Origin of the sequence: Streptacidiphilus melanogenes (assembly GCF_000787835.1) — a bacterium.
Lineage (GTDB): Bacteria > Actinomycetota > Actinomycetes > Streptomycetales > Streptomycetaceae > Streptacidiphilus > Streptacidiphilus melanogenes.
Genome location: NZ_BBPP01000029.1, coordinates 43,762 through 101,432 on the forward strand (window position 1 = coordinate 43,762; position 57,671 = coordinate 101,432).

The 57,671-nt window shown below is 73.3% G+C and carries 41 protein-coding genes (1 of these 41 running past the window's edge); 9 read left to right on the forward strand and 32 right to left on the reverse strand.

Translation table 11 applies throughout. The features are described 5' to 3' along the window. Window positions 1-98 precede the first annotated feature (98 nt). From TR49_RS26500 to miaA, 8 genes are all read right to left on the reverse strand, one after another. Entirely contained in the window at window positions 99-2,183 is a 2,085-nt protein-coding gene (locus TR49_RS26500; protein ID WP_063770172.1) for an IucA/IucC family protein, read from the reverse strand. Continuing rightward, window positions 2,180-3,622: a pyridoxal phosphate-dependent decarboxylase family protein gene (locus TR49_RS26505; protein WP_063770173.1), complete on the reverse strand. Its 1,443-nt coding sequence runs from the start codon at window positions 3,620-3,622 to the stop codon at window positions 2,180-2,182. Before TR49_RS26505 ends, TR49_RS26500 begins: the two co-directional genes overlap by 4 nt. A 296-nt stretch (window positions 3,623-3,918) precedes the next feature. Further along, window positions 3,919-5,526 (reverse strand): diaminobutyrate--2-oxoglutarate transaminase family protein, encoded by a 1,608-nt coding sequence (locus TR49_RS26510; RefSeq protein ID WP_236653543.1) that lies wholly within the window; start codon window positions 5,524-5,526, stop codon window positions 3,919-3,921. Window positions 5,527-5,911: 385 nt separating this feature from the next. Further along, window positions 5,912-7,456, reverse strand: a complete 1,545-nt coding sequence (gene hflX, locus TR49_RS26515; RefSeq protein WP_042386194.1) for a GTPase HflX — start codon at window positions 7,454-7,456, stop codon at window positions 5,912-5,914. 36 nt (window positions 7,457-7,492) lie between these two features. Further along, window positions 7,493-10,216: a RelA/SpoT family protein gene (locus TR49_RS41765; RefSeq protein ID WP_369405341.1), complete on the reverse strand. Its 2,724-nt coding sequence runs from the start codon at window positions 10,214-10,216 to the stop codon at window positions 7,493-7,495. 299 nt (window positions 10,217-10,515) lie between these two features. Next, a complete protein-coding gene (gene dapF / locus TR49_RS26525) occupies window positions 10,516-11,388 on the reverse strand; it encodes a diaminopimelate epimerase (protein WP_042386286.1) in 873 nt (290 codons plus the stop codon). 91 nt (window positions 11,389-11,479) lie between these two features. After that, window positions 11,480-11,908, reverse strand: coding sequence for a hypothetical protein (locus TR49_RS26530; protein WP_042386196.1), 429 nt, complete (start codon window positions 11,906-11,908; stop codon window positions 11,480-11,482). Window positions 11,909-12,343: 435 nt separating this feature from the next. Further along, a complete protein-coding gene (miaA, locus tag TR49_RS26535; RefSeq protein WP_042386289.1) occupies window positions 12,344-13,276 on the reverse strand; it encodes a tRNA (adenosine(37)-N6)-dimethylallyltransferase MiaA in 933 nt (310 codons plus the stop codon). Between the two features lie 119 nt (window positions 13,277-13,395). Here miaA and TR49_RS40355 point away from each other — a divergent pair, with 119 nt between their 5' ends. After that, window positions 13,396-13,749, forward strand: a complete 354-nt coding sequence (locus TR49_RS40355) for an antitoxin (RefSeq protein WP_052434656.1) — start codon at window positions 13,396-13,398, stop codon at window positions 13,747-13,749. On the opposite strand, the gene TR49_RS26545 is transcribed toward TR49_RS40355, so the two are convergent. Both TR49_RS26545 and miaB read right to left on the reverse strand, forming a co-directional pair. After that, on the reverse strand, window positions 13,716-14,420 hold the full coding sequence (locus TR49_RS26545; RefSeq protein ID WP_042386198.1) for a class III extradiol dioxygenase subunit B-like domain-containing protein: 705 nt from the start codon (window positions 14,418-14,420) through the stop codon (window positions 13,716-13,718). The two genes, TR49_RS40355 and TR49_RS26545, sit on opposite strands and share 34 nt — an antisense overlap. 77 nt (window positions 14,421-14,497) lie before the next feature. Further along, window positions 14,498-16,081: a tRNA (N6-isopentenyl adenosine(37)-C2)-methylthiotransferase MiaB gene (gene miaB / locus TR49_RS26550; RefSeq protein WP_439654130.1), complete on the reverse strand. Its 1,584-nt coding sequence runs from the start codon at window positions 16,079-16,081 to the stop codon at window positions 14,498-14,500. Between the two features lie 117 nt (window positions 16,082-16,198). On the opposite strand from miaB, the gene TR49_RS26555 reads away from it, so the two are divergent. After that, window positions 16,199-17,230 carry a TAXI family TRAP transporter solute-binding subunit gene (locus TR49_RS26555; RefSeq protein WP_042386202.1) on the forward strand — a complete coding sequence of 344 codons (1,032 nt, stop codon included), beginning with the start codon at window positions 16,199-16,201 and terminating at the stop codon, window positions 17,228-17,230. 28 nt (window positions 17,231-17,258) lie between these two features. On the opposite strand, the gene TR49_RS26560 is transcribed toward TR49_RS26555, so the two are convergent. The 4 genes from TR49_RS26560 to TR49_RS26575 all read right to left on the reverse strand — a co-directional run bounded on the left by TR49_RS26560 (window position 17,259) and on the right by TR49_RS26575 (window position 21,472). Beyond that, window positions 17,259-18,086, reverse strand: a complete 828-nt coding sequence (locus tag TR49_RS26560) for a MerR family transcriptional regulator (RefSeq protein ID WP_052434657.1) — start codon at window positions 18,084-18,086, stop codon at window positions 17,259-17,261. A gap of 59 nt (window positions 18,087-18,145) precedes the next feature. Then, window positions 18,146-19,132, reverse strand: coding sequence for an alpha/beta fold hydrolase (locus TR49_RS26565; protein WP_063770174.1), 987 nt, complete (start codon window positions 19,130-19,132; stop codon window positions 18,146-18,148). A gap of 148 nt (window positions 19,133-19,280) precedes the next feature. Continuing rightward, window positions 19,281-20,681 (reverse strand): sensor histidine kinase, encoded by a 1,401-nt coding sequence (locus tag TR49_RS26570; protein ID WP_042386205.1) that lies wholly within the window; start codon window positions 20,679-20,681, stop codon window positions 19,281-19,283. Between the two features lie 62 nt (window positions 20,682-20,743). Further along, entirely contained in the window at window positions 20,744-21,472 is a 729-nt protein-coding gene (locus TR49_RS26575; protein WP_042386207.1) for a response regulator transcription factor, read from the reverse strand. A 226-nt stretch (window positions 21,473-21,698) separates the two neighbouring features. Between TR49_RS26575 and TR49_RS26580 the strand changes: the two genes are divergently transcribed. The 4 genes from TR49_RS26580 to TR49_RS26595 all read left to right on the forward strand — a co-directional run bounded on the left by TR49_RS26580 (window position 21,699) and on the right by TR49_RS26595 (window position 25,734). Next, window positions 21,699-22,583, forward strand: coding sequence for an ATP-binding cassette domain-containing protein (locus TR49_RS26580; protein WP_052434658.1), 885 nt, complete (start codon window positions 21,699-21,701; stop codon window positions 22,581-22,583). Between the two features lie 193 nt (window positions 22,584-22,776). After that, on the forward strand, window positions 22,777-24,399 hold the full coding sequence (locus tag TR49_RS26585; RefSeq protein ID WP_236653536.1) for an FAD-dependent monooxygenase: 1,623 nt from the start codon (window positions 22,777-22,779) through the stop codon (window positions 24,397-24,399). A gap of 364 nt (window positions 24,400-24,763) precedes the next feature. After that, complete coding sequence (locus TR49_RS26590; RefSeq protein ID WP_084725452.1) at window positions 24,764-25,348, forward strand: cupin domain-containing protein; 585 nt, start codon at window positions 24,764-24,766, stop codon at window positions 25,346-25,348. Then, window positions 25,342-25,734, forward strand: coding sequence for a rhodanese-like domain-containing protein (locus TR49_RS26595; RefSeq protein ID WP_152627462.1), 393 nt, complete (start codon window positions 25,342-25,344; stop codon window positions 25,732-25,734). The genes TR49_RS26590 and TR49_RS26595 overlap by 7 nt, the downstream gene beginning before the upstream one ends. Window positions 25,735-25,763: 29 nt before the next feature. Here TR49_RS26595 and rny read toward each other — a convergent pair whose 3' ends face one another. From rny to TR49_RS26635, 8 genes are all read right to left on the reverse strand, one after another. Further along, the gene (gene rny / locus TR49_RS26600; protein ID WP_052434659.1) at window positions 25,764-27,203 is read right to left on the reverse strand and encodes a ribonuclease Y; all 1,440 of its coding nucleotides are present in this window, start codon (window positions 27,201-27,203) and stop codon (window positions 25,764-25,766) included. Window positions 27,204-27,422: 219 nt separating this feature from the next. Beyond that, window positions 27,423-28,265, reverse strand: a complete 843-nt coding sequence (locus tag TR49_RS26605; RefSeq protein WP_152627463.1) for a regulatory protein RecX — start codon at window positions 28,263-28,265, stop codon at window positions 27,423-27,425. A gap of 5 nt (window positions 28,266-28,270) precedes the next feature. Continuing rightward, on the reverse strand, window positions 28,271-29,398 hold the full coding sequence (gene recA / locus TR49_RS26610; protein WP_042386212.1) for a recombinase RecA: 1,128 nt from the start codon (window positions 29,396-29,398) through the stop codon (window positions 28,271-28,273). A 185-nt stretch (window positions 29,399-29,583) separates the two neighbouring features. Beyond that, on the reverse strand, window positions 29,584-29,778 hold the full coding sequence (locus TR49_RS26615; RefSeq protein WP_042386214.1) for a DUF3046 domain-containing protein: 195 nt from the start codon (window positions 29,776-29,778) through the stop codon (window positions 29,584-29,586). 37 nt (window positions 29,779-29,815) lie between these two features. Next, window positions 29,816-30,127, reverse strand: a complete 312-nt coding sequence (locus TR49_RS26620; RefSeq protein WP_042386217.1) for an AzlD domain-containing protein — start codon at window positions 30,125-30,127, stop codon at window positions 29,816-29,818. Next, window positions 30,124-30,951, reverse strand: coding sequence for an AzlC family ABC transporter permease (locus TR49_RS26625; protein ID WP_084725456.1), 828 nt, complete (start codon window positions 30,949-30,951; stop codon window positions 30,124-30,126). The genes TR49_RS26620 and TR49_RS26625 overlap by 4 nt, the downstream gene beginning before the upstream one ends. A 5-nt stretch (window positions 30,952-30,956) precedes the next feature. Beyond that, complete coding sequence (locus TR49_RS26630; protein ID WP_042386220.1) at window positions 30,957-31,808, reverse strand: AraC family transcriptional regulator; 852 nt, start codon at window positions 31,806-31,808, stop codon at window positions 30,957-30,959. Window positions 31,809-32,036: 228 nt separating this feature from the next. Further along, window positions 32,037-33,611 (reverse strand): MFS transporter, encoded by a 1,575-nt coding sequence (locus TR49_RS26635; protein WP_236653537.1) that lies wholly within the window; start codon window positions 33,609-33,611, stop codon window positions 32,037-32,039. A gap of 159 nt (window positions 33,612-33,770) precedes the next feature. Between TR49_RS26635 and TR49_RS26640 the strand changes: the two genes are divergently transcribed. After that, the gene (locus TR49_RS26640) at window positions 33,771-34,418 is read left to right on the forward strand and encodes a TetR/AcrR family transcriptional regulator (protein ID WP_063770177.1); all 648 of its coding nucleotides are present in this window, start codon (window positions 33,771-33,773) and stop codon (window positions 34,416-34,418) included. Between the two features lie 36 nt (window positions 34,419-34,454). Here TR49_RS26640 and TR49_RS26645 read toward each other — a convergent pair whose 3' ends face one another. After that, a complete protein-coding gene (locus tag TR49_RS26645) occupies window positions 34,455-35,933 on the reverse strand; it encodes a S8 family peptidase (RefSeq protein WP_052434660.1) in 1,479 nt (492 codons plus the stop codon). A gap of 526 nt (window positions 35,934-36,459) precedes the next feature. Between TR49_RS26645 and TR49_RS26650 the strand changes: the two genes are divergently transcribed. Beyond that, a complete protein-coding gene (locus TR49_RS26650) occupies window positions 36,460-41,103 on the forward strand; it encodes an ATP-dependent helicase (protein WP_042386223.1) in 4,644 nt (1,547 codons plus the stop codon). Window positions 41,104-41,426: 323 nt separating this feature from the next. Here the strand turns inward: TR49_RS26650 and TR49_RS26655 are convergent, their stop codons facing one another. The 9 genes from TR49_RS26655 to TR49_RS26695 all read right to left on the reverse strand — a co-directional run bounded on the left by TR49_RS26655 (window position 41,427) and on the right by TR49_RS26695 (window position 54,900). Then, a complete protein-coding gene (locus TR49_RS26655; RefSeq protein WP_042386225.1) occupies window positions 41,427-41,681 on the reverse strand; it encodes a hypothetical protein in 255 nt (84 codons plus the stop codon). 134 nt (window positions 41,682-41,815) lie between these two features. Further along, the gene (locus TR49_RS26660) at window positions 41,816-42,166 is read right to left on the reverse strand and encodes a helix-turn-helix domain-containing protein (RefSeq protein ID WP_042386227.1); all 351 of its coding nucleotides are present in this window, start codon (window positions 42,164-42,166) and stop codon (window positions 41,816-41,818) included. A gap of 191 nt (window positions 42,167-42,357) precedes the next feature. After that, window positions 42,358-42,849, reverse strand: a complete 492-nt coding sequence (locus TR49_RS26665; RefSeq protein WP_042386229.1) for a CinA family protein — start codon at window positions 42,847-42,849, stop codon at window positions 42,358-42,360. After that, window positions 42,849-43,523 (reverse strand): CDP-diacylglycerol--glycerol-3-phosphate 3-phosphatidyltransferase, encoded by a 675-nt coding sequence (gene pgsA, locus TR49_RS26670; RefSeq protein WP_042386231.1) that lies wholly within the window; start codon window positions 43,521-43,523, stop codon window positions 42,849-42,851. Before pgsA ends, TR49_RS26665 begins: the two co-directional genes overlap by 1 nt. Then, window positions 43,520-45,007, reverse strand: coding sequence for a 30S ribosomal protein S12 methylthiotransferase RimO (gene rimO / locus TR49_RS26675; protein WP_042386234.1), 1,488 nt, complete (start codon window positions 45,005-45,007; stop codon window positions 43,520-43,522). Before rimO ends, pgsA begins: the two co-directional genes overlap by 4 nt. A 191-nt stretch (window positions 45,008-45,198) precedes the next feature. Next, the gene (locus TR49_RS26680) at window positions 45,199-46,035 is read right to left on the reverse strand and encodes a helix-turn-helix domain-containing protein (RefSeq protein WP_042386236.1); all 837 of its coding nucleotides are present in this window, start codon (window positions 46,033-46,035) and stop codon (window positions 45,199-45,201) included. A gap of 282 nt (window positions 46,036-46,317) precedes the next feature. Then, the gene (locus TR49_RS26685; protein WP_042386237.1) at window positions 46,318-49,116 is read right to left on the reverse strand and encodes an FtsK/SpoIIIE family DNA translocase; all 2,799 of its coding nucleotides are present in this window, start codon (window positions 49,114-49,116) and stop codon (window positions 46,318-46,320) included. 134 nt (window positions 49,117-49,250) lie between these two features. After that, window positions 49,251-50,015 carry a response regulator gene (locus TR49_RS26690; protein WP_236653538.1) on the reverse strand — a complete coding sequence of 255 codons (765 nt, stop codon included), beginning with the start codon at window positions 50,013-50,015 and terminating at the stop codon, window positions 49,251-49,253. A gap of 274 nt (window positions 50,016-50,289) precedes the next feature. Beyond that, complete coding sequence (locus TR49_RS26695; protein WP_084725468.1) at window positions 50,290-54,900, reverse strand: hybrid sensor histidine kinase/response regulator; 4,611 nt, start codon at window positions 54,898-54,900, stop codon at window positions 50,290-50,292. Between the two features lie 491 nt (window positions 54,901-55,391). Between TR49_RS26695 and TR49_RS26700 the strand changes: the two genes are divergently transcribed. Then, window positions 55,392-57,671, forward strand: partial view of a SpoIIE family protein phosphatase gene (locus TR49_RS26700; protein WP_042386242.1) — the 5' portion only. It continues 369 nt past the right edge of the window; only the first 2,280 of its 2,649 coding nucleotides appear in the window; the start codon lies at window positions 55,392-55,394; its stop codon lies off the right edge, out of view.

Sequence of the window (57,671 nt, forward strand, 5' to 3'; positions counted from 1 at the left end):
GCACGGCACCGCCGGGGCGGCGGCCGCGGCCGGTGGCGGGGAAGGCGCCGCCGGCGTCGCCGCGGCCCCGAAGGCGCCCCGCGTGTGGTGCTGGTCCTTCACGCTCCCGCCCCGGCGAGCGCGCCGGCTCCCGGCACGGCCGGCAACACCGACGCCGGGGCGGCGAGCACCAGCGGGTTGGCGTAGGGGACGTACACCGACTGCGTCTCCACCGGCCCGACCAGCTCGTCCATGCTGTGGAGGCGGGTGAGCAGGTTCGCCTTGCAGCGCAGGACGGGCGTGTCCAGCAGCCGGGCGGCCAGGGGCGACCCCGTGGCCTTGCCCTGCCCTGCCAGGAACCCGCGCAGCGCGGCGAGCAGCACCCGCTCGTCGGACAACTCCTGGGCGCCGAACGCGCCCACCAGGCCGAGGAGGTGGTTGATGCCCAGGTAGTAGGCGAACCGCTCGTCCGCCACCGCGTCCGGGACGAAGGTGTCGCTGGCCCGGCCGATGCCCGGAAGCCGCTGCTCCAGCCCTGCGGCCGCCGAATCGCGGAAGTAGTAGCCCTGGTTGTCGCGGTAGCGGCCGCCGACGGGCCAGCCTTCCGTATCGAGGACGACCAGGCTGTTCTGCTGGTGCGCCTCCAGGGCGATGCCCGCGTGGCCGTCCAGCCAGAGGATGGGGAGCACCACGGCGTCGAGGTAGCGCAGGAACCATTCGGCCGCCACGGTCGACAGCGGACGGCCGGTTCGAGCGGACAACCGGTGGACCAGTTCGGCGAGGTGCGAGGCGTGTCCGCCCGGCCAGGGACGTTCGGCCACCAGACCGGCCACGCAGTGGGCCCGTTCCTGCGCGCCGAAGGGATTCTGGCGCAGGACGGTGTCGAAGCCGCTCGCGCAGCCGGGTTCTGCCGCCACGCCGGGGAGGTCGACGCCGATCCAGGCCGGATCGCGGACGATGTCGAACCCGGGGTGGGCGCCGCGCCACTCGGCGCCCAACCCGGACTCCAGCAGCCGGTGCACCTCGGCGCCACGCAGCAGCTCCTTGCGCAGGTTCTCCCGGCGGGAGTTGGTGATACGCAGCCCGAGGGAGAGCTTGAGCATCCAGGGCGTTCCCGGCCGGTAGACGGTGCGCACGGAGGAGGTCGGAAACCAGAGCCCGCCCGCCTGGCCCAGATCGTGCACGCGCCCGGCGTCGAGCAGCGCGCGGATGGCCGGGCGGTTGCTCAACTCCCGAGCCTGCCAAGGATGGACGGGCAGCAGGACCGTTCCGTCCGGCGGCGGAGGGGCGTCCGCGCCGCGTAGGGCCGAGGTGATCAGGGCCGTTCCGGCCACGCCCAGCAAACCTGCCGACGGGCCGTCCGGCGCGCCGTCGGGTCGACCGGACGAGGCCCAGGACGGCAGCGCTCCCTCGCCCGCGGCTACGAGGTCGCGGTCGACAGCGAACCAGTGCAGGTGCAACGCACCGCGGAGTTCCGGTGAGTAGGCGGCGGTTTCGGCGTCGCCGAGGCCCTCTCGGCTCTTCGGCGTCGGATGGAGCGGGTGCCCGAGCAACAGGGCCTGCTCGGAGCGGAGGAACGGCGTGAGGCTCGGTCCCGGCTCGGCGGCTGCTCTCCTCTCGGCGACGAACTGCGCTGTTCGTCGCACCGAGTCCGCGACGCGCCCCGCCAGATCGGCGACGTGCTCGGGCCGCACCACGGTTCCGCCTTCGGCGGTCGGCTCCGCCCTCCCCGCCGTCCCCGCCGTCCCGCTCGCCGCACCGCTGCGACCCGCCGATCGTGCCAGCAGTGCGGCGACGGTGACGGCGTCGGCCGGGCGGGCCGACTCGGCGACGGGGACGGCGGTCTCGGCAGCGGTTGTCGCGTCCGTGCGGCGAACCAGGCAGGCGCGTCCGAAGCGGTGCCATCCGGCGGCTGATCGATGGCGCACCGGCGCGCGCAGCAACAGGCCGTCTTCCAGCGGGAGTTCCAGGACCTTCCCCACGGCTGGAACCTCGGTGCCGGTCTCACGCACCCAGCAGCGCAGCAGGTTCTCGATCGCCGCGGCGTCCGCGACCACGACCGGGTCCGGATCGTGCAACGGATCGGGGGCGGTGGGCAGGATGACGCCGAGGTCAGGCAGGGACGAGGGCAAGGGCGAGGACGCGAGCGGGGACAACGACGGGGACGGTGGCGTGAGGGGCTGCTGCGCGGGGAGGGTGGTCACGCGGGCTTCTCCTGGGTCTTGCTCGGGCGGTGCTGGTCGGCTCCGGCGCGGCCCGCCCGTTCGTGCTCGACCGCGGCACCCGCCGCGACGACCAGAGCGAGCAGGCGGTCGAGATCCGCTTCTGTGCTGTGAGGGTTGAGCAGGGTGAGCTTCAGCCGCACACCTCCGCCGGCTCCCGGCAGTTCGGTGCGACCGACGACGGCGGTGCCGTTGGCGAGCAGCATCCGGCGCAGCTCGGCATTGACGAGGTCGACGTCATCAGGGCCGCTCTCGTCGGCCACGGCTGCGGCCAGGCCGAGCTCGGGGAGGTAGCGGAAGAGCACGGTGGTCAGCACCGGTTGCGCGACCAGCTCCAGACGCGGTTCCGCGGCGATCACGCGCGCCGCGTGGCGGGCGAGCTCGTGGCAGCGGTCCACCATGGAGCCGAGACCGGCCCGACCGAGACTGCGCAGAGTGACGGCGACCTTGAAGGCGTCCGGTCGTCGCGTCGTGCGGAGGGAGCGGCCGAGGAGAGAGGTGTAGCCGGCCTCCTCGTCGTCGGCCGGATTGAGATACGCCACCCGCTGCTCCAGCGGGCTCAGCGTCGCCGCTTCGGCGGCCAGCAGGACGCCGGCCGCGACCGGCTGCCAACCCAGCTTGTGCAGGTCGAGGCTGACGGTGTCCGCGAGGCCCAGCCCGTCGAGGAGCGGCGCGAGGGCCCGCGAGAAGAGCGCGCCACCCCCGTAGGCGGCGTCGACGTGCAGCGGCACACCGTGCCGCCGGGCGACGGCGGCGACGGTGCGCAGCGGGTCGACGGCGCCACGGTCCGTGGTCCCAGCCGTCGCGACGACGCAGCACGGGACGAGCCCGCCGGTGCGGGCGTCGGCCAGGCTCCAGTCGAGCAGGCGCGGGTCCATGGCTCCGTCGTCGGCCACCTCGATCGGCACCACGGCGTGGGAGCCCAGGCCCAGCACCGCAGCCGCCCGGGCCAGCGAGAAGTGTGCGGCGGTCGAACAGAAGATCCGCAGCCGTCCGGCGGCTTCGGCGGGGATCGCGCCACCCCCCTGGAGGGCGAACTCCCGCGCCAGGACGGCGTCTCGTGCGAGCAGCAGGGCCATCAGGTTGGACTCGGTCCCACCGGTGGTGAAGACGCCGCGCGCAGCGTCGGGACACTCGAAGCCCACGGTCTCGGCGAGCAGCCGCAGCACGGCCGTCTCGATCTCGGTGCCGCCGGGGGCCTGGTCCCACGAGTCGAGGGAGGGGTTCAGCGCGGCCACGGCCAGGTCTGCCGCGGTGGCCACGGCGAGCGAGGGGACGTTCAGATGGGCGGCACAGGCAGGATCGGCAGGATCCGCGGCGGTGGCCGCCAGCGCACGGGTCAGCTCCACGAGGGCATCCGGATCGCCCGTCTCCGGGAGCAGCGCATCCGGGCGGAGCAGTTCGCGGAGCAGGCGGGCCACGCCGCTCGGCCCCCCAGCGGGCAGCGGCCCGCCGCGCGCTTCCGCCCCGACTCGCAGGGCTCCCAACACCTGTGCCAGCAGGGGCGCCAGGGCCTCGGGCCCGTCCAGCCCACCGGCCAGTTCCGCCCCGCGCGCGAGGCCCCTGCCTCCGGCCAGCGCGCCGGAGCGACCGCCAGCACCGCCGAGTCCCGCGCCACCCCCCTCCGCGGCGCCTGTGTCTCCGCGGCTCGCGCCTTCGCCACTCGCGTCGCGCGAGTCGGGAGGTTCCGAGGTCCGGCCCCGCACCCCCTCGGAGGTCACTCCGCACCGCCGGGGCAGGGAACCGGCTCGGACGCAGCGGATCGGGCGGCCGGCACCCGGCCGACCGGAGGCGGGACCCTCGGCCCCGGTGCCGCAGCCGCCCGTGGAACGGCCGACACCGCAACCGACACCGCAGCGCTCGGCACCACAGCGGTTGGCACCGCAGCGCTCGGCACCACGGCGGTTGGCACCGCGGCGGCCGACGCGGACAGCCAGGCCGGGCCGTAGAGCCGGCGACCGGCCGAGACGATCGCGTCGGCGAGTCGTTCCAGCACCGCCTCCGCCTGCTCGTCCGTCATCGTGAGCGGGGGCAGCAGGCGGACCACCGAGCCATGGCGGCCCCCGAGTTCGAGGATCAGACCGAGACGGAGCGCCTCGCTGCGGACGGCATGGGCGAGTTCCGGGGCGGCGGGCCGGGCGCCCAGGTCGTCGGGGGCGGTCTGGTGGTCCACCAGCTCGACGCCCAGCATCAGGCCCCGGCCGCGCACGTCGCCGACGACGGGGAGCTCACGCTGGATGCCGCGCAGGCGGGCCAGCATGCGGGTGCCGAGCTCGGCGGCGCGGGCGGACAGACCCTGCTCGCGGACGAAGCGGAGCGTCGCCGCGCCCGCCGCCATGGCGAGTTGGTTCCCGCGGAAGGTGCCCGCATGGGCGCCGGGAGACCATGCGTCGAGGTCCGAGCGGTAGACGATCGCGGCCAGCGGCAGGCTGCCGCCGACGGCCTTGGAGATGACCATGACGTCCGGCTCCACTCCGGAGTGCTCGACGGCCCAGAAGGCGCCGGTGCGGCCGACACCGGTCTGGACCTCGTCCAGGATCAGCGGGATGCCGTGGCGCGCTGTCAACTCCCGCTGCTCGCGCAGCCACTCGTCGGGTGCGGGGATGACGCCGCCCTCGCCCTGGACGGCCTCGACGAGCATCCCCGCCGGGCGGTCGACGCCACCCTTGGGATCCTCCAGCAGGGAGGTGGCCCAGCGCGTGCCCAGCCGGGCCCCGGCGGAGCCGCCGACGCCGAACGGGCAGCGGTAGGCGTAGGGGTAGGGCAGACGGGTCACCGAGCCGCCTGCGCCACCCCCCTCGCCGAGCCCGGCGCGGACGGCCACGTCGCCCGTGGCTCCGAGGGAGCCGGCGGTCTGTCCGTGGTAGCCGCCGGTGAAGGCGAGCAGGCCGTTGCGGCCGGTGGCGAGGCGGACCAGCTTCAGTGCGGCCTCGACCGCATCCGTCCCGGCGGGGCCACAGAACTGGATGCGCCCGTCACGCGCCAGCGAGGGCGGCAGCGTCTCGAAGAGCGCGGTGGTGAACTCGTCCTTCACCGGCGTGGCCAGGTCCAGGACGTGCAGGGGCGCCCCGGACTCGAGGACCGCGCGGATCGCCTCCAGCACGACGGGGTGGTTGTGGCCGAGTGCGAGGGTCCCCGCACCGGCCAGGCAGTCCAGGTAGCGGCGGCCGTCGGCGCCCTCGACGGTCATGCCGCGGGCGCGGACCGGGACGATCGGCAGGGACCGCGCGTACGTGCGGGCGGAGGACTCACGCGCGGCCTGCCGCCCGAGGATCGCCTCTGCGCTCCCACCCGTCGTGGCGGTGTTCGGCGTCGTGGACGGCATGGACGACATGGACGACATGGGGGCCCTGGTGGACATGGGCTCAGTACCTCCTCGCGGACGGGCAACCACCCGAACGAGCAGCCCCGGTTGCGGTGGTACGCACCCCCTTCGGGTGACGTTCCATCGGGCTAACGACCATGAGCGCCACGGAGAAACGGCCTTGCACAAACCCCGCACACGAGCTGCACGTAGGAGGCGGTGCAGCAAGGAACGGGACAGCCAAGGAGCGCGAAAACCAAGGAGCTCAAGGCCAAGGAGCTCAAGGCCAAGGAGCGCAGAAACGACTGAGGCCCGCGTGTCCGGGTGTTCCCGGGACCACACGGGCCTCTGCCCTGTCCTGAGTGCCCTCAGGGGCTCTCAGGTTTTCTCAGCACGCCGACCGCTCTCAGCTCTCGGCGGCCGCCAGTGCCAGCGGCGCGAGCGCGAAAGCCTCGAGCTCGGCGGCCAGTTCGGAGCCGACGCGGGCGCGCAGCACGGTGCCCTCGCCGTTGTGCTCCTCGCCCAGCACCTCGCCGTCGCGGTGGACCTTGGCCACCAGGTCGCCGCGCGTGTACGGCACGAGCGCGGTGACCTCGATCGACGGGCGCGGCAGCTCGGACTCGATGAGCGTCAGCAGCTCCTCGATTCCCGCGCCGGAGCGAGCGGAGACCGCGATCGCGTGCGGCTCACGGCGCAGCAGGCGCGCGAGGACGAGCGGGTCGGCGACGTCCGCCTTGTTGATCACCACGATCTCCGGCACGTTCTGCGCGCCGACCTCGACGACGACCTCGCGCACGGCGGCCAGCTGGGCCTCCGGCTCGGGGTGCGCGCCGTCGACGACGTGCAGGATCAGGTCGGCGTCGGCGACCTCCTCCATGGTCGAGCGGAAGGCCTCGACCAGGTGGTGCGGGAGGTGGCGGACGAAGCCGACCGTGTCGGCCAGGGTGTAGACGCGGCCGCCGGGCGTCTCGGCGCGGCGGACGGTCGGGTCCAGGGTGGCGAACAGGGCGTTCTCCACCAGCACTCCGGCTCCGGTGAGCCGGTTGAGCAGGGAGGACTTGCCGGCGTTGGTGTAGCCGGCGATGGCCACCGAGGGCACCTGGTTGCGACGGCGCTCCTGCCGCTTGGTGTCGCGACCCTTCTTCATGTCCGCGATCTCGCGGCGGAGCTTCGCCATCTTCTCGCGGATCCGGCGCCGGTCCGTCTCGATCTTGGTCTCACCGGGACCACGGGTGGCCATGCCGCCGCCGGACGAGCCGGAGCCACCACCACCCATCTGCCGGGACAGCGACTGACCCCAGCCTCGCAGCCGCGGCAGCATGTACTGCATCTGCGCGAGGGAGACCTGGGCCTTGCCCTCGCGGGACTTGGCGTGCTGGGCGAAGATGTCCAGGATCAGGGCGGTCCGGTCGACCACCTTGACCTTGACGACGTCCTCGAGGTGAATCAGCTGGGCGGGCGAGAGCTCACCGTCGCAGACCACCGTGTCGGCGCCGCTGGACAGCACGATGTCGCGCAGCTCGGCGGCCTTGCCGGAGCCGATGTAGGTCGCCGGGTCGGGCCGGTCGCGGCGCTGGATCACGCCGTCGAGCACCTGGGAGCCGGCGGTCTCGGCGAGGGCGGCGAGCTCGGCGAGCGAGTTCTCGGCCTCCTCGGCCGTGCCGTCCGTCCACACGCCGACGAGGACGACGCGCTCCAGGCGGAGCTGTCGGTACTCGACCTCGGTGACGTCCTCGAGCTCGGTGGAGAGCCCGGTGACACGACGCAGCGAGGCTCGGTCGGAGCGGTCGTACTGGTCGCCGTCGTAGTCGTTGGTGTAGAGGCGCCCGGGAATCCCGTCGATTCCCGCGAGGTCCTCGTCCATCAGTGCCTCTGCGCGCAGACCGGCCGGGCGGCGGGCGCCGCGGCCGTCGTTCGCGTCGGCGTCGCGGGTTTCGAACGTGGAGGTCATTGCGTCCTTTGGCAGTCGATGACAGTCGGTCGGGGCCTACTCCCTCGACAGCTCCGGCTCCGGACGCTCGTCCTGCGAGAGACCGACCGGGTGCTGGGAGGAATCGCCCAAGGTGAAGAACGCGGCAGGTCTGCCGCGCATTCCCCTCGATGGTCGCACGCCCCTCCGACTCCGGTCACCATCATTTCGCGTGCCGACGGCCTCCGGGCGGGCCGAGGGCTCGGGCAGCGCCGCGGCCGCGGCCTGCGCCGCCGCACGTCCCGAGGCGCGGCCGCCCGTTCCGGCCGCGCGGTAGACGTCGTAGACCCCCGGGACGCGCAGCATCGCCCGCATCAGCTCGGGCAGGGCCTCGGGCGCGGGGAGCTCGACGGTGTAGGTGTGGCGGACCTGCAGCTCACGCGGGGGCTCGACCTCCGCGGAGATGATGTCCACACCCGCGCCGGACATGGCGGCGGTGAGGTCGGCGAGGAGCCGGGGGCGCCCCAGGGCGTCGGCCTGGATCGTCACCCGGTAGCCCGTCGGCGTCGGGCTCTCCAGCCAGCGCGCCTCCACGGGCGGGCGGCCTGCGGCGCGCATGGCGGTGCCCGTCGGGCAGTCCTCGCGGTGGGCGGCGAGGCCCCCGCCGCGGATGGCGAAGCAGAGCAGCTCGTCCGGGGGCACGGGCGTGCAGCAGCGGGCCAGGCGGACCGGTGCGTCGGGCATGGCCGGGGCGGTGATCACAGCCCGGCTCGCGTCGACCGGACCGCCGCCGAGCAGCGCTCCGACGCCCGCGCGCCGGGTGCGCGGCGCGTCGGCCTGCGACCCGGGGGACGTTCCCGCGGTCTGCTCCCGCTCCGGGTGTCCGGCGAGCCAGCGCTCGATGGCGATCCGGGCACCCGGCGTGCGGGCGTGGGCGAGCCACTCGGGGGCCGGTCCTGCGGTCTCCTCGCCCGGCGGCTCGGTGAGCAGCTCGACGGTGTCGCCGTCCTGCAGCGGGGTGGAGAGGGCGGTGAGGCGGCCGTTGACGCGCATGCCGATACATCGGTGCCCGTGCTCCTCGCCCGGGGCGTAGGCCGCGTCGACGCCGGTGGCGCCCATGGGCAGCTGCAGCCGCACGAGCCGAGCGGCCTCGCCCACGTCACCGGCGAGCACGGTGATCTCCCCGTCACCGGCGAGGTCGGCGGTCAGCTGGGACCAGAAGGTGTCCGGGTCGGGCGTCTCGCGCTGCCAGTCCAGCAGCCGGGCCAGCCAACCGGGACGGGCCGGGTCGGTGTGGTCGAGCGGGTCGCGTCCGTCGGTCGCCTCGATGGCCTCGGCCCCCGCCCCGGCCTCGCCGCCGCCCAGCGCGACGGCGTCGGCGGTGCCGGGTGTGCCGGGTGTGCCGGGTGTGCCGGGGGCGCCTTGGATGCCCGGAGCGCCGGGGATGCCGGGGGCGCCGAGTGCGACCACGCCGAACTCGGCGACCTGGTGCATCCGAGCGGTGCGGACCAGCACCTCGACCACCTCGCCGCGCTCGGTCGCGACGGAGGTGTGCAGCGACTGGTAGAGGTTGAACTTGGGCGCGGCGATGTAGTCCTTGAACTCGCCCGGCAGCGGCGTCCAGCAGGTGTGGAGCTCACCGAGGACGGCGTAGCAGTCGGCGTTCTCCTCGACCACCACCAGGAGGCGGCCGAAGTCGGCCTGCCCGAGGTCCGCGCCTCGGCGCAGCCGGGCCCGCTGCAACGAGACGCAGTGCCGCGGACGGACGCTGACCTCGGCGGACACGCGCGCGTCCCGCAGTTGGCGGCGCAGCTGCGCGGCGAAGGCCTCCAGGGGCTCGGCTGCCCGACCGTCCACCGTGCCCGTGCCCGTGCCTGAGCCCGTGCCCGCCGCCTCGGCCGATCCGGCCTGCGCGCCGGCTGCGACAGTTCCGACAGCTCGGCCGGTCTCAGGCACGGCAGAAGTCCGAGCAGCGGCGGAAGCGGCACCGGTACCGGCTGCGCCGGACAGGGCGGGGTCGGTGGTGGGCCGACCGGACCGACGGGCCTCGTCGGCGGTCAGCAGGGCTCGCGTGGCGCTGTACTCGTCGGGGTGGAGGGTGGCGAAGACGATGTCCTCGAGCTCGGTCTTGACCACCTGGATGCCGAGACGCTCGGCCAGCGGGATGAGCACGTCGCGGGTGACGGTGGCGATCCGGATCTGGCTGGCCGGCTTCATGTGACGGATCGTCCGCATGTTGTGCAGGCGGTCGGCGAGCTTGATCACCATGACCCGGACGTCGCGACCGGTGGCGACCAGCATCTTCCTGAAGGTCTCGGCCTCCGCCGCCGCACCGAAGTCGACCTTCTCCAACTTGGTGACGCCGTCGACGAGATAGGCCACCTCCTCGCCGAAACCCTCGCGTACCTGATCCAGCGTCATCGCCGTGTCCTCGACCGTGTCGTGGAGCAGGGCGGCCACCAGTGTCGTGGTCTCGGCGCCGAGCTGGGCGAGGATCATGGCGACGGCGAGCGGGTGCGTGATGTACGGCTCGCCGCTCTTGCGCTTCTGGCCGCGATGGGAGGCCTCGGCGACCTGGTAGGCACGGTCGAGCAGGGCGAGGTCCAACTCGGCGCGCGGATGGTGCAGTCGGTGCGCGCGGATCACCGGTTCCAGGGCGTTCGCGGACTGCGGCCGGCCTCCGGCGAGCAGCGCCGCTATCCCCGCGCGGCCCAGACCCGTGCGGGAGAGCCCCGTCCGCCCGAGGGCGGCCCGGCGCAGGCCCGGCAACGCACGCACCGCGGAGACCGCAGAGGCAGACACCGAGGCCGAGACTGCAGAGACGGTTCTGCGCCCCTCCAGCGGCCCCTGCTCCAGGGGGACGTTGGGGACGCCTGGTACGGCGTGGGCTTCACCGGCATTCATGCGCACCTCCGGCAGCGATCACCGGAGCAGGCGGCAGCTCCGATGGTCCATGCTAGCGAGTGCAACACACACAGCGACGCCACGTGTTCCGAACGTCACCTTGATCACCCATTCGGGGGATTTGAACCGTCCCGCGAGTGGCAAGGATAAAGGGTTGACCGGAACACGGCTGGTCAGGTCGCGTCCCGCAGGAGCGGTCAGGCGCGGGCGGCGAGCCAGTCGGCATCGAACTCGCCCTCGGCGAGGATGACGGCCGGGCCGGTCATCTCGATCCCGCCGTCCGGGCGCTCGGTGATGACCAGGCGTCCGCCGGGCACGTCGACCGTGTACGTGGCGGGTTCACCGGTCACGGCCGGGTCCACGCCGTCGCGGCGCGCGGTCGCGACCATCACGGCGCAGGTGCCGGTCCCACAGGAGCGGGTCTCGCCGGAGCCGCGCTCGTGCACCCGCATGGCGACGTGGCGCGGGCCGCGGTCCACGACGAACTCGACGTTCACCCCTTCGGGGTAGACGGCGGCGGGCGTCACGTCAGGTGCGGCGAACAGGTCCCCGGCGTCGGCGAGGTCGGCGACGAAGGCGACGGCGTGCGGGTTGCCCATGTTGACGTTGCGCGCGGGCCAGCGGCGGGCGCCGACGGCGACCTCGATGCCGGTGTCCGGTCCGGGCAGCAGCGCCTTGCCCATGTCCACGGTGACGTCGCCCTCGGCGGGCACGCGCACCTGCCGGATCCCGGCGCGGGTCGCAACGGCGAGGTCTCCAGGCTCGGCGAGCCCGGCCTCGACGAGGTAGCGCGCGAAGACGCGCACGCCGTTCCCGCACATCTCGGCAACGCTGCCGTCCGCGTTGCGGTAGTCCATGAACCAGTTCGCGACGGCGGCCTGGGCCTTGGCCTCCGGGTGCGCGTCGGCGCGGACCACGCGCAGCACCCCGTCCGCGCCGAGGCCCGCCCGGCGATCGCACAGCAGGGCCACCTGGGCGGCGGACAGCTCCAACAGCCCGTCGGGGTCGGGGAGGATGACGAAGTCGTTCTCGGTCCCGTGGCCCTTGAGGAAGCGGATGCCCTTCACCATGTCGTTCACGTGATCCATGGTACGGGTGAGGACCGTCACGCCTCCGCGTCGCTCACCGGGTCCGGGACAGCCGCCGTCTCCGGCGGCAGGCTCAGCCGTGCAGGTGGGCGACGCGCCAGAGGCCCAGGGCGAGCAGGATCAGCGCGGTCGCCGTGTAGGCGAGCAGGGGGCGCCAGCCGGCACGCGTGCCGGAGCCGGCACGGGGGAGGCCGGGGAAGACGTAGCCCGCGCGGCGCGCGGCCATCGCGCCCCAACCGGCGGACGCGGCCGTCAGCAGGAGACCGAGCATGCCGACCAGACTGCCCGCCGAGTCGCCGGAGGCGCCCGCGCCGCCCTCGAAGGCGAGGGGGAAGGCGAACATCAGCGAGCCGAGGATGGCCAGCGCGGCGATCGGGAGGACCTGCCAGACCCGCAACCGGCCTGCGGGGCGCAGCTCGCGGCGGTGCAGGGCGTTCTCGTCCTGCGCGGGCAGCGACGGAAGCGGCGTCAGTTCCCGTGCCCGAAGCTCCTGTGCGTGCACTGCTTCCTGGTCCTCGGAATCGAAGGGGTCATCCGGAAGCCGATGCGTGTCGGGGCCGGTATCCATGGACACGCGGCCTCCCTGCGCGAAACGCCGGGGAGTCAGCTCCACCGGACAACCGATGCTCTCGATGCTCGATGATGGCACGGCGGAGGCAGGCGGCGACGCCCGCAGATGGCGTTCTCGGTGATCCGTGGCCATGACGTGATCAGGTCGTGACCGGGCGTCCGATCGTCGGCGACAGACGTGCGAACGACGGTCGTCCACGCGCCGACAGGCGGCTGACGCGGCTCCGCCGGAACACTCTCCGAGCAGGGCCCGAGTGCGCAGCGAGCGCGCCCCGCGCTGCGCCGGTGCGACGTCCGGCGCGCGTCCCGCGCCACCCGTCGGGCCGCCCGTCGAACCGGCCGTCGGGCCGCCTGCCCAGCTGCCCGTTCAGAGCAGGGTGAGGGCCCGCTCCAGCAGCTCCTCGGCGGGGAGGTCCGGGTCGCGGTCGAGCCAGTGGACGCGGGGGTCGCGGCGGAACCAGGACTCCTGCCGCCGCGCGAACCTGCGGGTCGCGCGGACTGTCTCGGCGCGCGCCTCGGTGTCGTCGTACTCGCCGTCGAGTTGGGCGAGTGCCTGCTGATAGCCGAGCGCACGCGAGGCGGTGCGGCCCTGGCGCAGGCCCTGCGCCTCCAACGCGCGGACCTCGTCGAGGAGACCGCCTTCCCACATCCGGTCGACACGCAGCGCGATCCGCTCGTCCAGGAGCGGGCGCGGCATGCGGACGCCGATCTGCAGGGCGTCGTAGACGGACTCGTGGCCCGGCAGGTTGGCGGTGAAGGGCAGGCCGGTGATCTCGACGACCTCCAGCGCCCGGACGATGCGGCGACCGTTGCTGGGCAGGATCGCCCGGGCGGCCTCCGGGTCGACGGCGGCGAGCCTGGCGTGCAGCGCGCCGGAGCCGTGCGCCTCCAGCTCGGCCTCCAGGCGGGCACGGACCTCAGGATCGGTGCCGGGGAACTCCAGCTCGTCGATCGCCGCGCGCACGTAGAGGCCGGAGCCGCCGACGAGGATCGGCGTGCGGCCCTGGGCCAGCAGGTCGTCGATCCGCTCGCGGGCGAGGCGCTGGTACTCGGCGACGCTGGCGGTTTCGGTGACGGCCCAGATGTCCAGCAGGTGGTGCGGGACCCCGTCGCGCTCGTCCATGGTGAGTTTGGCCGTGCCGATGTCCATGCCCCGGTAGAGCTGCATGGAGTCGGTGTTCACCACCTCGCCGCCCAGGTGCTGGGCGAGTGCTACGCCGAGGTCCGACTTTCCGACGGCGGTGGCGCCGACGACGGCGACGACGCGCGCCCGGCCTGCGGCACGGGCGGGGGAGGCGATGGCGGGGCTGGTCACCTCTCTAGTCTGGCAAATCCTCCGGGCGGAAATACCATATGGGTATTGATGGGCGAAATGCCCCGTTCTGGCCCCTTGGGCCCCAGGCGAGAAACGGAGCGGTCATGGGCGTCACTGACTCCCTCAAGAGCGCGATGAACCAGGCCACCAAGAAGGCCACCGAGTACGCGGGCAGCCACAAGTCGCAGATCGGCGCCGGCCTGGACAAGGTCGGCGACATGGCCGACAAGGCAACCAAGGGCAAGTACAAGTCCCAGATCGAGACGGGACGGGACAAGGCGAAGCAGGCCGTCAACAAGATGGGCGGCCCGAAGGACACCATCCAGGGCGAGGCGACCGAGAAGCCCGCCGACGCGGCGTCGGACCGGGCCTCGGATCGGCCCCGCGGCCAGAGCGCCGGCCAGGACTCCGGCCGGAACCCCGGTCAGACCCCGGGCGACCAGGAGGCAACGAAATAGCCGACCCCGTACGGGGCGTCGTCGTAGAGCAGCCGCGCGGAAGCGACCGGCTGCTCGTCGCTGTCCGCGGCGCCGGCCAGCACCTGCCAGGGGGCTCGGCCGGACGCCATCAGCTCGAACGCGAGCTCCGCGTCGACCTGCGGCAGCCTGCCGCTCGCGAGGCCAGCGGCGACGGACGCGTCGAAGGGCTCGGCGCGCTCGTCCAGGTAGCCCGGCGCCTTCACGGTGCGACGGGCGCTGCCCTCGCCCATCACCAGCAGCGCCACGCGTTCGGCCGACTCGCGCAGCTCGACGCCGTTCTCCCGGCACAGCGGCCATTCGAGGTAGTCGGGGACCGCGAGCCCCTTGGCCGGCCCCTCCCAGCCCGCGCGCTCCAGCAGCCAGGCACCCACGGCGAGCCCCGGCGGAAGCATCTCCCCCTCGACGCGCTCCCCCAGCCCCACGGTCACGTCGACCCCGAAGCCCTGGAAGCCGCCGACCCCGCCCCGGTCGAACAACCGGTGCTCGGGCCCCGGGCCGACGACCCACACGAGGTCGGGCTCGGCGGCGAGCATCGCAAACAGCGCCTCGTCGCACGCCTCGCGCAAGGGATCGAGCTCCGGTGCTGCTCCGACCGCGACCTCAGGCAGCAGCAACGGCGGGCAGGGGCAGACTGCGGCGGCTACGAACATGGCTCAAGACCCTACCGGGCGGACACTTCGCTACCTCAAGTAGTTGCGTCCAGGCCTCGTGACCGCCGACCCACCCGTCAGCAGGCGCAGCCGCTCTCCGCGGCCGGGAGCGGAGCGGGGACGCCGATCTTGGGCAGACCCAGCATGACGCCCGCCTGCTTCGGCGCGGACGCCTCCGCCTGACGGCGCTCCCACGCGTCGCCCGCGCGGGTGCGACGGACCCCGAGGGTCGGACCCTCCGCGAGGAGGTGGTGCGGGGCGGCGTAGGTGATCTCGACGGTGACCATGTCGCCGGGGCGCGCAGCGAGCCCGGTGCCGGACTGTGCAGTGCCGGGGCGCGCAGCGAGCCCGGTGCCGGACTGTGCAGTGCCGGGGCTGACCGACTCCTCGGGGCGGGTGAAGTGCACCAGGCGGTTGTCCGGCGCCCGGCCGGACAGACGCGCGGTGGCCCCGTCCTTGCGGCCCTCGCCCTCGGCGACCAGCACCTCGATGGTCCGGCCGACCTGCTTCTTGTTCTCCTCCCACGAGATCTGCTCCTGCAGCTCGACCAGGCGCTCGTAGCGGGCCTGGACGACCTCCTTGGGGATCTGGTTCTCCATCTCCGCCGCCGGCGTGCCGGGACGCTTGGAGTACTGGAAGGTGAAGGCCTGCGCGAACCGCGCCCTGCGGACGACCTCGAGGGTCTGCTCGAAGTCCTCCTCGGTCTCGCCGGGGAAGCCCACGATGATGTCGGTGGTGATCGCAGCGTCCGGCATGGCGGCCCGGACCCGCTCGATGATGCCGAGGTAGCGCTCCTGCCGGTAGGAGCGGCGCATCGCGCGCAGCACCTCGTCGGAGCCGGACTGCAGCGGCATGTGCAGCTGGTGCATCACGTTCGGCGTCTCGGCCATGGCGGCGATGACGTCGTCGGTGAAGTCCTTGGGGTGCGGCGAGGTGAAGCGCACCCGCTCCAGGCCCTCGATCTCGCCGCAGGCGCGCAGCAGCTTGCCGAAAGCCTGGCGGTCGCCGATGTCGGAGCCGTAGGCGTTGACGTTCTGGCCGAGCAGGGTGACCTCGACGACGCCCTCGTTCACCAGCGCCGCCACCTCGCCGAGGATGTCGCCGCTGCGGCGGTCCTTCTCCTTGCCACGCAGCGCGGGGACGATGCAGAAGGTGCAGGTGTTGTTGCAGCCGACGGAGATGGAGACCCACGCCGCGTAGGCGGACTCGCGACGGGTGGGCAGCGTGGAGGGGAAGACCTCCAGCGACTCCAGGATCTCGACCTGGGCCTCCTCCTGCACCCGCGCGCGCTCCAGCAGGGCGGGGAGGTGGCCGATGTTGTGGGTGCCGAAGACGACGTCGACCCACGGGGCCTTCCTGACGATGGTCTCGCGGTCCTTCTGGGCCAGGCAGCCGCCGACGGCGATCTGCATGCCGGGGTGCTGCGCCTTGACCGAGGCGAGCCGGCCCAGGTTGCCGTAGAGGCGGTTGTCCGCGTTCTCGCGCACGGCACAGGTGTTGAACACGACCACGTCCGCCTCGCCGCCCTCGGCGGCGCGGACGTACCCGGCGTCCTCCAGCAGACCGGAGAGGCGCTCGGAGTCGTGGACGTTCATCTGGCATCCGTAAGTGCGGATGTCGTACGTCTTGGAAGTGTCAGCGGAGATGTCTGCGGTACCCACGCCCCCAAGGGTACGGGCAGCGCCGCACCCCTTTCCGCGCGCGGCCCGACCTTCCCGGGACGCCCGGGACGCGGACAACCCCTTTCCCGGGCGGCGCGGGGCTGGCAGGATCCCGACATGCCACCGACCCTGCCCCCGCGACTGCGCCGCCTGCTCGGCCTGCGCCGGGTGCGGATCGGGGTCGCGTTCCTGCTGGTGGTCGCGACCGCGCTGGGCGGATGGCTGGGCGCGAGCGCCGACCCCGGATATCCGACGGGGACGTTCCGGATGGCGACCGGCACCCAGTCCGGCGTCTACGCGCTGTACGGGTCGCTGCTCCAGGCCGCCGTCGACAAGGAGCTGCCGGGGGTGCGGCTGCAGCTGGACCAGAGCGTGGGCGGGCCGGACAACCTGGCCAGGATCGCGGACGGACGGGACGACTTCGGCATCGCCACGGCGGACGCCGTCGCGCACTTCACCGGGCCGGGCAAGGACCAGCTACGGGCCGTAGGCGAGCTGTACGACGACTACGTGCAGCTGGTGGTCCCGACCGACTCCCCGGTGCACAGCATCACGGACCTCAAGGGGCGGGGGCTCCGGGTCGGCACGGGTCAGCACGGCAGCGGGGTGGAGCTGATCGCCGACCGGGTGCTGGCGCTCGCCGGTCTGAAAGCCGGGCGGGATCTCCAGGAGTTCCCCTACGGCATCGCGGACGCGCCGGCCGCACTGGAGGCGCACAGGATCGACGCGTTCTTCTGGTCGGGCGGCCTGCCGACCGAGGGCATCATCGCCCTGACCAAGCGCGCGCAGGTGCGGCTGGTGCCGCTCGGCTGGCTGGCGACGGGTATGGACCAGGTCGCCCAGCGGACGGACGTGGGCGCGCGCAACACGCAGATCTACCGGACCTCGACCGTGCCGACCTCGGCCTATCCGGACAGCTCCCCCGACGACTCCGTCTCGACGCTGGCCGTGGCCAACCTGCTGGTGACCCGCGCGAACGTGCCGAGCTCGCTGGTGGAGCGGATGACGCAGGTCGTCATGAACAGCCGCGACGCGATCGGGCAGCGGGTGCACTCCGCTCAGCTGGTGGACGTCCGTTCCGCGATCTACACCGAGCCGCTTCCGCTGGCGGAGGGCGCCCGCCGCTACTACGTCTCCGTCAAACCCTGAGCCCTGCCGCCCCCTGGACCCGGCCTGTTCAGAGCTCCTCGGCGACCGCTTCGCGCACGGGTTCCGGAAGGGAGGCGACGGAGGCCTCCAGCAGCAGCGTGGCCTCGTGGCGCATCGCGCGCGCGAGCTCCGCGTCGACGACGGCCTGGGCGAGCGGGCGCATCCGACGGACCGCCTCGGCGGCGAGGGCCGCGTCGACGTCGTCGATCGGGGCGGAGCCGACATAGCGCGGGAAGACCTCGACGGCGGCGAAGTGGACGAAGCGGCGGGCCAGGTGCTCCATGTCGGTGCGCACCTCCTGCAGGTGCGCGATGCTCGCCGCGAGCGGCACGCCGAGCTCGTACAGGCGGGCGGCGACGTCGAGCAGGGCGGGGCTGGGCACGCGGTAGCGCTCGGGGAGCGCGTCGGCGGACGCCGCCTGCTCCCGTCCGGGTTCCGGCTCCAGCACGCCGAGGCGGACGGCCGCGGCGATCGCCTCCGAGTCCCGCAGTCCGCCGAAGCGCGCGGCCAGCTCGGCGCGCTCCAGGTACTCGGGCTGCTCGTCGGACCAGGGCGCGGTCACCTCGGCCACCAGCCCGAGCAGGCCGCCGAGGCTGCGGCCGTCCTCCCAGGCGTCGAGCAGTTCCTTGATGCCGGCGAGGGTGTGACCGCGGTCGAGCAGACCGGCGATCAGGCGCAGCCGGTCCAGATGGCTGTCGTCGTAGACGTTGGCGCGGCCGCGCCGGTCGGCGCGCGGCAGCAGGCCGCGGTCCTGGTAGGCGCGGACGTTGCGGACGGTCGTGCCGGCGGCCTGGGCCAGGTGGTCGATGAGGTACTCCCGGCGCGGGCCCGGCACTCTGCCCATGGCGTCGGTCATGGCGTCCTCCTCCGCTCCTGCCGCGTGCCCGGTGGCATGCGACGCGCCGTCAGGCGCCGTCAGAGCGCCGGATGGGGGTGCCCCAGGCCGAAGGCCGGGGGCAGGTCCGCGCGGTGATCGCGGCCCACCGACGGGATGCTACCTACGCGTACGGCATCGACGAACTCGGTGATCAGGTCCGCGAGCACCTGTGGGCGGGTGAGGGGCAGCCAGTGTCCCGCGTCCACGGTGTGCCGGCGCAGCACCGGTGTCCACCGATCGAGGTCGTCGTAGAGGCGCGCGGAGAGGAACGGGTCACGCTCCGGGAGGACGAGCTGGACCGGCACGTGCGCCACCCGGTCGGGGCGCGGCTTGCGGGCGCGACGGCGGGTGTTGGCCCGGTAGAGCCACAGGCCGTTGGCGGCGTCGCGGGCCAGCGTCGGCGCGGGGTGCCCCGGCACGCGGGTCCGCTCCAGGGCGCGCCAGACGGCGGCCCAGCCGCCGTGGGCCAGCGGTCCGCGCCAGAACGCCTCCGGCAGGCGGGGAAGCTGGAAGGCCGTGATGTACCAGGAGCGCAAGCCCTGCTCGAACAGGGCGCGCAGATCCGCCGCACTCCGGCGGCCAAGGCGCGTACGCGCCCAGAGCGCGGCGTGGTCGAGGCACGGGCCGCCGATGCTGGTGAACGACGCGAGCCCGCCCTGCAGGCGCGCGGACGTCGCGAACTCCCAGCCCTGCACCGACCCCCAGTCGTGGCCCACGAGGTGCACCGGCCCGTAGGGGGCGAGCGCGTCCAGTACGGCGAGGAAGTCCTCCTCCAGCCGCTCCAGCGTGTAGCCCGCACGGGCGGGCCCGAAGGGCTCGGTGGAGCGGCCGGTGCCGCGGGTGTCGTAGGCGACGACGTGGTAGCGCTCCTTGAGGCGGCTCATGACGGGTTCCCAGAGGTCCCGGCAGTCCGGGTAGCCGTGCAGGAACCAGACCGTCGGCCGCAGCGGGTCCCCCGCCTCCACCACGGCCAACTCCACGCCGTCGTCGGTGACGACCCGGTGCTCCCGCGCCCCGTCGATCAATGGCCCTCCCCAGGCACCGGCCGAGCCAGACGCTGACACCGGCCAATGTCGCAGTGCTCGATGGCTTGGTCAATGCTCACGACAAACTGCCGACGAGGGGCGGGCACCGTGGCCGCCGGGGCCGGCCCTGCTCCGCCGCCGGGCCGGCTCAGTCCGTCGGGAGGGTGAAGGTGACCGTCAGGCCCGTGGGCTGCTGGGCGGCGAAGGCGATGCTGCCGCCGTTGGCCGTCAGCAGGGCCCGGGCGATGGAGAGGCCGAGGCCGGAGCCGTCCGTGTTCTGGTGGCGCGGGCTGCGCCAGAAGCGGTCGCCGATGCGGGCGAGCTCGTCCTCGTCCAGACCGGGTCCGCCGTCCGTGACGCGGATGAGGACCTCCGAACCCTCCACCGCCGCCTCGACCCGGACGGCGTCGCCCGCGGGGGTGAACTTGAGGGCGTTGTCCAGCACCGCGTCCAGGGCGCTGCCCAGGCCCACCGGGTCCGCCAGGGCGAAGAGCGGGCCGCCCGCAGGGGTGCAGACCAGGGCGACCCCGCGCTCACGCGCGAGCGCCCGCCAGCCCTCGACGCGGTCGGCGACGATGCCGCCGACGTCGCAGCGCTCCGCGACCGGCCGGGCGTTCTCCGCGCGGGCGAGACCGAGCAGGTCGTCGAGGACCTGGGCGAGACGGCGGCCCTCCTCGCGCACGCCGGACATCTCCTCGTCGTGCCCCTCGGGCAGCTCCATGCCGAGCACCTCGACCCGCAGCATCAGCGCGGACAGAGGGTTGCGCAGCTGGTGCGAGGCGTCCGCGACGAAGGCCCGCTGCTGGTCGAGGACCTCCTCGACATGGTCGGCCATCTCGTTGAAGGAGCGCGCCAGCCGGCGCAGCTCGGGCGGCCCGCCGGCGGGGGCGACGCGCGAGGCGAGCCGACCGGTGGCGATGTCATGGGTGACCTTGTCCAGGTCGTGGACCGGCCGCAGCACCCAGCGCGTCAGCGCGACCGCGACGCCGACGGCGAAGAGGACCGCGAAGGCCTCGCCGCCGATCAGCCAGAGCCAGGCGCTGAAGACCCGTGCCCGCAGCCCGTCCGTGGGCGACTCGGTGACGATCACCGCCACCACGTCGCCGTCCCAGATCACCGGCGAGGCTATGACCAGGCGGGCCTCGCCGCCCTGCCACGGCCAGACCTGGGCGGGGTCGTCGCTTCGGCGACCGTCCAGGGCCTCGCGGAACGGCTCGGCGGACGGGCCGTCGAGGGCGTTCGTCCAGGTGGAGGGGTAGGCGTAACGGGCTTGGCCGTTGAGGTCGAAGACGCCGGCCCAGATGCCGTATACGGCGTGATAGCGGTTCAGCTCCGTGCTGAGGGTGCGCTTCTGCTCGCTCGCCGCGGCCGAGTCCGCCTGCCCGAACGGGTTCTGGGCCAGCGCGGCGAAGCGTGCGGTGTCGTCGATCCGGTCGACCACGACGCGCTGCTGCTCACGCTGCGCCTCGCTGGCGGCCAGCGGCAGGCCGAGGGCGAGCAGCACGCACGCGAGAAGTGCGAGCAGGATGCCGAGGAGGCGGGTGCGCATACGGCTACGTCCGGATCGGTTTCAGTGTCGGTCTCGTCGTGCTCAGGTGTGATCGGTCGCGCTCACTCGTGGACCAGGTGATCCGGCACGGCCATCTTGTAGCCGATCCCGCGGACCGTCTCGATCAGGCCGGGCAGGCCGAGCTTGCGACGCAGGGACGCGACGTGGACCTCCAACGACCGGGCCGTGCCGTCCCAGCTGCTGCGCCACACCTCGCTGATGATCTGCTCGCGGCGGAAGACGACGCCGGGGCTCTGCGCGAGCAGGGCCAGCAGCTCGTACTCCTTGCGGGTGAGCGCGACGTCCTCGCCGTGGACGGTGGCCCGGCGCGAGGCCTGGTCGAGCACGAGCCCGAAGGCGCGGCCGAGCAGGTGGTGCGGTTCCTCGCGCGGCGGCTGGGCCTGCACGGGGACCGGGCGGGCGGCCGCGTCGCGGCGGGCCACGGCGTGGATCCGGGCCAGCAGCTCGCCCATGTCGTAGGGCTTGACGATGTAGTCGTCGGCGCCGATGTTCAGCCCGTGGATCCGGTCGCGAACCTCGGCCCGCGCCGTGACCATGATCACCGGGATGCCGCAGCGCCGCCGGATCTGGTCGCAGACGTCGAAGCCGTCCCGGTCCGGGAGCCCGAGGTCGAGCAGCACCACGCGGAACTGCGGGCGGCCGTCCGGGACGAGGGCGTCCAGCGCCTCGTTCCCCGAACGGGCATGACGGACCTCGAATCCGTGTTTGGTCAGCACGGTCACCAGCGCGGCCGCGACGTGCTCGTCGTCCTCGACCAGGAGCAGGCGCATGGTCACTCCTCCGTCCCGGCTCGCTGCACTTTCTCCAACAGTTCTCCAGCACGCATCCACTCCCATGCGACCGGGTCCGGTCAAGGGGGCGTGGGACGCGTGGGGCGACCGTTACCGAGCTGCGACGAACCACCGCATCACGCCGCACGCTCCCGGATCGGCGCATGATCCTCAAATCACCCTCAGAACTGCGGTGCGCCCGCGAACGGCACCGTAGAGTCGACCCGTGCTCCGCGCGGCTCCCGCCGGGACGACCGCGCGGCACACCCGATCGGCGGCAGCGCAGGTCGGCCGGACCGACCAGCGCCACCAGCCAGTACCCGAGGAGTGGGACACCGTGACCTCCGCCCCCGCGCCGCGCGCCGGGTTCTTGCAACTGCGGGGCGTGAGCAAGCGGCACGGGCTGGTGCAGTCGTTGCACGAGGTGGACCTGGAGCTGTCCCCGGGCGAGGTCGTCGCCCTGGTCGGCCCGACCGGCGCGGGCAAGACCACGCTCTGCCGGGCCATCCACGGCGCGGAGCGGATCGACTCCGGCGAGATCCTGCTGGACGGCACCCCCCTCGTCGCCGGCGCGCGCGGGCGCGTGCGGCGCACCGCGCGGGCGGACGTCGGCCTCGTGCCGCCGCCGGAGACCGTCGAACACGCCCTGGTCGCCGCGCTCGACGCGCTCGGCCTCGGCCGGACCGTCTTCGGTGAGCTGACCCGCTGCCAGGTCGAGGTCCGCGGCACCGCGCCGGAACTGGCCGCCGAACGCACCCTGGCAGCGCTGCGTCTCGTCGACGCGGACCACGAGTCGAGCCTGCGCAGCCGCCAGCTGAACCCGGTCGTGCGCGGCCGGGTGGCGCTCGCCCGCGCCCTGGTCCTCGATCCCAAGGTGCTGGTCCTCGACGAGCCGGCCGAAGAACTTCACTGTCTCGCCCGCGAGTTGGCCTCCGACGGGCGTACCATGCTGATCGTCACCGAGGACCTCGGCTTCGCCCACGCCACGGCGGACCGGGTCCTGTTCATGACCGGCGGCCGCATCGTGGAGTCCGCGCCGCCGGAGCAGTTCTTCTCGGCGCCGCGCACGTCGAGAGCGAGGGATTTCGTCTCGCGCCTGCGCAGACGGTGACCCCCTCGGCGTAACCTCGGCCGGCGACCGGTTCCGCACCCCTGGGCGGCGTGACGCCGCACCGCCCGGGACCGAATGGTTCCCGCGCGCGTGTGAAGTGAACCGGCGTACGCCTGACGCTGCTTGACGTCGGCACAGGCGATCTGGTCCATTTCCTTCTATGACTGGCCCAGCCCATTCCGGATCCGACCCTGTGATCATCGCCGGCGCCGGTCCCATCGGTCTCACCCTGGCGCTCGCCCTGGCCCGGCACCAGGTGCCGAGCATCGTGCTGGACGAGGGCACCGGGGTCGCCCCCGAGAGCTCCCGGTCGACCGTGCTGCGCACCGACACCGTCGGCTTCCTGCAGCGCATCGGCTACAGCAGGGTCACCGCCGACGGTCGCGGCTGGACCGCCTGGCGGACCCTGCGCCGCCACCGCGAACTGCACAGCGTGGAGCTCCAGCACGACGACGTGCTGCACCTGGCCCAGCACCGCCTGCTGCGCGGTCTGCGGGACGCCGTCTCCGCGACGGGGCTGGTGGAGCTGCTGCCGGAGTCCACCCTGCTGGAGCTGGAGCAGGAGCCGGGCGAGGACGCCGTGAACGTCCACACCCAGCACACCTGGCTGCGCGGCAGCTTCCTGGTGGGGTGCGACGGGCCGCGTTCCACGGTCCGCAAGCGGCTCGCGTTGCGCTTCCCCGGGCGTGCGGCCGCCGACCACTACGCACTGGCCACGATCCGGGCGGACCTGCCGTTCCCCGGGGAGGCGCTGCTGCACCGGGACCAGCCGCGGCAGTCCGGTGCGCCGATCGCGCGCGAAGTCGCGGCGCGACCGCTGCCGGACGGCGTCTGGCGACTGGACTGGCGGCTGCCGCCGCGCGCGCCCGGTTTCAGCCCGGACCAGCTGATCGAGCAACTGCGGGCCACCCTTGCGGCGTGGAACGGCGGCAAGGTCCCCGCCTACGAGCTGATCTCCAGCGCGGACTACGTCGTCCAGCAGCGGCTGGCCACCAAGTTCCAGGTGGGCCGGGCCTTCCTGGCGGGCGACGCGGCGCACCTGCTCGGCTCCCTCGGGATGCAGAACCTCGACGAGGGCCTGCGCGATGTGGACAACCTCGCCTGGAAACTCGGCCTGGTCTGGCAGGGCTGCGCGCCCGAGCGCCTGCTGACCACCTACCAGGCGGAACGCCGCAGCGCCGTGATCGCCCGGCTGCGGGCCGTGGACCAGGCGATGCCGCTGCTCCAACCCAGCACCGCCCTGCTGGAGGCGCGCCGCAGCCTGCTCTCCGGGTCGCTGCGCCGCAACGCGCGGCTGCTCTCCGACGGCAGCCTCGGCACCGGTCGGCTCGGCGGCGCGCCCGCCTATCCGGCCTCCGAAGGCCGTGGCAGCTCGGCCCTCACCCCCACGCTCAGCCCGACCAGCCCGGGCGTGCTGGTCCCGGACCTCCCCGTGATCACCGCGGACGGGGCCCACGACCGACTGCGCGCCCGGCTCGGCCGAGGCTTCCTGGTCGTCCTCGTCGCGCCCGGCACGGGCGTGTGGGCGTCCGAGCACTGGCTCGGAGCCGGCCTGATGCCGCAGCTGACGGAGACGACGGAGGGTCTGCCGCTCCCCGCCGAGCTGCTGGTCACCGAGAGCTACCCGGGCGCCGCCGCCCACAGCGTGCTGCTGATCAGGCCGGACGGGCACCTCGTCGCCGCCGTCGAGGGAAGCCGCCCCGGCGAGCTCTACGACCTCGCGGACCGGGCCCGCAGCGCCGCGGCCGAGCTCCCCGTGCCGCGCACCGCGACCGGCGTGAGCGCCCGCGAAAGGCTGACGGCCGGTCAGTCCTGATGGCGGACGTTCCTTGACGATCACCTGGGGCCGTGCTCTACTCGCGGCATGGGGATCACCGTTCTGCTGCCCGCCCGCAGCACGCGCCGACCGGACGCCGTCCGGTGCCCCCACCTGTGTTGCACCTCGTTCTGCGCGTCGTTCTGTACCCAGGGCTGACCTGACGCCCGGCTGGAGAAGCACGCTTCTCGCCGCCGTCACGGACGGCCCTTCACCCGGCATCCCACGCCGCCGCGCCACCTGACCCGACCGCAGCCGCGCCTTCACGCGCCCGCGCGGTCCTCCCCCAGCCTTCGGCCGGGGGTATCCCATTCGGCGCCCGGCGGCGTCCCGTCATCGCCCCGACGCCTCCCAGGACGCCACCATGACCACGAACGCCGACACCGTGACCGCCGACGCCCCGCCCTCGGGCGCCGCCGCCGCCAACCCCGGCACCGCAACCGCCCCGACCACGACCGTCGCCCCCGATCTCACGGTCCTGCTCACCTTCGCCCAGGCCGTCGCCGCCGACCCGGACGCACTGGGCCGCCTGGCGCTCCATCCGACGGAGCGCACCTGGGTCCGTCTGGACGGGCCCGGCGGCAGCGAGGCCTGGCTGATCGGCTGGCCGCCCGGTTCGGAGACCGGCTGGCACGACCACGGCGGCTCCAGCGGCGCGTTCGTCACCGCGCGCGGCGAGCTGAGCGAGCACTCGCTCGTGATGCCGCTGCCCAGCAGCGGCTGGCGCAGCCTGGAACTGGAGGAGGGCGTCGACCGGCAGCGGGTGCTGCCGTCGGGCCGCGGTCGCGCCTTCGGTCCCCACCACGTGCACCAGGTCGTCAACCCCTCGGTGGCCGACCACGCCGTCTCGGTGCACGTCTACCACCCGCCGCTGCCGCGGCTGCGACGCTACGAACGCAGCGGGGACGTCCTGAGCGTCACCGCCGTCGAAACCCAGGAGGACTGGTGAGCACACGGATCGACATCGACGCCCTGCTCGAACGTGAACGCGCGCACCTGCGGCGCGTGACGCCGCACGAGGCAGCACAGGCCGTCGCGCGGGAGGGCGCGCTGCTCGTGGACATCCGCTATGCCGCGCTGCGCGAACGGGACGGGGTGATCCCGGGGGCGCTGGTCGTGGAGCGCAACGAACTGGAGTGGCGCATGGACCCGCAGTGCGCCCACCGCGCGCCGGAGACCACGGACCACGACCGCCTGGTCATCGTGGTGTGCAACGAGGGCTACGCCTCCTCCCTCGCCGCGCGGTCCCTCCAGGCGCTCGGCCTCCACCGGGCCACCGACCTCATCGGCGGCTTCCAGGCCTGGGCGGCGGAGGACCTCCCGGTGTCGAGATAGCGGCGAGCCGCGCCTGTGCTGCGCCCGCACTAGCGGGCGAAGCTCGTCGCGCGGCTCTCCCGGATCACCGTGATCCGGATCTGGCCGGGGTAGGTGAGTTCGTTCTCGACCTCGCGGGCCACGTCCTTCGCCAGCACCTGCGCCTGGACGTCGTCCACCGCCTCCGGCAGCACCATCACCCGGACCTCGCGGCCCGCCTGCATCGCGTAGACCTTGTGGACGCCCTCGTGCCGGCGGGCGATCTCCTCAAGCTTCTCCAGGCGGCGCGCGTGGAGTTCCACCGACTCCCGGCGCGCGCCCGGCCTGCCGCCGGAGCAGGCGTCCGCGGCCTGGGTGAGGACGGCCTCGACCGTCTGCGGCTCGATCTCGTTGTGGTGCGCCGCGACCGCGTGCACGACCTCCTCCGACTCGCCGTAGCGGCGGGCGAGTTCGGCGCCGATCTGGGCGTGACTGCCTTCCGCGACGGGGGCGCTGCCGCCGGGAGGCTGCGGGAGGGTGACCGCCTTCCCTATGTCGTGCAGCAGGCTGCACCGCTTGACCAGCATCGGGTCCACCCGCAGCTCGGCCGCCATCGCCCCGGCCAGATGCGCGGACTCGACCAGGTGGCCCAGCACGTTCTGGCCGTAGGAGGTGCGGTAGCGCAACCGGCCCAGCAGACGCATCAGTTCCGGGTGCAGCTCGTCGAGGCCGACCTCGGCGACCGCCTCCTCCGCCGCCGCCCGGCAGAGCCGTTCGACCTGGGCGAGGCTGCGCTCGTAGGCGTCCTCGATCCGCTGCGGATGGATCCGCCCGTCGGCGATCAGCTCCTCCAGGGCGAGCCGGCCCACCTCCCGCCGGACCGGGTCGAAGCAGGAGAGCAGCACCGACTCCGGGGTCTCGTCGATGACCAGGTTGACGCCCGTGACTGCCTCGAAGGAGCGGATGTTGCGGCCCTCGCGGCCGATGATCCTGCCCTTCATGTCCTCGCCCGGCAGCCGCACGGCGGTGACCACGTGGTCCGCCGTGCCCTGCACGGAGACGCGCTGGATCGCGGAGGCCACGATCTCCCGGGCGCGGACCTCCCCGTCCGTCCGGGCCTGCCGCTCGATCTCCCGGACCGTCAGCACGGCGTCACGCTTGGCCTGCTGCTCGACGGACCGGACCAGTTCCGCGCGGGCGTCCGCCGCGCTGAGGCCGGCCACCTCCTCCAGCATGCGCCGCCGCTCGACGGCCAGCTCCTCGGAGCGAAGCTGGAGTTCGGCCTGAGCCTGGGCCGTGTCCAACTCGCGCTGGAGCAGCCGGTGCTGCTCCTCGTCGATGCGGGCCTCGCGTTCCGCGCTGCGCTGCTCGCGCCGGTCCAGTTCGAGCGCGCGCTCCCGGGCGCTGTGCAGGAGTTGACGCACCGCGAGACCGGCGACCGAGAGCAGGACCAGGCCGATGATCATCAGGAGCACCGGAACGGTTGCGGTCGCTGCGATGGCCAACGTCATCAGCCCTCCCCGTCCGGCGCGGGATCACGCCGTGATCACACTGCGATCTCGGTGCGAGGCTGGCATCGGCCCCTCATCACTCATGGTGAGGCTAGGTGCGGGTTACGAAACGGTCAAGACGGCAACCGCCCCTGACCGTTGAGTAGTGCAAACACACAGGAACCAGCGGCCCCAGGAGGCGACTTCCGCGCCTCCCGTTCCGGGCGGCCCGTGTCCGGCTCAATCCTGGCCTGAGTCGAGGAAGGCGTCCTCGTCGTCGAAGCCGTCCGCATCCTCCGCGTTCTCCGCGTCGAGGGCGGCGCGCACCACGCGCAGGGCCAGGCCCTCCGGATAACCGCGGCGGGCCAGCATGCCCGCGAGCCGGCGCAGCCTTACCTGGCGGTCCAGTGCGCGGGTGGAGGCGAGCTTGCGCTCCACCAGCCGCCGCGCGGCGGCCTCCTCGTCGTCCGGGTCGACCTCGGCGACGGCCTCGGCGACCAGCGCGCTGTCGACTCCCTTGGCCCGCAGCTCGCCCGCCAGAGCGCGCCGGGCCAGGCCCCGGTTGCGCTGTCGCTGCTCGACCCAGGAGCGGGCGTAGGCGGCGTCGTCGATCAGCCCGACCTCGGTCAGCCGGTCGAGCACCTGCTCGGCGACCTCGTCCGGGATCTCCTTGCGCCGCAGGGTGTCGGCGAGCTGCTTCCGGGTGCGGGCGGAACCGGTGAGCAGCCGCAGGCAGATGTCCCGCGCCCGCGAGGCGGGATCCGTCGGCGCCTTGTCGCGCCGTGCCTCGTCGCCCTCCTCCTCGGAGGCGCGCCGCGTGTGGCGTCGCGAGGAGCGGCGCCGGTCGGACGCGCCACCGCGCCCCGCCGGGGCGTCGTCGTACCTCTCGCCGTACCTCTCGTCATGCCCCTCGACATGCCCCTCGGCGGTACCGGGGTAGGCCTCGTCATCGACGGGCCGCCGGACGTGGGCGGAATCCGGGGTGGGGGGGCGGTCAGCCGGCGGTTCCGGCCGGCTGCCGCCGCCCCCGTGGGACGACCAGTCGCGCGGACCCCACGCGCTCTCGGTCGACGTCGACGTCACCCCGTTCAGGCCTTGACCTCCGCCGGGACGGCCTCCGCAGCCTTGGCCTTGCTGCCGCGCGCGGCGGGAGCCTTGGTGGTCGCCGCGGCCGGGGCCTCGCCGACGACCGGACCGGCGGCCTCAGCCGGGGTGTCCAGCTTCGGGCCCACGCCGAGCTTCTCCTTGATCTTCTTCTCGATCTCGTCGGCCAGGTCCGGGTTGTCGCGCAGGAAGTTGCGGGCGTTCTCCTTGCCCTGGCCCAGCTGGTCGCCCTCGTAGGTGTACCAGGCGCCGGACTTGCGGATGAAGCCGTGCTCGACGCCCATGTCGATCAGGCCGCCCTCGCGGCTGATGCCCTGGCCGTAGATGATGTCGAACTCGGCCTGCTTGAACGGCGAGGCGACCTTGTTCTTGACGACCTTGACGCGGGTGCGGTTACCGACCGCCTCCGTGCCGTCCTTCAGCGTCTCGATACGGCGGATGTCCAGACGGACCGAGGCGTAGAACTTGAGCGCGCGGCCACCCGTCGTCGTCTCGGGCGAGCCGAACATGACGCCGACCTTCTCACGCAGCTGGTTGATGAAGATCGCGGTGCACTTGGTCTGGTTCAGCGCACCGGTGATCTTGCGCAGCGCCTGGGACATCAGGCGGGCCTGGAGACCGACGTGGGAGTCGCCCATCTCGCCCTCGATCTCGGCCCGCGGCACCAGCGCGGCGACCGAGTCGATGACGATCAGATCGACGGCGCCGGAGCGGATCAGCATGTCCGTGATCTCCAGCGCCTGCTCGCCGGTGTCCGGCTGGGAGACGAGCAGGGCGTCGGTGTCCACGCCGAGCTTCTTGGCGTACTCCGGGTCGAGCGCGTGCTCGGCGTCGACGAAGGCGACGATGCCGCCGGCCTTCTGCGCGTTGGCCACCGCGTGCAGGGTCAGCGTGGTCTTACCGCTGGACTCGGGGCCGTAGACCTCGACGACACGGCCGCGCGGCAGGCCGCCGACACCGAGCGCCACGTCGAGGGCGATGGACCCCGTGGGAATCACCTCGATCGGAGCCCGGGCCTCGTCGCCGAGGCGCATGACGGAGCCCTTGCCGAACTGTCGCTCGATCTGTGCGAGGGCTGTCTCGAGGGCCCGCTCGCGGTCGTTCGCTGCCATGGGTGCCACCTTGGGGGTCTGTGCTGAACGCTTCATCACCGAAGACGCTAGCGCGCACCACTGACAAAAGACCCTCGCGGAGGGCAGGCCTGTGGATAACGTGCCGGAATCCAGTATAGGGAACGCACGTTCGAATAAGCAGACACCTGCTGATTTCTCCTTCTCATCGGCTCGGCGTCGGCGGCTCAGCGCCTCGACTCGGGGACGCCCATCGACACGCAGACGGCCCGCCAGACGTCCTTCGCCTCCCAGCCGGCCTCCAGGGCCTGGTGGACAGTCCGTCCGCCCAGCTCGGACATGACATGGTCGGTGGCGAAGCTCTCCGCGTAGCTCTCCCCGAAGTGGGCGTACATCCTCTTCCAGAACTCGGTCAGGCGCATGCGCCCAGTATTGCGCCGGTTCAGGCGCGGCCCGGCGTCAGCCGACCGCCCGCACCAGGGCGGTCACCGCCACCGCGACCACGATCACGACCAGGAACGGAGCCCGGCGCCACACCGCCACTCCCGCCGCGGCCAGCCCGGCCGCCCGGGCGTCCAGGACCAGTCCGTGCGTGCCCTGCCCGAAGGTCTGCAGCGCGGTGAGCGCGGCCAGCAGCGCGACCGGCGCGAGCGCCGCGAAGCGGCGGACGACGGGACGGTCCAGCAGTCCGGTGGGAACGGAGAGGCCGAGCAGCTTGAGTCCGTAGCAGCCCGCCGCCGTGCCCAGGATGGCCAGCCAGGTGGTGTTCATCGTCCGTCCTCCTTCGGCAGATTCCGCTGCGGATCGGCCGTCGTCCCGGCCGCGGTCCCGACTGTTTTCCGGGCCGTCGCCCCGGCCCGGTTCCGGCGGGAGCCGAGCAGCAGCACGACCGGGACGGCCGCGAGCGCGATGAGCACCGGGACGCCCGCCGGGACGAGCGGCACCGCCGCCAGCGCGAGCACCGCACCGAGCAGCGCGGTCGCCCGTTCCGCGCCGCCCTCGCGCAGCCGCGGGGCCAGCAGCGCCAGGAAGACGGCCGGTCCGGCGACGTCCAGGCCGTACCGGGACGGGTCCCCGAGCGCGTCGGCGCCCAAGGCGCCGGCCAGGGTGGTGGCGTTCCAGATCAGATAGAGGCTGGCCCCCGTGACGAAGAAGCCGAGCCGGGTCGAGCGCCGGTCGGGCTGGACCAGCGCCACGGCCGCCGTCTCGTCGATCACCGTCTGCGCGGCCACGGGCCGCACCCAGCGCGGCAGCTCCAGCCGCTCCGCCAGCCGCAGGCCATAGAAGGCGTTCCGCACGCCCAGGAAGAGCGCCCCGACGACGGCCGCGAGCGGTGCGGCGCCCGCCGCGAGCGCACCGATCAGCGCGAACTGGCTGGCGCCGGTGAACACCAGCAGGCTGAGCGCACAGGTCTGCCAGACCGTCAGGTGGGCGGTGGTCCCGGCGACGCCGAAGGCGATCCCCGAGACGCCGACCGCCACGCCGACCCCGAGGGAGTCCCGGATCACGGCGCGGTCGGGGCGCGCGCCCGTGGCGGGGGCCGGAGCGGCGGGTGGCACGGTGCTCGGTGCGGGTGGATCGGAGAGGGCCGTCATACGCCTCATGCTGCCGGGGGCGCGCCGTCCGAATCTTGTACGTTCTTGCGCGCCCGCCGGTAGGCGCCCGGCGGGACGCCCACGATCCGGCGGAAGTGCCGGGTCAGGTGCGCCTGGTCGACGAAGCCGACGGCCACGGCCGCGTCCGCGGGCCGGACGCCCGCGTCGAGCAGGTTGCGCGCGGTACGGACCCGGTGCTGGGTCAGCCAGGCGTGCGGCGGCAGCCCGTACTCGTCCCGGAAGGCCCGCAGCAGCGGGAAGGGTCCCGTCCCTACGGCGGCGGCGAGCTCCTCCAGGGCGGGCGGCTCGTCCAGCCGCGCCGCGAGCAGGTCCCGCGCGGCGCGGGCGGCGTCGCGTCCGACGCGCGGCGCGTCCCGCACCAGCCGCTGCGAGGAGTGCAGGCGCAGGGCACGGGCGAGCGCGAGGCGGAGGAAGGTTCCTGCGGCCAGCCCCTGGTTCTGTTCGGCGGCCTGGTGGGTCTGCGTCACGAGGCGGGCGAGCTCGTCGTCGTCCACGACGGCCGTGCCGAATCCCGGCGAGCCGGGCAGCACCCCCAACTCGGCGGCGACGGCCGCGACGTGCTCGACGCTCGGGTAGAGCACCTGGTAGCTCCACCCGTCGGGCACCCCCGCGTGCCCGGTGTGCACCCGGTCCGGCTCCACGAGCGCGACACTGCCCGCGGGCGCGACCTCCAGGCCGCCGCGGTAGTGGAACGCCTCCACCCCTTCGGTGATGGCGGCCAGCACGTAGCCGTCGTGGGTGTGCTTCCCGAAGGTGTGGTGGACGTAGCGGGCCCGCAGCAGATCCACTCCGGGCAGCGCCGGATGCTGCCAGTAGTGCGCGCGTTCCTCACCCATGACACCAGCCTCCCTCCGAGTGAGCCTGCCACGCACCCGAGACCCACGCGGCGGCCGGTCCACCATGCAGGACGCCTGAGCGGCGAGCCGATCCGTCCCTCCCCGGGCGCCCTGGGACGGGGCCAAGGTCCCCGTCCCAGAAGCGTGAGGCCAAGAGTGGGGCGGGCGCTGTCTGCAACGACGCGTGACCCCGGCGGGTGGTGCCCGCCGGGGCCGGAGGCCGGGGGTTCAGTGCCCGGTTGCGCTCTCGTGGAGGTCCTTGCGGCGGATGGTGGCGAAGGCGATCACCGCGGCCACGGCCGCGACCGCCGCGCAGATGGTGAGGACGTCCGTGAGCCCGTGGACGAAGGCCGCCCGCGCCGCCTCGGCGACCTGCGCGCGGAGCGGGCCCGCGCTGCGGGCGACCTGGTCGCCCGCGCCCGCGGCGACCGCCTGCCGCGCGCTCGCGGGGAGTCCGGGCACCGCCGCAGCGAAAGCGTCGCCGACGCGGTGCTGGAAGAGCGCGCCGAAGCCGGCGATGCCGATCGCGATGCCGACCTGCTGGAAGGTCTCACCGATCCCGGCGGCCATGCCGGCCCGCGCGGGTTCGGCGACGCCGATGGAGATCGACGCGCGCGGCGGATTGAACATGCCCATCCCGCCGCCCGTGAGCAGCATGCTCGGCAGCATCGCGGTCCAGTCGCTGTGGACGTCGACCAGCCGCATGGCCAGCAGGCCGCCGGCCATCAGCGTCATCGAGGTGCCGACGAGCAGCCGTGGCGGGAGCGCAACCGTGAGGCTGCCGGTGACGGCCGCGACGACGAAGAGCATCAGTGTCAGCGGCAGGAAGCGCAGACCGGCCTGCCAGGGCGACGCCCCGAGCACGTTCTGCACGTAGGAGACCTCGAGGAAGATCGACGCCATGCCGGCCGCGTTGCCGAGCAGCGTCGTCGCCGAGATCCCGTTGAAGGTGCGGTTGCGGACCAGCGAGAGGTCCAGCATCCCGGCCGCGCCGAGCCTGCGCTCGACCAGCAGGAAGGCCGCGAGCAGCACGACGGACGCGGCGAAGAGGGAAAGGATCAGCGGGCTGGTCCAGCCCTCCGCCTCGCCGCGCAGGAAGGCGAGGACGAGCGCGGCGAGGGCGACGGAGAAGAGGGTGAGGCCGGGCCAGTCGACGCCGTGGGCGCCGGGCTCGCGGGACTCGCGGATCCGCAGGGAGCTCAGCACGATGGCGACGACACCGATGGGGACGTTCACCAGGAAGATCCACCGCCAGCCGACGCCGCTGGTCAGCGCCCCGCCGATGAGCGGGCCGAAGGCGATGGCGAGGCCGGAGACGCCGCCGAAGACACCGAAGGCCATGGCCCGGTCCTTGCCTCGGAACTCGTGGCCCAGCAGCGCCGGTCCGACCGAGAAGAGGACGGCGGCGCCCACGCCCTGGAGACCGCGGGCGAGGTTGAGGGTGATCACGTTCGTCGCGGCCCCGCAGAGCAGGGAGGCGGCGGTGAAGACCGCGAACCCGGCGATGAAGACCCGCTTGCGGCCGAGCCGGTCGGCGAGTGAGCCGCCCGTCAGCAGGAACGCGGCGAGGGTGAGCGCGTAGGCGTCGAGCACCCACTGGAGGCCGGAGAAGTCGGCGTGCAGCGCGTTGCGCAGGTCGGGCAGGGCGACGTTCACGACGGTGAGGTCGAGCATCAGCATGAACGTCGCGATCGACACGATGGCGAGCGTCCACGCACGGCCGGGCGCACGGGTCGCGGCCGGGGCTTCCGGATCGACGGTGACGTCGTCGGGCGCGCCGACGGCGTCCACGGTTGCGGACATGGGTGTCCCCCAGAGCTGGTGAAGGCTGATCAAGGCGGATGAAGGCTGCGAGAAGGCATGGCAGGAGCCGGGAAGAGAATGCGAGTGTTTGCTCGTAAATCTCACTCCAGAGATTACGAGTGATTGCTCGCATTCGTCAACGGCCCTACCATCGGCAGGGTGACCGCCGAGACCACGCACCCGAGCACCGAGCCCGCAGCCGCCGAACGGCCAAGGAAGCGCCAGGCCCGCGGGGAACGCCGGATCGCCCAGCTGCTCGACGCGGCCGGGCACGTCTTCGCCGAGTCCGGCTACGCGGCCACCACGACGAACGCCATCGCGGCGCGGGCGGGCGTCTCCCCCGGCTCGCTGTACCAGTACTTCCCGAACAAGGACGCGATCGCGGCCGCGCTCGCCGAGTTCTACGCGGACAGCCTGGACGAGCTGCTCGCGCCGTTCGCCGCGCTGGACCCCGCCGCCGTGTCACTGGAGGCGGCGCTCGGCGCCTCGCTCGGACCGATCGTCAGGTTCCACCGGGACAACCCGGCCTGCCTGGCCCTCTTCATCGGCGGGAACGCGCCGGGCCACGTGATGGACCTCCAGGCGCCGTTGATGGCGCGCACCCACGCCCGGATCGAGGCGCTGCTCGCCCTCTACGCCCCGGAACTGCCGGCCGCCCGGCTGGAGACGGGCGCCGCCGTCACCCTCGCCGCGTACAAGGGCGTGCTCCCGCTGCTCGTCGAGGCCGAAGAGGAGCGGGTCCCCGCGTTGACGCAGGAGCTGGGCGACCTGCTGCTCGGCTACTTCGACCGGCTGCTCCGGCCGTAAGCCCCCGCCGTCGCCGTCTCCCCGGACCGCGCGGGCTCAGCGCACGTCGACCAGGCCGTAGCCGTAGTACGGGCCGCCCGGGCAGTCCTTCGCACCCGGATCACGGGACGGGCACCCCAACGGCATCGCCTGCTGCTCCATCAGCCGGACCAGCGCCGCCCCGCGGACGTCCGGGTGACGCGCCGCCTCGACCGCGGCAACGCCGCTGACCGTCGCCGCCGCCATCGAGGTGCCGGCGAGGGCCGCGTAGCGGCCGCCCGGCCAGTCGGAGACGACCGCGGCCCCCACGCCGCCGTCCGGATCGCCGCCCGGCGCGGCCAACGCGATCTCCTGCGAACCCCAGTTGGAGTACGCCGCGAGGCTGCCGTCCGCGACGAGCGCGCTCACGTTCACCACGCCCGGCAGGCCGCCGGGCAGCCGGATGCACTCCGTGCCCAGATGCCGCACCGGCGCGTTCACACCGTCGGGCCGGTCGTTGGGGCTGCGGTCGTCGATTCGCGGGCCGGCGAGGTCCTGCCCGTCGTTGCCCGCCGAGGCGACCACCACGGCGCCCTTGTCCTGCGCGTACTTCACCGCCCGGCCGACCGCCGCGGCGATCGCCGCTTGGTCCGGGTTCTCCGGGCAGTTGTACTTCCACGGGTCGGCGAAGTAGCTGTCGTTGATCACGGAAGCGCCGTGGTCGGCGGCCCACAGGAAGCCGCAGACGATGTTCTCGCCGTAGTACTGCCCCGGCCCGCCGAGCAGCCGCACGGCCGCGATGCGCGCGCCCGGCGCCACGCCGACCACACCGTCCCCGGGACGGTCGCCGGCGATGATCCCGCTGACGTGCGTCCCGTGGCCGCTCTCTCCCAGGTTGGGATCCGGCCGCCAGGCGCCCGGACGGCTGTCCGGCGTCCCGGTCGCGCAGGAGACGGAGCGGCTCGGGTCGACGGCGGAGCGCAGATCCGGGTGGGTGTCGTCCACGCCCGAGTCCAGCACGGCGACGACGACGTTCTTGAGCGCGGCGCGGTCCTTCGCGGGCAGCGGGCTGCTCTCGCCGACCATCTGCTGGCTCCACTGCGGCCGGCCGTGCGGATCGGCGACCAGCGGCACGTCGTCGCTCGGCACGGCGTCACCTGCCCGCTTGGACGAGACGACGGCGGACTCGCCCTGCGCGCCGCTGTAGGGCGTGCCCACCCTCGGATCGGGCACCGGCGCGGTCCGGCTCGCGCCGGCCGCGGCGATGCCCGGGTGCATCCGCACCCGGGCGCCGAAGTCCGCGACGGACGCGTAGGCGAGGACGACGCCGATCTGCGGGTACTCCTGGCCGACCAGGCCCTGCTCGTCCCTGACCGCCAGATCCGCGGCGGCGATCCCCGCGGCGTCGGCGCGGTCCGCGACGACGAGGTAGGCCAGGTAGAGGCGGCCGGTGCTGCCCACGTACGGCACGGCGCCCCCGAGCAGCAGGGTCACCAGCGCCAGCACGACGGCGCACCGCGCCGTCGTCGATCGCAGGCCCTTCGCGACACGCGCCACCAGGCCTCCAGAGGTCGGGGCGCGCGACGGCGCCCGGGGCGAGGGATATTCCGACGATATGTACGGTTCCTCCGCTTTCGCCCGCTGAGCTCCTCCGAGTGGGCCACCTCCCCCCGAACGCCCGTCACCCCCACCTCCCAGGCCCCGCGGCCCGGCCCCGCGGACCATCCAGCCTCGCGCCGCCCCGAGCCGCCTCCAGCGCCAGAGACCGGGTCGACCGCCTCGGCATCACCCCACTTCCCAGGCCCCGCGGCCCGGCTCCCTGGACCATCCAGCCTCGCGCCGCCCCGAGCCGCCTCCCCCGCCAGAGACCGGGTCGACCGCCTCGGCATCAACCCACCTCCTGGGCCCAGTGACCCAGCCCCTCGGACCATCCGGCCTCGAGCCCCTGAGGCACCTCCCAGCCAGGGGCTGGTGCCAGGGCGCCACCCCGCCGGAGGCCGCGACGGGCGCGGGTGGATGCCCCACGGGCTCGGGGTCCGTGGGCGGTCGCCCGTTTGTCGGTGGCGCAAGGCACGATGGGCGCATGGCACGCGCAAAAGCCGAGAGGTCCGCTCTGGAGAGCTTCGCCGCGCCCACGCGGGCGTGGTTCGAGGGGGCGTTTCCCGCGCCCACCGGGGCGCAGGAGGGGGCGTGGCGTGCCATCGGCGCCGGGAGCGACGTGCTGGTGGTCGCGCCCACCGGCTCGGGCAAGACGCTCGCCGCGTTCCTCTCCGCGCTGGACGGGCTCGCGTCGACACCCCCGCCGGCCGAGGCGAAGAAGCGGTGCCGTGTCCTCTACGTCTCGCCGCTGAAGGCCCTCGCCGTCGACGTGCAGCGCAACCTCCGCGCGCCGCTCACGGGCCTGCGGCAGGCGGCCACCAGGATGGGGCTGCCGGAGCCGGAGATCGAGGTGGCGATCCGGTCCGGCGACACCCCGCCGGCCGAGCGGCGGCGCTTCGCCACCCACCCGCCGGACATTCTCATCACCACGCCCGAATCGCTGTTCCTCCTGCTCACCTCCAACGCCCGCGACGCGCTGCGCGGCGTCGAGACGGTGATCCTCGACGAGGTCCACGCCGTCGCGGGGACGAAGCGCGGCGCGCACCTCGCGCTCACCCTCGAACGCCTCGACGAGCTGCTGCCGAAGCCCGCCCGCCGGATCGGGCTCTCCGCCACCGTCCGGCCCGTCGAGGAGGTCGCCCGCTTCCTCTCCCCGGGCCGGAACGTGACGATCGTCCAGCCGCCGTCGGAGAAGCAGTTCGACCTGTCCGTCGTCGTCCCGGTCGAGGATCTGGGCGAGCTGTCCGGCGGGCGTGGGACGCACGGCACGCCCGAAGAGGACCCGCAGCAGGCGGCGTCCATCTGGCCGCACGTCGAGGAGAAGATCACCGATCTGGTCCAGGCGCACCGCTCGACGATCGTCTTCGCCAATTCCCGCCGCCTCGCGGAGCGGCTCTGCAACCGGCTCAACGAGATCGCCGTCGAGCGCGCCGCGGGCGAGGCGCTGCCCGCTGCCCACGCGCCCGCGCAGCTGATGGCGCAGGCGGGGGCGAACAAGGGCGCGCCGCCGGTCCTGGCCCGCGCGCACCACGGCTCGGTCTCGAAGGAGCAGCGCGCCGAGGTCGAGGAGCAGCTGAAGTCCGGCCGGCTCCCGGCCGTGGTGGCGACGTCCAGCCTGGAGCTCGGCATCGACATGGGCGCGGTCGACCTCGTCGTGCAGGTCGAGTCGCCGCCGTCGGTCGCCTCGGGGCTCCAGCGCGTCGGGCGCGCCGGGCACCAGGTCGGCGCGGTGTCGACGGGCGTCGTCTTCCCCAAGTACCGGGGCGACCTGGTGCAGTCGGCCGTGGTGACGGAGCGGATGCGCGCCGGGCAGATCGAGGCGCTGCGCGTCCCGCGCAACCCGCTGGACGTGCTGGCGCAGCAGCTGGTCGCGATGACGTCGATGGACGACTGGGACGTGGACGAGCTGCTGGCGCTGGTCCAGCGCGCCGCGCCCTTCACCTCGCTCCCCCGCTCCGCGTACGAGGGCGTGCTCGACATGCTCGCGGGCCGGTACCCGTCCGACGCCTTCGCCGAGCTGCGGCCCCGCATCGTCTGGGACCGCGTCGCCAACACGGTCACCGGCCGTCCCGGCGCGCAGCGGCTCGCCGTCACCTCCGGCGGCACCATCCCCGACCGAGGCCTGTTCGGCGTCTTCCTCGCCGGGGCCGACCCGAAGAAGGGCGGCGGACGCGTCGGCGAGCTCGACGAGGAGATGGTCTACGAGTCCCGCGTCGGCGACGTCTTCACCCTGGGCACCAGCTCGTGGCGGATCGAGGACATCACCCACGACAAGGTGCTCGTCTCGCCCGCGCCCGGCGTCCCCGGCAAGCTGCCGTTCTGGCACGGCGACGCGCTCGGCCGCCCGCTGGAGCTCGGCCGCGCCCTCGGCGGGTTCCTGCGCGAGCTCGCCGCACTGCCGCCGGACAAGGCGACGGCCCGGCTCGCCGCCGCGGGCCTGGACGAGTGGGCGGCCGGCAACCTGCTGGCCTACCTGGCCGAGCAGCGCCAGGCCACCGGCCACCTGCCGGACGACCGCACCATCGTCGTCGAGCGCTTCCGGGACGAGCTCGGGGACTGGCGGGTGGCCGTCCACTCCCCCTTCGGCGCGCAGGTCCACGCGCCGTGGGCGCTCGCGCTCGGCGCCCGCCTGAGCGAGCGTCACGGGCTCGACGCGCAGGTCATGCACGCCGACGACGGCATCGTGCTGCGCCTGCCGGACGCGGACCTGCTCGATTTCCCCGACCCGGACGCGCCCCTCAGGTCAACGGCCGCCGACGAGGCGCCGGTCGGCGCCGAGGCCGTCGTCTTCGACGCGACGACCATCGAACAGACCGTCACCGACCAGGTCGGCGGCTCGGCCCTGTTCGCCGCGCGCTTCCGCGAGTGCGCCGCGCGGGCCCTGCTGCTGCCGCGCCGCAACCCCGGCCGCCGCACGCCGCTGTGGCAGCAGCGCCAGCGTGCCTCGCAACTGCTCTCCGTGGCAGCCGAGTTCGGCTCCTTCCCGATCGTGCTGGAGGCCGTCCGCGAGTGCTTGCAGGACGTCTTCGACGTGCCCGGCCTGGTCGAGTTGATGCGGGACATCGAGTCGCGCCGGGTCCGCATCGTCGAGGTGACCACGCCGGAGCCCTCCCCCTTCGCCCGCTCGCTGCTCTTCGGCTACGTCGCCCAGTTCCTCTACGAGGGTGATTCGCCGCTCGCCGAGCGCCGCGCGTCCGCGCTCGCACTCGACTCCCGGCTGCTGGCGGAGCTGCTCGGCCAGGCCGAGCTGCGCGAACTGCTGGACGAGAACGTGCTGGCCGAGCTGGAGGCGGAGCTCCAGCGGCTCACCCCGGACCGCCGGGTCAAGGACGCCGAGGGCGTCGCCGACGCCCTGCGCCTGCTCGGCCCGCTCACCGACGCCGAGCTGGCCGAACGCGGCGCGGAGCCGCCGTGGGTGCGCGAGCTCCAGGCCGCTCGGCGCGTGATCGACGTCCGCGTCGCGGGCGAACAGCGCTGGGCCGCGATCGAGGACGCGGGCCGCCTGCGGGACGCGCTCGGCACTCCTCTCCCGGTCGGCGTCCCTGAGGCGTTCACCGAGCCGGTCAAGGACCCCCTGGCCGACCTGCTCGCCCGCCACGCCCGCACCCACGGCCCCTTCACCGCGGGCGACGCCGCCGCCCGGCTGGGCCTCGGCCCGGCCGTCGTCCTCGGCACGCTGCAACGCCTCGCCGCGACGGGCCGGGTCGTGCAGGGCGAGTTCCGCCCCGGCGGGTCCGGCACGGAGTGGTGCGACGCAGAGGTGCTGCGCCGCCTGCGTCGCCGCTCGCTCGCCGCGCTGCGACACGAGGTCGAGCCGGTGCCGCCGCGCGCGCTGGCCGCCTTCCTGCCGCAGTGGCAGCACGTCGGCGGCGCGAACCGGCTGCGCGGCGTGGACGGCCTGCTGCGCGCCGTCGAGCAGCTCCAGGGCGCGCCGGTGCCGGCCTCCGCGCTGGAGCGGCTGATCCTGCCCTCCCGCGTGGCCGACTACAGCCCGGCGATGCTGGACGAGCTGACCTCGCAGGGCGAGGTGTTCTGGGCGGGCGCGGGCGCACTGCCGGGCAAGGACGGCTGGGTCGCGCTGCACCCGGCCGACGCCGCCCCGCTGCTGCTGCCGGAGGCCCTGCCGCTGGAGCTCACCCCCCTCCACTACGCGATCCTGGCGGCGCTGGCGCCCGGTTACGGTCTCTTCTTCCGTCAGCTGGCGGACGAGGTCGCCCGGCAGCTGCCCGGCACGGAGACGCCGCCCGCCGAGCTGGCCACCGCCCTGTGGGACCTGGCGTGGTCGGGCCGGATCACCAACGACACCCTCGCCCCGCTCCGCGCGGTGCTCGGCTCCGGCCGCACCCCCGGCTCGACGGCCCACCGCGCGCCGCGGGCGACCCCGCGCGCCCGCTACGGCGTGGCGCGGCCGGTGCCGCGCGTCCCGCAGTTGCCGACCACGGCGGGCCGCTGGTCGGTGCTGCCGACGACCGTGACGGATCCGACGCAGCGCGCCCACGCGCTCGCCCAGACGCTGCTGGACCGCCACGGCGTCGTCACCCGCGGGGCGGTCCAGGCCGAGCGGGCGCCCGGCGGCTTCGCGGGCGTCTACCGGGTCCTGTCCGCGTTCGAGGACACCGGCCGCACCCGCCGCGGCTACGTCGTCGACGGCCTGGGTGCGGCGCAGTTCGCCTCCGACGGCGCGATCGACCGCCTCCGCGCGGTCAACACCGCGCTGGACCGGCGCGCGGAGGGCGGCGGCCATGAGCAGCCCACGGCGGTCGTCCTCGCGGCCGCCGACCCCGGCAACGCCTACGGCGCGGCCCTGCCGTGGCCGGAGTCCCCGGGCGGCGGCGGTGCCTCGTCCCACAAGCCGGGCCGCAAGGCGGGTGCGCTGGTCGCCCTGGTCGACGGCGAGCTGGCCGCCTACGTCGAACGCGGCGGCAAGACGCTGCTGACCTGGGCCACGGACCCCGTCCGCCTCGGCCACGCGGCGACGGCCCTGGTCCGCGCCGTCGCCGAGGGCGCGCTGCGCGACCTGGTCGTGGAACGCATCAACGGCGAACCAGCCCTGACCTCGTCCCTGAGCCCGACCCTGGAGGCCGCGGGCTTCGTCCCCACCCCGCGCGGCCTCCGCGTCCGGGGCTAGCCAGGCGCACCCGCGGGCGGGGCGTGCGGTGTGCGACCAGCCGGGAGGGCAGGGCCGGCCCGACGCCGCCGGGCCTGCGAGCTCTGAGCCACGGATCCGCATGGTCCACGGCGGGGCACCCGCGCGCCCAAACGCTCGCCCACGCGTCGGCGGCACTCCCGGTCACGCGGTACGCGCGGCCTCGGCGGGCTGCCACACGCTGCCCTCAGCCGGGCGACGGGGGCACGCCCGCGCCGGGTCGGTACCGGACGGGCGGCGGCTTCGATGTGGAGAAAGACTGTGCCCCCGGAACGCGGCCTCCGCGCCCGCCTCGGTGCCCGGGATCACGCCTCGGCGTGCTGCGGCTCCTCCGGAGCCGGGAGCGCAGGAACCTCGGCCCCGTGGCGGCGGCGTCGGGGGACCCACGGGCGCGCCTGGACGGGAAGGAGGCTGAGGTTCCACCCGCCCGCGAAGAGGAGACCGACCCCCGCGGCTTGGCGGCCGGTCAACAGACCGGCCAGCAGCAGCGCCCACGCGCCGGCGCTGAGCACCGCGCACAGCACCCACACGATCGGCCTGCGCCGGGGTATCGACAGCATCGCTCTCCTCCCGGGACTCGGAAGAGGGACGGATCCGCTTTCAACATATCCGTGCCGAGCACGAACGGCCCCTCCCCTGGGCCACACGTGGCTCGGGGGAGGGGCCGTTCACGTCACGACAGCTGCTACGACTGTCAGGCCGCGACGACGTCCATCGCGCTGGCCTTGGGCACCAGCGAGGGCATGCGTTCCGCCGGCGGCACCGGCACGGGCTCCAGCAGTGCCGGGCGGACCGCCTCGCCGGCGGCCAGCTCGGCGAGCGAGAGCTCGTCGCTGACCTCGCGCATGACCTCGGACATGCGCACGTCCAGGGCGTCACAGATCGCGGAGAGCAACTCGGACGAGGCCTCCTTCTGTCCGCGCTCGACCTCCGAGAGGTAGCCGAGCGAGACCCGCGCGGCAGCCGACACCTCGCGCAGGGTGCGGCCCTGGCGCTGGCGCTGCCGACGCAGCACGTCACCCAACAGACGACGGAGCAGGATCATCGGTTGCTCCCTCCTTGGACCGCGGCTCGGAACCTCACAGCCCCACCGTACCGCCTGCCCCGCATCACGTGCGGGGAGCCCGGTCGTGTTCACTCTTGGCTGCATCCATGGCCCCTCCCCTGCTGTTCGCGGTATCGTCCGCGAATCTTTCCGGCCCATCCCTTGTGTTCTTCCCGGTGGGATCGGCGTTCCTAACCCACCGGTTTGCCCTCCAGAGCGCTGAGGAGCAGTTCCACGGCGGCCGAAACCGCCTTGCGTCGGATTGTGGCACGATCCCCTGACAGGCGGAGGGCAGAGACCGATTCTGCACCTTCGGCGCCCTCGGACCGGTACGAGACCGCCACGAAGACGGTGCCGACAGGCTGTCCGTCCTGCGGATCCGGTCCGGCCACACCCGTCGTCGCCAGCCCGAAGTCCGCGCCCATCAGCAAGCGGACGCCTCGGGCCATCTGGGCCGCGACGTCCGGGTCGACCGCGCCGCGCGCGGCCAGCAGCTCCTGGTCCACCCCGAGGACGGAACCCTTGAGCTCGGTGGCGTAGGCCGTCACCGAACCGCGGAACGCCTTGGAGGCGCCCGGGACGGCCACGAACTCGGCCGCGAGCAGGCCGCCGGTCAGCGACTCCGCCACAGCGAGCGTGGCTTCCGCCCCGACCAGCTCGGCAAGCGCCGCCTCGGCGCTCATCAGGCAGTGCCCGCCTGCCCGTTCGCGGGCGTCTGCCCGGCCCGGGCGGCCAGGCCCGCGCGCCGCAGCACCACCGCCTGCCGCACGTAGTCGACGCCGCTGGCCACGGTCAGCACGACGGCGACGCCCATCAGCCACCACCGGGCCGACGCCAGCGGCCCGGTCAGGATCAACACGTACATGCCGACCGCGATTCCCTGGGTCAGCGTCTTGAGCTTGCCGCCGCGGCTGGCCGGGATGACCCCGAAGCGGATCACCCAGAAGCGCATCAGCGTGATGCCGATCTCACGGACCAGGATGACCACCGTCACCCACCAGGCCAGATCGCCGAGCACGGACAGGCCGATCAGCGCCGTGCCCATGATCGCCTTGTCGGCGATCGGGTCGGCGATCTTGCCGAAGTCGGTGACCAGACCCATACGACGGGCCAACTCGCCGTCGAAGAGATCGGTGATCATCGCGATGGCGAAGGAGGCCCAGGCGAGGGCGCGCCACTTGGGATCGTGCCCGCCCCCGGCGAACAGCAGCGCCGCGAAGATCGGCACGATCACCAGCCGGAGCATGGTGAGCAGGTTCGGGATGTTCCACAGGCCCGGCTCGTCGCTCGCCCCGCCCGGCTGAGAAGCCGACGAGGCGCCCGTTCTGGCCGCCCCGCCCCCCGAGGTCTGATTCACGGGCGCTCCCCGACCGCGCCGGCCCGGCCGATCACCTCGGCGTAGAGGTCGACGCCCTCGCTCGCGGTGACCTTCGCCTCGACGAAGTCGCCGGCCGCGAGGTCCTCGGTGTCGCCGAGCAGGATGGTGATCCCGTCGGTCTCCGGCGCCTGGTGCGCACCGCGGCCGATCACGCCGTCCTCGCCGTCGTTGGACTCGACCAGCACCCGGACGGTGCTGCCGATCCGCTGCTCGGCCCGCTGCGAGGTCAGCTCCTCCGCGAGGCGGCTGAAGCGGGCGAGCCGCTCGGCGACCTCGTCCTCGGGCAGCTTGCCGTCATACCCGGCCGCCTCGGTGCCCTCCTCGTCGGAGTAGCCGAAGACGCCGATGGCGTCGAGGCGGGCGTTGGTGAGGAAGCGTTCCAGCTCGGCCAGGTCGTCCTCGGTCTCGCCGGGGAAGCCGACGATGAAGTTCGAGCGGACTCCGGCCTCCGGCGCCTTGGCCCGGATCTGGTCCAGCAGCTCCAGGAACCGGTCGGTGTCGCCGAAGCGGCGCATCCGGCGCAGCACGTTCGGCGCCGAGTGCTGGAACGACAGGTCGAAGTAGGGCGCGACGCCGGGGGTGGAGGTCAGCACGTCGATCAGGCCCGGCCGCATCTCGGCGGGCTGGAGGTAGCTGACCCGCACGCGCTCGACGCCGTCGACGGCCGCGAGCTCGGGCAGCAGGCTCTCCAGCAGGCGGATGTCGCCGAGGTCCTTGCCGTAGCTGGTGTTGTTCTCGCTGACCAGCATGACCTCGCGGACGCCCTGCTCGGCGAGCCAGCGCGTCTCGTTCAGGACGTCGGACGGCCGCCGGGAGAGGAAGCTGCCGCGGAAGGCGGGGATCGCGCAGAAGCTGCAGCGTCGGTCGCAGCCGGACGCGAGCTTGACGGACGCGACCGGGCTGTCGTCCAGCCGCCGCCGGAGCGTGCGCGGCCCGGAGGCCGGGGCGAGACCGTCGGGCAGGTCCGCGATCTTCGTCTCGGCCGGAGTCTCCCCGTGTCCGGGGATCGCCACGGCGTCGGCCGCGGTCTGCCGCTCCACGGGCGAGAGCGGCAGCAGCTTGCGGCGGTCGCGCGGCACGTGGGAGACGTGCTGCCCGCCGGAGAGGATGGTCTGCAGGCGCTCGGCGATGTCCGCGTAGTCGTCGAAGCCGAGCACGGCGTCCGCTTCGGGCAGCGCCTCGGCAAGCTCCTTGCCGTAGCGCTCGGCCATGCAGCCGACGGCGACGACGGCCTGGGTGCGGCCGTGACCCTTGAGGTCGTTGGCCTCCAGCAGGGCGTCGACGGAGTCCTTCTTGGCGGCCTCGACGAAGCCGCAGGTGTTCACGACGGCGACGTCAGCCTCGGCGGCGTCGGCCACGAGCTCCCACCCGTCGGCCTCCAGCCGCCCGGCGAGTTCCTCGGAATCCACCTCGTTGCGGGCGCATCCAAGGGTGACGAGAGCGACTGTGCGGCGATCGGGCATGCCGCCAAGGTTACCGGGCCGAGGAGGTTGCACTCTCCATGGGCGCATCTTCAGGGGCGCGGGGAACCGCGCGGGCAACCACCCTGCGCAGATGTCCCTGCCGTTCGGGGACTCACCGCACTCGGTGGCTCGTCACGCAGTTCCCCGCGCCCCTTGCGTGCTGCAACTGCCTGCGGGAGCGAGGCCGACGGTCAGCCCGCGACCGGGTCGCCCGGGGTGTAGGTGACGTTGACGACCTGGCCGTCGCCGCCCGCGGTGCCGAGATCCTTGCCGTTGGCCCAGACGTGGACGCCGCCCGCGTTGCCGAGGACGAACTTCAGCTCCTTCGCGTCCGTGAAGGTCTGGGTCTGCCCCTGGGCGAGGTCGCCCTCGAAGATGACCTTGCCGGTGCCGTCCTTGACCATCATCCAGCTGTCGCCGTTCTGCGCCAGCAGCTTCACCGTGACCTTGCCGGCCGGCGCGGCCGCGATCGCGCTGGGCTTGACGGGAGCGGAGGAGGCCGGCGGGAGCGTCGGGTGGAGGACGGGGCCGATCGACGGCGTGGCGCCGGAGGCCGCGGAGGAGGGAGACCCCGCGGAGGCGGTCGTCGCCTTGGGGCCGCTCTGCGCGAGGTTGAAGCCGATCACGGCGATGACCACGACGATCGCGGCGACCATCGCCGCGGTCCAGTTCGGGCGGCGCCGCTCCGCGGAGATCCGGCGCTCGCCGACGTTCTCCAGCAGCGGGACCTTCGCGTCCTGCGGCGCGCCGCCGTGCGCCGCGTCGTAGCGGCAGACCAGCTCGTCGCCGTCGACGCCGACCGCGCGCGCCAGCGCGCGGACGTGGCCTCGGGCGTAGAAATCGCCGCCGCAGCGGCTGAAGTCGTCCGCCTCGATCCCGTGCACGATCGGCACACGGACCCGCGTCTCCGCGCTGACCTCGTCGACGGTCAGCCCCGCGGCCACGCGAGCGTTACCGAGCACCTGCCCGATGGAGGGCTCGTTCGCGAGCGGTTCGGTCGATCCGGTGGAGGTCGTGCCGGTCGTCACAAGGGGCGCCTTTCGAACGTGGGCGGCCAGGGCTTCGAAGGGGGGCCGCAACCCCCCCGAGAACGCCGTCGAAACACCAGTCTAGGGGGCGGGTCTGAGCCTCGCTCAACCGGGATTCGGCCGAAAGGGAGGCTCTGCGTCCTGATCGTTATCGGATGCTCCGCGGACCGTCGGGGCACGTGTTGACGGAGTGTCGGAAACCGACACGCGGCCGCGCGCAGGATGGTTCCCACCCGGTCCACTCAACGCCGAAAAGAACCGAACGGACACGCGTACGCGCGCTCATTCCCCCCGGAGAGTGAGCAAAACCCCGTCGAGTTCGTCCGGCTGTACCAGCACGTCGCGGGCCTTGGACCCCTCGCTCGGGCCGACGATCCCGCGCGACTCCATCAGGTCCATCAACCGGCCCGCCTTCGCGAAGCCGACGCGCAGCTTGCGCTGCAGCATCGAGGTCGAGCCGAACTGGGTGGAGACGACCAGCTCGGCGGCCTGGACCAGCAGGTCCATGTCGTCGCCGATCTCCTCGTCGATCTCCTTCTTCGGGCCCGAACCGACCGTGACGTCGTTGCGGTACTCCGGCTGGAGCTGTGCCTTGCAGTGTTCGACGATGCCGGCGATCTCCTCCTCGGTGACGAACGCGCCCTGCATGCGCAGCGGCTTGCCCGCGCCCATCGGCAGGAACAGCGCGTCGCCCTTGCCGATCAGCTTCTCGGCGCCGGGCTGGTCGAGGATGACCCGGCTGTCGGCGAGCGAGGAGGTGGCGAAGGCGAGCCGGGAGGGCACGTTCGCCTTGATCAGACCGGTGACCACGTCCACCGAGGGGCGCTGGGTCGCCAGCACCAGGTGGATGCCGGCGGCGCGGGCGAGCTGCGTGATGCGGACGATCGAGTCCTCGACGTCGCGCGGGGCGACCATCATCAGGTCGGCGAGCTCGTCGACGATCACCAGCAGGTAGGGGTAGGGCTGAAGCACCCGCTCGCTGCCGGGCGGCGGCTGGACCTTGCCCGCGCGCACGGCGCGGTTGAAGTCGTCGACGTGGCGGAAACCGAACGCGGCGAGGTCGTCGTAGCGCAGGTCCATCTCGCGCACGACCCACTGCAGCGCCTCGGCGGCCTTCTTCGGGTTGGTGATGATCGGCGTGATCAGGTGGGGCACGCCCTCGTAGGCGGTGAGCTCGACGCGCTTGGGGTCGACCAGGACCAGCCGCACGTCGTCCGGAGTCGCCCGCATCAGCACCGAGGTGATCAGGCAGTTGATGCAGGACGACTTGCCCGCGCCGGTGGCGCCCGCGACGAGGATGTGCGGCATCTTGGCGAGGTTGGCCATCACGGTCTGACCCTCGACGTCCTTGCCCATGCCGACCAGCATCGGGTGCGGGTCGCCGGTCGCGGCCTGCGAACGCAGCAGGTCGCCGAGGTTGACCATCTCGCGGTCGGTGTTGGGGATCTCGATGCCGACCGCGGACTTGCCGGGGATCGGGCTGATGATCCGGACGTCGGGGCTGGCGACGGCGTAGGCGATGTTCTTGGCGAGCGCAGTGATCCGCTCGACCTTGACCGCCGGGCCGAGCTCGACCTCGTAGCGGGTGACCGTCGGGCCGCGGGTGAAGCCGGTGACGGCGGCGTCGACCTTGAACTCGGCGAAGACGCCCATGAGCGAGGCGACCACGTCGTCGTTGGCCTTCGAGCGGGCCTTGCCGGGGCCGCCCCGGGTCAGCAGCTCGACGGAGGGCAGCTGGTAGTGGCCGCCGTCGGGCAGCTGCAGCTGCTCGGACCGGATCGGCAGGCCGCTGTCGTCCGCGACGGCACCGGCGCTGTCGGTGCCCGCGTCCTCGGTGCGCGCTGCCGGGACCGGCGCCTCGGGGGCGTGGTCGGGCATCGGCGGCGCGTCCTCGGGCAGGTCGAACGGCGGCGTGTCGGACGGCGGGGTGCGGTCCTTGACCCGGCCCAGCATGTCGGCGAGGGCGGCCGAGGGCTGGACGCCGTGCATGACCGCGCCGTCGAGTTCGGCGGCGGCCGCCGCGGCGACGCCGATGGTGTCGAACGGGTCCGGCTGGTCGGTCGGCTCGGCGGCGCTGCCGACGCGGCGTCGCGGACGGCGGCGTCGCGGCGCGGCGCTGCCCTCGCGCTCCATCTCGCTGCGCTTGGCCTCCAGGACCGCGCGCTCCTCCGGCGTGCCGGGCTCGCCCTCGAAGTCGTCGGGGCCGCCCAGCCCGAAGCCGAGTTCGTCGAGGCCGTCGAGCCCGGCCTCCTCGTCGAAGCCGCCGTACTCGGTGTGCGGCTCGATGATCGAGAGCCGCTCGCCCAGCAGCCGCAGCCGCTGCGGGATCTGGTTGACGGGCGTGGCGGTGACCACCAGCAGGCCGAAGAAGGAGACCAGCGTCAGGAACGGCACGGCCAGCGCCGGCCCCGCGGCGGCCATCAGCCAGCGGGACGCGGCCAAGCCGATCAGGCCGCCGGACTCGCGGATCCGCGCCGCGCCGGCCTGCAGGCTGGGCGCGCCGTAACCGATGTGGACCAGGCCGAGCACGCCGATGGTCAGCGCGGTCAGGCCGATGACGATCCGTCCGTTGGCCTCGGGCCGCTCGGGGTGGCGCATCAGCCGCACGGCGATGCCGAAGAGCAGCACCGGGACGAAAATGGTGAGTTTGCCGAACGCGCCCTTGACCACGTCGGTCACGGCGACGCCGAGCCAGCCCTGCGGGTCGGACCACGAGCCGGCGGCGATGAGCAGCGCCAGAGCGATCAGCAGCAGCGCCAGGCCGTCCTTGCGGTGAGCCGGGTGCAGGTTCTTCGCGCCGTTGCCGAAGCCGCGGGCGACCGCGCCGACACCATTGGCGACGCCCAGCCAACTGCCGCGCACGGCACGGTAGGCGATCGGCCTCGGCGGCCTGGGAGCGGGGGTCGCCGGCGCGGGCACGGCCTTCTTGGCCGCCGCCTTCTTCGCCGGGGCCTTCTTCGCCGGCGCCTTGGCCGCGGACTTCGCAGCGGCCTTCCTGGCGGGCGCCTTGGCAGCCGTGGCCTTCTTCGCCGTCCCCGCACCTCGGGTCTGCGAACCGCTTCCGGACGTGCGTGTGGCCATGGCGTTCAGATTACTAGGGTGACAAGGGGCGCAACACGTGCTGCGCGACGTTGCTCCGGTCGTGTCGTGCACCGGGTGCGAACGGCCCGCCTGTCAAGGGCGACGCGCCGTCAGGCCCCCTCCGGAACCGGTGCTCAGGACTCCGGCGTGGCGCCCCTGTTCGGGCTGCCCGGTTCCAGGGCGTCGAGCGCGCGGCGCAGGCCGGCGAGGCGGCGTTCGAGGTGCGCGGCGGTGGCGACGGCAGCCTGGTCGGCGCCCTCGGCGAGCTGCTTGGTCAGCGCCTCGGCCTGCTCCTCGACGGCGGCGAGCCGGGCGGAGAGCTCGGACAGCAGGCCCGTGCCGGGGGCCTGTTCGGCCTCCAACTGCAGTCGCAGCAGCGCGGCCTGCTCCTTGAGCTGGCAGTTCTTCATGTAGAGCTCGACGAAGACGGAGACCTTGGCGCGCAGCACCCACGGGTCGAAGGGCTTGGAGATGTAGTCCACCGCGCCGGCCGCGTAGCCGCGGAAGGTGTGGTGCGGGCCGTGGTTGATCGCGGTCAGGAAGATGATCGGGATGTCCCGGGTCCGCTCCCGGCGCTTGATGTGTGCGGCGGTCTCGAAGCCGTCCATCCCGGGCATCTGCACGTCGAGCAGGATGACCGCGAAGTCGTCGTTGAGCAGCGCCTTGAGCGCCTCCTCGCCGGAGCCCGCCCGGACCAGGGTCTGGTCCAGCGCGGAGAGGATCGCCTCCAGCGCGAGCAGGTTCTCGGCCCGGTCGTCGACAAGGAGGATCTTGGCCTTCTGCACCTTGGCCTGCCCTCCTCGCGCCCCCGCCGCCGACGTCGCGGGGGTTCCCGCACCTCGGATCGCGTCGGACTCGTACGTCGCCCGTGTGTCCACCACTGCCCTGCCGACGGTCATGCTAGCCGCACCTCACTGCCCGCACCCGGTGAACTGCCCCGCCTCCGGTGACCCAGCCAGTACCGGTAGCAACGCCGAGTGACCTTATCCCGTTCCCGCATCGCAGAGCCACCACCCTGACAAGTGGGGACAGCTGGATCCTGACGGCCCGTCCGGGGCGCGGGTTCCGGTTGGATGCCCGGTGACCCGGTCTTCAACCAGGCCGCACCGGGCCCCGGACGCATCTGTCCGGAGTCGGTGCGGGCCTGGACGATCGGCCCCGTCCCGCCCTGGCTCAACGGTTCTTGGTCCGCAGCCAGTGTCCCATGACGCCGAGCAGGTGGTCGGTGTCCACCGGCTTGGTGACGTGGTCCGAGGCACCCGCGGCCAGGCTCTTCTCGCGGTCGCCCTTCATCGCCTTCGCCGTGAGCGCGATGATCGGCAGCCCGGCGAACTGCGGCATCGCGCGGATCGCCTCGGTCGTGGCGTAGCCGTCCATCTCCGGCATCATGATGTCCATCAGCACCAGGGCGACGTCCTCGTGCTGCTCCAGCACCTCGATGCCCTCACGGCCGTTCTCCGCGTACAGCACCGCCAGTCCGTAGGTCTCCAGCACGCTGGTGAGCGCGAAGACGTTGCGGATGTCGTCGTCGACGATGAGCACCTTCTCGCCGTCGAAACGGCCGACGAAGGGCGCGAACGAGTCCACCTGCGCCCCCTCGCCCCGGCCGTCCCCTGCCTCCTGACGGGCCGACTCGGCCGATCGCTGCCCGGCCGCCCCGTCCGCGGCGGACGCGGACGGCGCCGACGGGACCGACGACAGGACCGAGTCCGCCGTCGGAGCCGGACCGGCCGACGGTGCCGCAGGCCCCTCGGCCTGCGAAGAAACCGAGGTGCGCGTCGACTTGGAGGGCGCGCGCCGACGCTCGTGCGCTGCCTCGATGACCTCCTGGGCCCACAGCTCCGCCGGGCTCACCCCACCGTGGCCGCGGACCGTGGGAACCGCGGCCTCGCCCTCGGGCGCCTCGCGCAGCGGCAGGAAGAGCGTGAACGTCGAGCCTCGGTCCAGCTCGCTCTCGGCGTTGATCTCGCCGCCGAGCAGGCGGGCGATCTCGCGGGAGATCGACAGCCCGAGGCCGGTGCCGCCGTACTTGCGGCTGGTGGTGCCGTCGGCCTGCTTGAACGCCTCGAAGATCTCCCGCAGCTTGTTCTGCGGGACACCGATGCCGGTGTCGGTCACCGAGAAGGCGATCAGCGGCTCCTCCGGGTCGGCGATCGCGCCGGACTCCAGCATCTGCTCGCGGATCGCCTGCGGCACCGGGTGCTCGCCGCCCGGGCCGCCGGCCGGCTGGATCAGCAGCTCGACCGCGCCGGAGTCGGTGAACTTGACCGCGTTGGAGAGCAGGTTGCGCAGCACCTGCTGGAGGCGCTGCTCGTCGGTGTGCAGGGTGACCGGCAGTTCCGGCGAGACCCGCACCGCGAAGTCGAGGCCCTTGTCGGCCGTCAGCGGCCGGAAGGTGGCCTCGACGTAGTCGACCAGCTGGACCAGCGCGATCCGGCTGGGGCGGATGTCCATCTTGCCCGCCTCGACCTTGGACAGGTCCAGGATGTCGTTGATCAGCTGCAGCAGGTCCGAGCCCGCGCCGTGGATGGTCTCGGAGAACTCCACCTGCTTGGGGCTGAGGTTGCCCTCGGCGTTGTCGGCCAGCAGCTTGGCCAGGATCAGCAGCGAGTTGAGCGGCGTGCGCAGCTCGTGCGACATGTTGGCGAGGAACTCCGACTTGTAGCGCGTGGAGAGCTCGAGCTGTTCGGCGCGCTCCTCCAGGACCTGCCGGGCCTCCTCGATCTCGGAGTTCTTGATCTCGATGTCGCGGTTCTGTACCGCGAGTTGGTGGGCCTTCTCCTCCAGCTCAAGGTTGGAGCGCTGCAGCTCCTCCTGTCGCGCCTCCAACTCGGCGGAACGCATCGACAGTTCGGCAGTGAGGCGTTGCGACTCCAGCAGCAGGCCCTCGGTCTTGGTGTTGACCGCGATGGTGTTGACCGTGACGCCGATCATCTCGGCGATCTGGTCCAGGAAGTCCATGCTGATCTTGGTGAACGGGTTGAACGAGGCGAGCTCGATCACGCCCAACAGTCGGCCCTCGAACAGGACCGGCATGACGATCACGTTGACCGGCGCGGCCTCGCCCAGCCCCGAGGCGATCTTCAGGTATCCCGGCGGGGCGTCCTTGAGCAGGATCGGCTTCTTCTCGATCGCCGCCTGCCCGACCAGGCCCTCGCCGAGGTGGAACGAGGTCGGCATGGCCCGGCGCTGGTAGCCGTAGGAGCCGATCAGCCGCAGCACGGTGTCGTGCTCGATCCCGTCCTCGCCGGCCTCGGCGGTCATCTCGTTGCGCAGCGCCGGCATGGCCAGGAAGAACGCCCCGTGCTGGGCGGAGACCACGGGGGTCAGCTCGCTCATGATCAGCGAGCTGACCGCCTCCAGGTCGCGGCGGCCCTGCATCAGGCCGGAGATCCGCGCCAGGTTGGTCTTGAGCCAGTCCTGCTCCTGGTTGGTGCGCGTGGTCTCGCGCAGGTTGGCGATCATCTGGTTGATGTTGTCCTTGAGCTCGTCGAGCTCACCGGCCGCGTCCACGTCGATGCGCAGGCTCAGGTCGCCGCGGGTCACCGCGGTGGCGACCTGGGCGATGGCGCGCACCTGGCGGGTCAGGTTGCCCGCCAGCTCGTTGACGGACTCGGTCAGGTCCTGCCAGGTCCCGGCGACGCCGGGGACGCGGGCCTGACCGCCCAGGCGGCCGTCGGTGCCCACCTCGCGGGCGACGCGGGTGACCTCGTCGGCGAAGGCGGACAGCTGGTCGACCATCGTGTTGATGGTCGTCTTGAGCTCCAGGATCTCGCCGCGCGCGTCGACGTCGATCTTGCGGGTCAGGTCGCCCTTGGCGACCGCGGTGGTCACCTGGGCGATGTTGCGCACCTGGCCGGACAGGTTGTCGGCCATCAGGTTCACGTTGTCGGTCAGGTCCTTCCACATGCCCCCGACGCCCGGCACCCGGGCCTGACCGCCCAGAATGCCCTCGGTACCCACCTCGCGCGCCACCCGGGTCACCTCGTCGGCGAAGGCGGACAGCTGGTCGACCATCGTGTTGAGGGTGTCCGCGAGCGCGGCGACCTCGCCCTGCGCGTCGATGGTGATCTTCTTCGACAGGTCGCCGCCGGCCACCGCGGTGGCGACCTGGGCGATGTTGCGCACCTGGAAGGTCAGGTTCGACGCCATCAGGTTCACGTTCTCGGCCAGGTCGCGCCAGATGCCCTCGACGCCCTTGACCCGGGCCTGGCCGCCCAGGATGCCCTCGGTACCCACCTGACGGGCGACCCGGCTCACCTCGTCGGCGAAGACCGAGAGCTGGTCGACCATCGTGTTGACGGTGGTGACCAGCTCCAGGATCTCGCCGCGGGCGTCGACGGTGATCTTCTTCGACAGGTCGCCCCTGGCCACCGCCGTGGTGACCTCGGCGATGTTGCGGACTTGGTTGGTCAGGTTGTTGGCCATCAGGTTGACCGAACTGGTCAGGTCCTTCCAGGTGCCGGAGACCCCCGGCACCTGCGCCTGACCGCCGAGGCGGCCCTCGGTGCCGACGTCCGTGGCCACCCGGGTCACCTCGTCCGCGAACGCGGACAGCTGGTCGACCATGGTGTTGAGCGTCGTCTTCAGCTGCAGGATCTCCCCGCGCGCGTCGACCGTGATGCGCTGGGTCAGGTCGCCGCGCGCCACGGCCGTTGAGACGGTGGCGATGTTGCGCACCTGGAAGGTGAGGTTGGAGGCCATCAGGTTGACGTTGTCGGTCAGCCCGCGCCACACCCCGGCCGCGCCGGGCACCATCGCCTGGCCGCCGAGGATGCCCTCGGTGCCGACCTCGCGCGCCACACGCGTCACCTCGTCGGCGAACGCCGAGAGTTGGCCGACCATCGCGTTGATGGTGTTCTTCAGTTCGAGGATCTCGCCGCGGGCGTCGACCTCGATGGTCTGCGACAGGTCCCCACGCGCCACGGCGGTGGTCACCTGGGCGATGCTGCGCACCTGGTCGGTGAGGTTCGTCGCCATCTGGTTGACGTTGTCGGTCAGATCCTTCCAGGTCCCGGCGACGCCGGGCACCTGCGCCTGGCCGCCGAGCTTGCCCTCGGTGCCCACCTCGCGCGCCACACGCGTGACTTCCGCGGCGAAGCCGGAGAGCTGGTCCACCATCGTGTTGACGGTGTTCTTCAACTCCAGCATCTCGCCCGCGACCTGGGCGGTGACCTTGCGGGACAGGTCGCCCTTGGCGACCGCGGTGGTGACCAGCGCGATGTCGCGCACCTGCGCGGTCAGCCGACTGGCCATCATGTTGACGGAGTCGGTGAGGTCCTTCCAGGAACCCGACATGCCGCGCACCCGTGCCTGGCCCCCCAGCTTGCCCTCGGTGCCGACCTCGACGGCGAGCCGGGTCACCTCGTCGGTGAACTCCGAGAGCTGGTCGACCAGTCCGTTGACGGTGCGGCCGACCTTCAGGAACTCCCCGCGCAGCGGGTGGGAGCCGCCGTCCGGGCCGAGCGCGCGCAGTTCCATCCGCTGCTGCAGATCGCCCTCGGCGATCGAGCCGAGCACCCGGCCGACCTCGGCCATCGGCCGGGCCAGGTCGTCGATCAGCGCGTTGGAGTTGTCGATCGCCGCCGCCCAGGCGCCCTCGCAGGGCCCGAGTTCGAGCCGTTCCCCGAGCCGTCCCTCCCGGCCGACGGCGCGGCGCACCCGCGCCAACTCCCCGGTGAGATGCTGGTTACGCTCCGCGACCTGGTTGAAGACGGCGGCGATCTCGGCCATGACCGAGTCCCCCGGCACGGTCAGCCGCCTGCGGAAGTTGCCGTCGCGCATGGCCGTCAGCGCGGTCAGCAGCTTGCGCAGATCGGCCGCGTCGGCGCCCGCGCCCCTGCCCGACCCGCGAGCCGCCTGCCGTGTCCCGCCCGGCTTCGGCTTCGCCGCGACCGCGGTCGCCCTGCTCGAATCCACCGGCCTGCCTCCAGAGTTGCGTTGAATGCCTCGCGGCCGCACGGCACACATGCCGCGAGACGCATCCCCAACAATCTAACGACCGCCGAGGGTTGCGCGGGGGTCGCAGACGGGTATCGGCCCCGCTGGGACCTGATCGCGGCCCAGGTCAGCCTGTCAGGTTCAGATCGAGTCACCGAACGTACCGGCTTCACTCCCCAAGCGGTACCAGGGATCAGTAACCTGGCGGCACAACACGGCGTTGGGCCAGTGGCGTCGCACGGGTGCCGCTCGGGTACCGCACCACAGGCGGTGCCCACCAGGCACGGTACGCCGGTACCGTGAGCCCGTAGCCCGGAAGAAGGAGGAGGCGCCTCGTGGGTGACGCCACCGCGCGGGCCGCCGCCACGTTCGAACCCGTCGGCCGCTCCGTCGCCGCCGCGCGCGCCTTCGTCCGGGACACCCTCCAGGGCTGGGGCTTCGGCGAGGTCGTCGACGACGCCGTGGTCCTGGTGAGCGAGCTGGTGACCAACGCCGTCGTGCACGCGGGCACCGCCGCGCGGGTCGAACTGCTGCGCCAGGGCGACCAGGTCCGCGTCGAGGTCGGCGACCGCTACCCGCGCCGTGCCCTGCCGATCTACCCCGGCCAGGAGGACGGCGCCGTCGTCACCGCCGAACTGGAGCGCGAGGGCGGCCGCGGCCTGCTGCTCTGCGCGGCGCTCGCGTCCCGCTGGGGCGTCGACTACACCGCCACCGACAAACGCGTCTGGTTCACCCTGCAGCTGCCGCCCCGGCCCACGGGCACCCGCGTCGCCGGTCCGCTGACCCCCGACGCGCTGCTGCCCGAGTCCGAGCAGCAGGTCCACGTCGCCGTCGTGCAGATCGACGCCGAGGGGCTGGTCTCCGCCTGGAACCAGGACGCCGAGCTGCTCTTCCAGCACCCGGCCGTCAAGGCGCTCGGCCGTCCCTTCGCGGAGCTGGCAGCGTGGCCGCAGACACCCGGCACCGGTCTCGGCGTCGACGAGGCGCTGCGGCTCTCCCGCTGGGAGGGCAACTACGCGATGCGACGCGGCGACGGCCGCCTCCTCGGCGTCTACGGCGCGCACCTGCGGGTCCGCGACGCGCAGGGTAGCCCCTCGACGGTCTGCCTGCTGGTGCGCGAGCAGGAACGCGCCGTGCTGCAGACGCCGACGCGTCCGGCTGCCGCGTCCGAGAGCGGCGCCCGCCTCGACGGCCCGGCCGTGGACGCCTTTCTCGGTCCGCTGACCGGCGGCCAGGCGCCGGACGACCTCGACGGCCTGCTCCAGCGCACCGTCGAACGCGCCCGCGACCTGCTCGACGGCGACGCCGCCTACCTGCTGCTGGCCACCGACGACGAGACCGAGCTCGAGGTCCGCGCCAGCTGCGGTCTGCCCGCCGGCCGGCAGCGCTTCGCCCGCGTGCCCGTCGAGTCGGGCATGGGCCGCTTCAGCTCCGCGCGGCTCCCCACCGTCCACGATGACCTGGCCGACTCCCCCGGCGCGGCCCCGCTGCTGGGCGGCACCGGCCTGCGGTCCGTGGTGACGGTCCCGCTCAAGGTCGAGGGACGGCTCACCGGCTCCCTCGGCGTGGCCGCGCAGTCGCCCGGCCAGTACCGCAACGACGACGCGCTGCGGCTGCAGTTCGCCGCGGACCGGATCGCGCTGGCGGTCGAGAGCGCCCGCCTGACCGAGCTCGAACGGCTGCGGCGCGGCTCCCTGTCCTTCCTCGTCGAGGCCTCCGACCTGCTGGCCGGCACGCTGGAGCGGGACCAGACCCTCGCGCTGGTCGCACAGATGACGGTGCCGACGCTGGCCTCCTGGTGCGCGGTCTACACGACCTCCACCGGCGTCGACCCCGCCGTACCCGAGCTCGCCTACGTGCTGCACGAGGACGAGGAGCAGATCGACGGCCTGCGCGCGCTGCTGGAGAGCATCGCGCCCCCGGAGCCGCTGAACACCCCCGGCGCCCGCGACTGGCCCGCGGCGACGGACGCCGCCCAGGACGCGGCGCTGCGGGCCGCCCTGCGCGCCCGCACCCAGGGCGCCGGCGAGACGGCGGCCCAGCGCGCCGCCCTCGCCACCGCCGCGACGGTGGGCGGTGAGACGGTCGTGCTGCCGCTGGTCGCGCGCAACCGTGTGATCGGCATGCTGACCCTCGGCAAGGCCGCGGAGGAGCGCTTCCGCCGCGAGATCCTGGAACTGGCCGAGGACCTCTCCCGTCGTGCCGCGCTCGCCCTGGACAACGCCCGGCTGTACAGCGAGCGCACCGCGATCTCGCGCGCGCTGCAGCGCAGCCTGCTGCCGCCCGCGGTGCCGCGCGTGCCCGGCGTCGAGGCCGAGGTCATCTACCGCGCCGCGGGCGAGGGCAACGAGGTCGGCGGCGACTTCTACGACATCTTCCCGATCCGCGAGGGGACCTACGGCTTCGCCATCGGCGACGTCTGCGGCACGGGTCCCGAGGCCGCCGCGGTCACCGGCCTGGCCCGCCACTCGCTGCGCCTGCTGGCCCGCGAGGGCTTCTCCGCGCCGGAGGTCCTGCAACGGCTCAACGCCGCGATCCTCGACGAGGGCGACCGCGGCCGGTTCCTGACCCTCCTCTACGGGGAGATGACCCCGCGCGAGGACGGCTCGGTCGAA

What these genes read in the sequence shown, in the direction of transcription:
- TR49_RS26510 (WP_236653543.1), bottom strand. Translation starts at nt 5,526, where the DNA reads ATGCCGTCCACGACGCCGAACACCGCCACGACGGGTGGGAGCGCAGAG.
- hflX (WP_042386194.1), bottom strand. Translation starts at nt 7,456, where the DNA reads ATGACCTCCACGTTCGAAACCCGCGACGCCGACGCGAACGACGGCCGC.
- dapF (WP_042386286.1), bottom strand. Translation starts at nt 11,388, where the DNA reads ATGGTGAAGGGCATCCGCTTCCTCAAGGGCCACGGGACCGAGAACGAC.
- TR49_RS40355 (WP_052434656.1), top strand. Translation starts at nt 13,396, where the DNA reads ATGGGCGTCACTGACTCCCTCAAGAGCGCGATGAACCAGGCCACCAAG.
- TR49_RS26545 (WP_042386198.1), bottom strand. Translation starts at nt 14,420, where the DNA reads ATGTTCGTAGCCGCCGCAGTCTGCCCCTGCCCGCCGTTGCTGCTGCCT.
- TR49_RS26555 (WP_042386202.1), top strand. Translation starts at nt 16,199, where the DNA reads ATGCCACCGACCCTGCCCCCGCGACTGCGCCGCCTGCTCGGCCTGCGC.
- TR49_RS26560 (WP_052434657.1), bottom strand. Translation starts at nt 18,086, where the DNA reads ATGACCGACGCCATGGGCAGAGTGCCGGGCCCGCGCCGGGAGTACCTC.
- TR49_RS26570 (WP_042386205.1), bottom strand. Translation starts at nt 20,681, where the DNA reads ATGCGCACCCGCCTCCTCGGCATCCTGCTCGCACTTCTCGCGTGCGTG.
- TR49_RS26575 (WP_042386207.1), bottom strand. Translation starts at nt 21,472, where the DNA reads ATGCGCCTGCTCCTGGTCGAGGACGACGAGCACGTCGCGGCCGCGCTG.
- TR49_RS26590 (WP_084725452.1), top strand. Translation starts at nt 24,764, where the DNA reads ATGACCACGAACGCCGACACCGTGACCGCCGACGCCCCGCCCTCGGGC.
- rny (WP_052434659.1), bottom strand. Translation starts at nt 27,203, where the DNA reads ATGACGTTGGCCATCGCAGCGACCGCAACCGTTCCGGTGCTCCTGATG.
- recA (WP_042386212.1), bottom strand. Translation starts at nt 29,398, where the DNA reads ATGGCAGCGAACGACCGCGAGCGGGCCCTCGAGACAGCCCTCGCACAG.
- TR49_RS26615 (WP_042386214.1), bottom strand. Translation starts at nt 29,778, where the DNA reads ATGCGCCTGACCGAGTTCTGGAAGAGGATGTACGCCCACTTCGGGGAG.
- TR49_RS26620 (WP_042386217.1), bottom strand. Translation starts at nt 30,127, where the DNA reads ATGAACACCACCTGGCTGGCCATCCTGGGCACGGCGGCGGGCTGCTAC.
- TR49_RS26625 (WP_084725456.1), bottom strand. Translation starts at nt 30,951, where the DNA reads ATGACGGCCCTCTCCGATCCACCCGCACCGAGCACCGTGCCACCCGCC.
- TR49_RS26630 (WP_042386220.1), bottom strand. Translation starts at nt 31,808, where the DNA reads ATGGGTGAGGAACGCGCGCACTACTGGCAGCATCCGGCGCTGCCCGGA.
- TR49_RS26635 (WP_236653537.1), bottom strand. Translation starts at nt 33,611, where the DNA reads ATGTCCGCAACCGTGGACGCCGTCGGCGCGCCCGACGACGTCACCGTC.
- TR49_RS26650 (WP_042386223.1), top strand. Translation starts at nt 36,460, where the DNA reads ATGGCACGCGCAAAAGCCGAGAGGTCCGCTCTGGAGAGCTTCGCCGCG.
- TR49_RS26655 (WP_042386225.1), bottom strand. Translation starts at nt 41,681, where the DNA reads ATGCTGTCGATACCCCGGCGCAGGCCGATCGTGTGGGTGCTGTGCGCG.
- TR49_RS26660 (WP_042386227.1), bottom strand. Translation starts at nt 42,166, where the DNA reads ATGATCCTGCTCCGTCGTCTGTTGGGTGACGTGCTGCGTCGGCAGCGC.
- TR49_RS26665 (WP_042386229.1), bottom strand. Translation starts at nt 42,849, where the DNA reads ATGAGCGCCGAGGCGGCGCTTGCCGAGCTGGTCGGGGCGGAAGCCACG.
- rimO (WP_042386234.1), bottom strand. Translation starts at nt 45,007, where the DNA reads ATGCCCGATCGCCGCACAGTCGCTCTCGTCACCCTTGGATGCGCCCGC.
- TR49_RS26685 (WP_042386237.1), bottom strand. Translation starts at nt 49,116, where the DNA reads ATGGCCACACGCACGTCCGGAAGCGGTTCGCAGACCCGAGGTGCGGGG.
- TR49_RS26690 (WP_236653538.1), bottom strand. Translation starts at nt 50,015, where the DNA reads ATGACCGTCGGCAGGGCAGTGGTGGACACACGGGCGACGTACGAGTCC.
- TR49_RS26695 (WP_084725468.1), bottom strand. Translation starts at nt 54,900, where the DNA reads ATGCGCGACGGCAACTTCCGCAGGCGGCTGACCGTGCCGGGGGACTCG.